This is a genomic window from Micromonospora sp. Utrum1, from assembly GCF_057197805.1.
Genome location: NZ_CM170071.1, coordinates 7,106,865 through 7,162,160, shown reverse-complemented (window position 1 = coordinate 7,162,160; position 55,296 = coordinate 7,106,865). Strand labels below are relative to the sequence as shown.

Annotated in this window: 50 protein-coding genes, 1 pseudogene and 2 riboswitches (2 of these 53 running past the window's edge); of the genes and pseudogenes, 24 read left to right on the top strand and 27 right to left on the bottom strand. The window is 74.5% G+C overall.

Features of this window, described 5'->3' with window-relative positions; genetic code table 11:
- Window positions 1–147, top strand: partial view of a gas vesicle protein gene (locus AC0OLQ_RS33755; RefSeq protein WP_484529492.1) — the 3' portion only. Its footprint begins 75 nt before the window's first position; 147 of the gene's 222 nt are visible here — the last part of the coding sequence; the start codon falls outside the window, past its left edge; the stop codon is at window positions 145–147.
- Window positions 144–497: a gas vesicle protein K gene (locus tag AC0OLQ_RS33750; RefSeq protein ID WP_357334325.1), complete on the top strand. Its 354-nt coding sequence runs from the start codon at window positions 144–146 to the stop codon at window positions 495–497. The genes AC0OLQ_RS33755 and AC0OLQ_RS33750 overlap by 4 nt, the downstream gene beginning before the upstream one ends.
- Window positions 498–509: 12 nt before the next feature.
- Here AC0OLQ_RS33750 and AC0OLQ_RS33745 read toward each other — a convergent pair whose 3' ends face one another.
- From AC0OLQ_RS33745 to AC0OLQ_RS33715, 7 genes are read right to left on the bottom strand one after another with little or no spacing between them, the layout of a single operon-like run.
- Window positions 510–2,729, bottom strand: a complete 2,220-nt coding sequence (locus AC0OLQ_RS33745) for an AAA family ATPase (RefSeq protein ID WP_484529491.1) — start codon at window positions 2,727–2,729, stop codon at window positions 510–512.
- A gap of 54 nt (window positions 2,730–2,783) precedes the next feature.
- The gene (locus tag AC0OLQ_RS33740; protein WP_484529490.1) at window positions 2,784–3,278 is read right to left on the bottom strand and encodes a hypothetical protein; all 495 of its coding nucleotides are present in this window, start codon (window positions 3,276–3,278) and stop codon (window positions 2,784–2,786) included.
- 45 nt (window positions 3,279–3,323) lie between these two features.
- Window positions 3,324–4,088 (bottom strand): GTP-binding protein, encoded by a 765-nt coding sequence (locus tag AC0OLQ_RS33735; protein ID WP_484529489.1) that lies wholly within the window; start codon window positions 4,086–4,088, stop codon window positions 3,324–3,326.
- Entirely contained in the window at window positions 4,066–4,509 is a 444-nt protein-coding gene (locus tag AC0OLQ_RS33730; protein WP_357334333.1) for a DUF742 domain-containing protein, read from the bottom strand. The genes AC0OLQ_RS33735 and AC0OLQ_RS33730 overlap by 23 nt, the downstream gene beginning before the upstream one ends.
- Window positions 4,506–4,973, bottom strand: coding sequence for a roadblock/LC7 domain-containing protein (locus tag AC0OLQ_RS33725; protein WP_484529488.1), 468 nt, complete (start codon window positions 4,971–4,973; stop codon window positions 4,506–4,508). The genes AC0OLQ_RS33730 and AC0OLQ_RS33725 overlap by 4 nt, the downstream gene beginning before the upstream one ends.
- Window positions 4,970–7,591: an ATP-binding protein gene (locus AC0OLQ_RS33720; protein ID WP_484529487.1), complete on the bottom strand. Its 2,622-nt coding sequence runs from the start codon at window positions 7,589–7,591 to the stop codon at window positions 4,970–4,972. The genes AC0OLQ_RS33725 and AC0OLQ_RS33720 overlap by 4 nt, the downstream gene beginning before the upstream one ends.
- Window positions 7,578–8,756, bottom strand: a complete 1,179-nt coding sequence (locus AC0OLQ_RS33715; RefSeq protein ID WP_484529486.1) for a hypothetical protein — start codon at window positions 8,754–8,756, stop codon at window positions 7,578–7,580. Before AC0OLQ_RS33715 ends, AC0OLQ_RS33720 begins: the two co-directional genes overlap by 14 nt.
- A gap of 375 nt (window positions 8,757–9,131) precedes the next feature.
- Between AC0OLQ_RS33715 and AC0OLQ_RS33710 the strand changes: the two genes are divergently transcribed.
- The 3 genes from AC0OLQ_RS33710 to AC0OLQ_RS33700 all read left to right on the top strand — a co-directional run bounded on the left by AC0OLQ_RS33710 (window position 9,132) and on the right by AC0OLQ_RS33700 (window position 13,474).
- Window positions 9,132–12,002 carry an alpha/beta fold hydrolase gene (locus AC0OLQ_RS33710; protein WP_484529485.1) on the top strand — a complete coding sequence of 957 codons (2,871 nt, stop codon included), beginning with the start codon at window positions 9,132–9,134 and terminating at the stop codon, window positions 12,000–12,002.
- Complete coding sequence (locus AC0OLQ_RS33705) at window positions 12,002–12,880, top strand: ABC transporter permease (protein WP_484529484.1); 879 nt, start codon at window positions 12,002–12,004, stop codon at window positions 12,878–12,880. Before AC0OLQ_RS33710 ends, AC0OLQ_RS33705 begins: the two co-directional genes overlap by 1 nt.
- Window positions 12,881–13,024: 144 nt before the next feature.
- Window positions 13,025–13,474, top strand: a complete 450-nt coding sequence (locus AC0OLQ_RS33700; RefSeq protein ID WP_484529483.1) for a DoxX family protein — start codon at window positions 13,025–13,027, stop codon at window positions 13,472–13,474.
- Window positions 13,475–13,545: 71 nt separating this feature from the next.
- Here the strand turns inward: AC0OLQ_RS33700 and AC0OLQ_RS33695 are convergent, their stop codons facing one another.
- Together AC0OLQ_RS33695 and AC0OLQ_RS33690 are read right to left on the bottom strand one after the other, a co-directional pair.
- On the bottom strand, window positions 13,546–13,905 hold the full coding sequence (locus tag AC0OLQ_RS33695) for a hypothetical protein (RefSeq protein WP_484529482.1): 360 nt from the start codon (window positions 13,903–13,905) through the stop codon (window positions 13,546–13,548).
- 50 nt (window positions 13,906–13,955) lie between these two features.
- Window positions 13,956–14,261, bottom strand: a complete 306-nt coding sequence (locus tag AC0OLQ_RS33690) for an ArsR/SmtB family transcription factor (RefSeq protein WP_484529481.1) — start codon at window positions 14,259–14,261, stop codon at window positions 13,956–13,958.
- A gap of 90 nt (window positions 14,262–14,351) precedes the next feature.
- Between AC0OLQ_RS33690 and AC0OLQ_RS33685 the strand changes: the two genes are divergently transcribed.
- From AC0OLQ_RS33685 to paaN, 4 genes are all read left to right on the top strand, one after another.
- A complete protein-coding gene (locus AC0OLQ_RS33685) occupies window positions 14,352–15,317 on the top strand; it encodes a DMT family transporter (RefSeq protein WP_484529480.1) in 966 nt (321 codons plus the stop codon).
- An 87-nt stretch (window positions 15,318–15,404) separates the two neighbouring features.
- A riboswitch (SAM riboswitch) is annotated at window positions 15,405–15,537 on the top strand.
- A gap of 12 nt (window positions 15,538–15,549) precedes the next feature.
- On the top strand, window positions 15,550–16,839 hold the full coding sequence (gene thrC, locus AC0OLQ_RS33680) for a threonine synthase (RefSeq protein WP_357334356.1): 1,290 nt from the start codon (window positions 15,550–15,552) through the stop codon (window positions 16,837–16,839).
- A 295-nt stretch (window positions 16,840–17,134) separates the two neighbouring features.
- Window positions 17,135–18,154 (top strand): GNAT family N-acetyltransferase, encoded by a 1,020-nt coding sequence (locus AC0OLQ_RS33675; RefSeq protein ID WP_484529479.1) that lies wholly within the window; start codon window positions 17,135–17,137, stop codon window positions 18,152–18,154.
- A 52-nt stretch (window positions 18,155–18,206) separates the two neighbouring features.
- Window positions 18,207–19,880 (top strand): phenylacetic acid degradation protein PaaN, encoded by a 1,674-nt coding sequence (paaN, locus tag AC0OLQ_RS33670; protein ID WP_484529478.1) that lies wholly within the window; start codon window positions 18,207–18,209, stop codon window positions 19,878–19,880.
- Between the two features lie 178 nt (window positions 19,881–20,058).
- Here the strand turns inward: paaN and AC0OLQ_RS33665 are convergent, their stop codons facing one another.
- The gene (locus tag AC0OLQ_RS33665; RefSeq protein WP_484529477.1) at window positions 20,059–20,577 is read right to left on the bottom strand and encodes a GNAT family N-acetyltransferase; all 519 of its coding nucleotides are present in this window, start codon (window positions 20,575–20,577) and stop codon (window positions 20,059–20,061) included.
- Between the two features lie 220 nt (window positions 20,578–20,797).
- Here AC0OLQ_RS33665 and AC0OLQ_RS33660 point away from each other — a divergent pair, with 220 nt between their 5' ends.
- The 3 genes from AC0OLQ_RS33660 (at window position 20,798) to groL (ending at window position 24,380) form a co-directional block, all read left to right on the top strand.
- Window positions 20,798–21,001, top strand: a complete 204-nt coding sequence (locus tag AC0OLQ_RS33660; protein WP_067305333.1) for a cold-shock protein — start codon at window positions 20,798–20,800, stop codon at window positions 20,999–21,001.
- A gap of 116 nt (window positions 21,002–21,117) precedes the next feature.
- Window positions 21,118–22,482: a hypothetical protein gene (locus AC0OLQ_RS33655; RefSeq protein WP_484529476.1), complete on the top strand. Its 1,365-nt coding sequence runs from the start codon at window positions 21,118–21,120 to the stop codon at window positions 22,480–22,482.
- A gap of 275 nt (window positions 22,483–22,757) precedes the next feature.
- The gene (groL, locus tag AC0OLQ_RS33650) at window positions 22,758–24,380 is read left to right on the top strand and encodes a chaperonin GroEL (protein WP_091317388.1); all 1,623 of its coding nucleotides are present in this window, start codon (window positions 22,758–22,760) and stop codon (window positions 24,378–24,380) included.
- Between the two features lie 67 nt (window positions 24,381–24,447).
- Here the strand turns inward: groL and AC0OLQ_RS33645 are convergent, their stop codons facing one another.
- The 3 genes from AC0OLQ_RS33645 to AC0OLQ_RS33635 form a co-directional block, all read right to left on the bottom strand.
- A complete protein-coding gene (locus AC0OLQ_RS33645) occupies window positions 24,448–24,690 on the bottom strand; it encodes a hypothetical protein (RefSeq protein ID WP_484529475.1) in 243 nt (80 codons plus the stop codon).
- An 84-nt stretch (window positions 24,691–24,774) separates the two neighbouring features.
- Window positions 24,775–25,704, bottom strand: a complete 930-nt coding sequence (locus tag AC0OLQ_RS33640) for a GNAT family N-acetyltransferase (protein ID WP_484529474.1) — start codon at window positions 25,702–25,704, stop codon at window positions 24,775–24,777.
- A 43-nt stretch (window positions 25,705–25,747) separates the two neighbouring features.
- The gene (locus AC0OLQ_RS33635) at window positions 25,748–28,273 is read right to left on the bottom strand and encodes a S8 family serine peptidase (protein WP_484529473.1); all 2,526 of its coding nucleotides are present in this window, start codon (window positions 28,271–28,273) and stop codon (window positions 25,748–25,750) included.
- Between AC0OLQ_RS33635 and AC0OLQ_RS33630 the strand changes: the two genes are divergently transcribed.
- Both AC0OLQ_RS33630 and AC0OLQ_RS33625 read left to right on the top strand, forming a co-directional pair.
- Window positions 28,272–30,167 (top strand): glycerol-3-phosphate dehydrogenase/oxidase, encoded by a 1,896-nt coding sequence (locus AC0OLQ_RS33630; RefSeq protein WP_357334378.1) that lies wholly within the window; start codon window positions 28,272–28,274, stop codon window positions 30,165–30,167. The two genes, AC0OLQ_RS33635 and AC0OLQ_RS33630, sit on opposite strands and share 2 nt — an antisense overlap.
- Window positions 30,168–30,262: 95 nt before the next feature.
- Complete coding sequence (locus tag AC0OLQ_RS33625; protein WP_357334380.1) at window positions 30,263–30,739, top strand: hypothetical protein; 477 nt, start codon at window positions 30,263–30,265, stop codon at window positions 30,737–30,739.
- 4 nt (window positions 30,740–30,743) lie between these two features.
- Here the strand turns inward: AC0OLQ_RS33625 and AC0OLQ_RS33620 are convergent, their stop codons facing one another.
- The gene (locus AC0OLQ_RS33620) at window positions 30,744–32,144 is read right to left on the bottom strand and encodes an FAD-binding oxidoreductase (protein WP_484529472.1); all 1,401 of its coding nucleotides are present in this window, start codon (window positions 32,142–32,144) and stop codon (window positions 30,744–30,746) included.
- A gap of 57 nt (window positions 32,145–32,201) precedes the next feature.
- On the opposite strand from AC0OLQ_RS33620, the gene AC0OLQ_RS33615 reads away from it, so the two are divergent.
- On the top strand, window positions 32,202–32,537 hold the full coding sequence (locus AC0OLQ_RS33615) for a DUF4031 domain-containing protein (protein WP_484529471.1): 336 nt from the start codon (window positions 32,202–32,204) through the stop codon (window positions 32,535–32,537).
- Here AC0OLQ_RS33615 and AC0OLQ_RS33610 read toward each other — a convergent pair.
- Window positions 32,509–33,144, bottom strand: coding sequence for an HD domain-containing protein (locus tag AC0OLQ_RS33610; protein ID WP_484529470.1), 636 nt, complete (start codon window positions 33,142–33,144; stop codon window positions 32,509–32,511). The two genes, AC0OLQ_RS33615 and AC0OLQ_RS33610, sit on opposite strands and share 29 nt — an antisense overlap.
- Window positions 33,145–33,218: 74 nt before the next feature.
- On the opposite strand from AC0OLQ_RS33610, the gene AC0OLQ_RS33605 reads away from it, so the two are divergent.
- Complete coding sequence (locus tag AC0OLQ_RS33605) at window positions 33,219–34,478, top strand: FUSC family protein (RefSeq protein WP_484532501.1); 1,260 nt, start codon at window positions 33,219–33,221, stop codon at window positions 34,476–34,478.
- 135 nt (window positions 34,479–34,613) lie between these two features.
- On the opposite strand, the gene AC0OLQ_RS33600 is transcribed toward AC0OLQ_RS33605, so the two are convergent.
- The gene (locus tag AC0OLQ_RS33600; protein WP_484529469.1) at window positions 34,614–35,876 is read right to left on the bottom strand and encodes an aminotransferase class V-fold PLP-dependent enzyme; all 1,263 of its coding nucleotides are present in this window, start codon (window positions 35,874–35,876) and stop codon (window positions 34,614–34,616) included.
- A 49-nt stretch (window positions 35,877–35,925) separates the two neighbouring features.
- Window positions 35,926–36,046: riboswitch (SAM riboswitch) on the bottom strand.
- 23 nt (window positions 36,047–36,069) lie between these two features.
- On the opposite strand from AC0OLQ_RS33600, the gene AC0OLQ_RS33595 reads away from it, so the two are divergent.
- Window positions 36,070–37,554, top strand: a complete 1,485-nt coding sequence (locus AC0OLQ_RS33595) for a PrsW family intramembrane metalloprotease (protein ID WP_484529468.1) — start codon at window positions 36,070–36,072, stop codon at window positions 37,552–37,554.
- Window positions 37,555–37,579: 25 nt separating this feature from the next.
- On the opposite strand, the gene AC0OLQ_RS33590 is transcribed toward AC0OLQ_RS33595, so the two are convergent.
- Entirely contained in the window at window positions 37,580–37,747 is a 168-nt protein-coding gene (locus AC0OLQ_RS33590; RefSeq protein ID WP_357334396.1) for a hypothetical protein, read from the bottom strand.
- A 79-nt stretch (window positions 37,748–37,826) separates the two neighbouring features.
- A complete protein-coding gene (locus tag AC0OLQ_RS33585; protein WP_357334398.1) occupies window positions 37,827–38,174 on the bottom strand; it encodes a GroES family chaperonin in 348 nt (115 codons plus the stop codon).
- A gap of 154 nt (window positions 38,175–38,328) precedes the next feature.
- Here AC0OLQ_RS33585 and AC0OLQ_RS33580 point away from each other — a divergent pair, with 154 nt between their 5' ends.
- Window positions 38,329–39,627, top strand: a complete 1,299-nt coding sequence (locus AC0OLQ_RS33580) for an AI-2E family transporter (RefSeq protein WP_484529467.1) — start codon at window positions 38,329–38,331, stop codon at window positions 39,625–39,627.
- A gap of 63 nt (window positions 39,628–39,690) precedes the next feature.
- On the opposite strand, the pseudogene AC0OLQ_RS33575 reads toward AC0OLQ_RS33580, so the two are convergent.
- Window positions 39,691–41,856, bottom strand: a pseudogene (locus AC0OLQ_RS33575) (ATP-dependent DNA helicase); the annotation flags it as partial.
- Window positions 41,857–41,954: 98 nt separating this feature from the next.
- Between AC0OLQ_RS33575 and AC0OLQ_RS33570 the strand changes: the two are divergent.
- Complete coding sequence (locus tag AC0OLQ_RS33570; protein WP_484529466.1) at window positions 41,955–42,461, top strand: DUF402 domain-containing protein; 507 nt, start codon at window positions 41,955–41,957, stop codon at window positions 42,459–42,461.
- Window positions 42,462–42,468: 7 nt separating this feature from the next.
- On the opposite strand, the gene sigJ is transcribed toward AC0OLQ_RS33570, so the two are convergent.
- On the bottom strand, window positions 42,469–43,425 hold the full coding sequence (gene sigJ, locus AC0OLQ_RS33565) for an RNA polymerase sigma factor SigJ (RefSeq protein WP_484529465.1): 957 nt from the start codon (window positions 43,423–43,425) through the stop codon (window positions 42,469–42,471).
- Window positions 43,426–43,539: 114 nt separating this feature from the next.
- On the opposite strand from sigJ, the gene AC0OLQ_RS33560 reads away from it, so the two are divergent.
- The 3 genes from AC0OLQ_RS33560 (at window position 43,540) to AC0OLQ_RS33550 (ending at window position 46,283) form a co-directional block, all read left to right on the top strand.
- Window positions 43,540–44,517, top strand: a complete 978-nt coding sequence (locus AC0OLQ_RS33560) for a PPK2 family polyphosphate kinase (RefSeq protein ID WP_484529464.1) — start codon at window positions 43,540–43,542, stop codon at window positions 44,515–44,517.
- A gap of 130 nt (window positions 44,518–44,647) precedes the next feature.
- On the top strand, window positions 44,648–45,274 hold the full coding sequence (locus tag AC0OLQ_RS33555; RefSeq protein ID WP_148431186.1) for a DUF47 domain-containing protein: 627 nt from the start codon (window positions 44,648–44,650) through the stop codon (window positions 45,272–45,274).
- Window positions 45,275–45,278: 4 nt separating this feature from the next.
- Window positions 45,279–46,283, top strand: a complete 1,005-nt coding sequence (locus AC0OLQ_RS33550) for an inorganic phosphate transporter (protein WP_357334412.1) — start codon at window positions 45,279–45,281, stop codon at window positions 46,281–46,283.
- Window positions 46,284–46,326: 43 nt separating this feature from the next.
- Here the strand turns inward: AC0OLQ_RS33550 and AC0OLQ_RS33545 are convergent, their stop codons facing one another.
- Window positions 46,327–47,295: a Gfo/Idh/MocA family protein gene (locus tag AC0OLQ_RS33545; RefSeq protein ID WP_484529463.1), complete on the bottom strand. Its 969-nt coding sequence runs from the start codon at window positions 47,293–47,295 to the stop codon at window positions 46,327–46,329.
- A gap of 69 nt (window positions 47,296–47,364) precedes the next feature.
- Window positions 47,365–48,105, bottom strand: a complete 741-nt coding sequence (locus AC0OLQ_RS33540; protein WP_484529462.1) for a helix-turn-helix domain-containing protein — start codon at window positions 48,103–48,105, stop codon at window positions 47,365–47,367.
- A 189-nt stretch (window positions 48,106–48,294) separates the two neighbouring features.
- On the opposite strand from AC0OLQ_RS33540, the gene AC0OLQ_RS33535 reads away from it, so the two are divergent.
- On the top strand, window positions 48,295–48,738 hold the full coding sequence (locus AC0OLQ_RS33535) for a hypothetical protein (protein ID WP_484529461.1): 444 nt from the start codon (window positions 48,295–48,297) through the stop codon (window positions 48,736–48,738).
- 306 nt (window positions 48,739–49,044) lie between these two features.
- Complete coding sequence (locus AC0OLQ_RS33530) at window positions 49,045–49,872, top strand: NUDIX hydrolase (RefSeq protein WP_484529460.1); 828 nt, start codon at window positions 49,045–49,047, stop codon at window positions 49,870–49,872.
- 160 nt (window positions 49,873–50,032) lie between these two features.
- Here the strand turns inward: AC0OLQ_RS33530 and pstB are convergent, their stop codons facing one another.
- The 5 genes from pstB to mshD all read right to left on the bottom strand — a co-directional run.
- The gene (gene pstB, locus AC0OLQ_RS33525) at window positions 50,033–50,809 is read right to left on the bottom strand and encodes a phosphate ABC transporter ATP-binding protein PstB (protein ID WP_357334420.1); all 777 of its coding nucleotides are present in this window, start codon (window positions 50,807–50,809) and stop codon (window positions 50,033–50,035) included.
- Between the two features lie 20 nt (window positions 50,810–50,829).
- Entirely contained in the window at window positions 50,830–51,918 is a 1,089-nt protein-coding gene (gene pstA / locus AC0OLQ_RS33520; RefSeq protein ID WP_357334422.1) for a phosphate ABC transporter permease PstA, read from the bottom strand.
- Window positions 51,919–51,976: 58 nt separating this feature from the next.
- The gene (pstC, locus tag AC0OLQ_RS33515) at window positions 51,977–53,062 is read right to left on the bottom strand and encodes a phosphate ABC transporter permease subunit PstC (RefSeq protein ID WP_357334424.1); all 1,086 of its coding nucleotides are present in this window, start codon (window positions 53,060–53,062) and stop codon (window positions 51,977–51,979) included.
- Window positions 53,063–53,106: 44 nt separating this feature from the next.
- On the bottom strand, window positions 53,107–54,210 hold the full coding sequence (gene pstS, locus AC0OLQ_RS33510; RefSeq protein WP_484529459.1) for a phosphate ABC transporter substrate-binding protein PstS: 1,104 nt from the start codon (window positions 54,208–54,210) through the stop codon (window positions 53,107–53,109).
- Between the two features lie 298 nt (window positions 54,211–54,508).
- Window positions 54,509–55,296, bottom strand: the 3' portion of a protein-coding gene (mshD, locus tag AC0OLQ_RS33505; protein WP_484529458.1) for a mycothiol synthase. Its footprint extends 139 nt past the window's final position; 788 of the gene's 927 nt are visible here — the last part of the coding sequence; its start codon lies off the right edge, out of view — the gene reads right to left on this strand; the stop codon is at window positions 54,509–54,511.

Here is a 55,296-nt window from a genome sequence, read left to right as displayed (position 1 = left end):
CTCGACCGGGTGCTCGCCACCGGCGTGGTGATCAGCGGGGACATCACCCTGGCCATCGCGGACATCGACCTGGTCCGCATCTCCCTGCGTGCGCTGATCGCCTCGGTCGGCGCGCTCGCTCCGCCCGAGCCGGAGGCCGCCCCGTGACCGGGCGGGACGAGGCGGCCGAGCTGGCCGCGGCGCTGGGCGAGCCGGGGTGGACGGCGCCCCGGGTCCGGCCACTGGACCGCCGGCTCGCCGTGGACCAGGACTCGGTCGAGCGGGGGCTGGCAAGCCTGGTGCTGACCGTGATCGAGCTGCTCCGGCAACTGATGGAACGACAGGCGCTGCGCCGGGTCGACCTGGGCGACCTGACCGACGAGCAGGTCGAGCGGATCGGCGCCACGCTGATGGCGCTGGAGGAGCAGATGACCCAGCTCCGTGAGTACTTCGGCCTGGCCCCAGAGGACCTCAACCTCGACCTCGGCCCGCTCGGCCCGCTGCTGCCCACCGACTGAGTCGGCCCCGGCTCAACGGGCGGCCGCGTACGCCGCGAGCCGGGCGAGCTGGACCGGGTCGAGGGAGGGGCGGACGCGGGTGCGGGCCGCCTCGACGTGCGCGGCGGTGACCGTGCTGGCCGCCAGCGACTCACGCATCGCGGCGAGGGCCGCCTCGCGGATCAGGGCGGCGCAGTCGGCCGCGGAGAACCCGTCCAGCTCCGCGCCGAGCGCGGTGAGGTCCACGTCGGGCGCGAGCGGGACGTTCCGGGCGGCCGCCCGGAGGATCTCCCCGCGGGCCGGGCCGTCCGGCGGCGGCACGTACACCAGGCGTTCCAGCCGGCCGGGGCGGAGCAGCGCCGGGTCGACCAGCTCCGGCCGGTTGGTCGCGCCGACCACCACCACGTTGCGCAGCGCCTCCACCCCGTCCAGCTCGGTGAGCAGAGCGGCCACCACCCGGTCGGTGGTGCCCCCGTCGGTGGCCCGGCCGCGGACCGGCGCGAGGGCGTCCACCTCGTCGAGGAAGACCAGGGTGGGTGCCGCCTCCCGGGCCCGGCGGAACAGCTCACGGACCGCGCGTTCGCTCTCACCGACCCACTTGGACAGCAGCTCGGCGCCCTTCACCGACAGCACGTTGGCCCGACCGGAGCCGGCCAGCGCGGTGACCAGGTAGGTCTTGCCGCAGCCGGGCGGCCCGTAGAGCAGCACCCCGCGCGGCGGCGTCACGCCGAGCCGGGCGAAGGTGTCCGGGTAGGTCAGCGGCCAGAGCACCGACTCGGTCAACGTCTGCTTGACCTCGTGCAGGCCGCCGACGTCGTCGAGGGTCACCGTGGCCAGCTCCAGGGTGGACGCGGCCATCGTGGTCGGCCGGACCACCTCCAGCGCGGCGGCGAAGTCGGCCATCGCCACGGTGGGCGTCTCCGCCGCCTTCTGCCGCAGCGCCGCCCGCACCCCGGCCTCCTGCACGAGCGCGGCCAGGTCGGCGGCGACGAAACCCGGCGTACGGGCGGCCACCTCGTCGAGCCGCACGTCGTCGGCCAGCGGCACCTGCCGGGTGAGCACGGTGAGCTGTTCCCGGCGCAGCGCCGGGTCGGGCAGCGGCACGGTGATCCGCAGCGACAGCAGGTCCGGGGCGCGCAGCGCCGGATCCACCGCCTCGGGGCGCCCGGTGGTGCAGACCACCGCCGCTCCGGCCCGTACCGTCTCGGCGACCACCTGCCGGAACACGGTGGCCAGCGGGCCGGGCTCGTCGGCCGGGGCGATCGCCTCCACGTCGGTGACCAGCAGCACGGCCGGACCGTTGTCGCGGACCGCCGCGGCGGCCTCGCGCAGCCGGCGGGCCGCCGCGTCGTTGCCCAGCGCCGCCAGCTCGGGGGCCCACAGCGGGCGGACCCGGGCGCCGACCCGGGCGGCGACCGCGCGGACCAGCGCCGACTTGCCGGAGCCGGCCGGGCCGCCGATGAGCACGCCGAGCGAGACCGTGGTGCCGAGCCGGCCCAGCACCTCCCCGTGGTGGAAGCCCAGGTCGAGCAGCTCGGTCAGCTCCTCGGCCTGTGCCCGCAGCCCGGGCAGCTCGTCCACGTCCGGGGCGTCCTCGGGGCCGAGGAGGCCGTCGGCCGGCGCGGGAACGGCCGGTGCGGCCGGGGTCGCCTCGCCGGCCGGGCCCGAGCCGCGGGTGGCCGCGCCGTGCTCCCAGCCGACCACGGTGTCCATGGTGACCAGCGCGCCGGTCGCCGGCTCGGCCGCCACCACGGTGAGCAGGGTGCTGGTCCAGGCGTACCCGACGGTGCTGGCGAGGCTGCGCCGGGCGGCCTCGACCAGGCCGCGGAGCGCGGCGTCGGGGAGCACGTCCTGGGGCAGCAGCGAGACGTCGTCCCCCGCGGTGACCACCTTGCCGAGCAGCGCGAGCCGGAGCATCTCCGGGGACACCGCGGCGACGACGCCGACCGGGCCGGCCAGGGTGACCCGGCGGGCCGGGGCGGCCGGCAGCGGGCTCACCGTCACCTGCCCGCCGTCGCGCAGGCCCAGGTTGCCCAGCAGCAGGTCGTCGGCGTAGAGCAACGCGCTGCTCGCGGTCGGCTCGGCCGGGGCGGCGATGCCGGCGGTCACCCGGCGGCCGGCCAGCCGCACCGGGTCGCCGGGGCGCAGCGCCAGCGCGGTCAGCACCTCGGGGTGCAGGCGGACGACGCCGCGCCGGGCGTCCAGCGCCGCCGGCCGCAGGCTCGCGGTCAGGGTCAGGTCGGGTTCCGCCACCCGCCCGACAGTAGCCGCCGGCACCACGTCGTGCCCCCGGCCCGGCCGGCCGCGTCAGAGCGGGCCGGTGTCCTCCAGCAGGGAGGGATCGCGCCGGATCATCTCGGCCAGCCGGGCCGCCGGGTCGGTGGCCACCCCGTCCTGCCCGGGGGCCGGCACCGTCTTCACCGACATCGGCCAGGCCGGCGGCGGCGCCGGCGCGGGCGCCGCGCCGACCGTCACCTCGGGGCCGGACCAGGAGACCCGCAACGGGTACGCCCGCCCGCCCAACTCCACCCGCAGGGTGACGGCCAGTCCGGGGTGCTCGGCCACCACCCGGCGGACCGCCTCGGTCACCTCCTCGACCGGGTCGCGCGGCTCGGGCGGGTCGCCGCCACGCAGCCGGTACGCGCCGTGCCCCGCCCGCCCGTCCACCGGCTCGCCCGGCGGCGCCGGCACGTCGCCCGGCCCGGTCTCCTCGGCCTGCTCGCCGGGGAGTGGCGCCCGGCGGCGCAGCGCCTCCTCGCGCCGCGCGAGCCGGGCCAGGGTCTCGTCCAGATCACCTCTCATCACGTCCACCCCTTCCGTGACCACGGGTCGAACCGACGGGACGGTTCAGGCCCCATTCTCCCGGGTCGCCCGGTCCAGCGCCCGGTCGAGGACGACCAGCAGCGCGTCCCGGACGGAGAGCCGGTCCCGGGCGTCGAACTGCACCAGCGGCACGTGCTCGCCGATCGCCAGCGTCCAGCGGATCGAGGGCAGGTCGAGGGCCAGCCGGCCGTCGAAGGCGTTCACCCCCACCGCGAACGGCAGCCCGGCCCGCTCGAAGAAGTCGATCGCCGGGTAGCAGTCGTCGAGCCGGCCGCTGTCCACCACCACCAGCGCGCCGAGCGCGCCTCGGGCCAGGTCGTCCCACATGAATCCGAAGCGGGCCTGGCCGGGTGTGCCGAAGAGGTAGAGCTTGAGGCTGCGGTCGATGGTGACGCAGCCGAAGTCCATGGCCACCGTGGTGCAGGTCTTCTCGGAGACCGGGCCCGGGTCGTCGACGCCGATCCCGGCGCTGGTCATCTCCGCCTCGGTGGTCAGCGGGGCGATCTCGGAGATCGCGCCCACCGTGGTGGTCTTGCCCACCCCGAAGCCGCCGGCGACGAGGATCTTCACGGGGATCGGGGCACCGGGCGTGGGCACCCGGACGACCGTCGGGGCGGCCGCCTCGGGCGGCCGGTACGGCGGCGGCGGGACCGGTGGCGCGGCCGGCGCGGCCGCCCGCCCGGCCGGCGGGCACGGGGCGGCCGGGGCGGCGTACCGGATGGCGGCGCTGTTCGCGGCCGGCCCGCCCGCGGCGGCGGCCGGCCATTCAGGAGATCGCACGAAGTCCATCAATCACTCGCAGGATGAGGTCGGGGTCGAGGGCGTCGTCGGCGGCGCCGAGGTGCACGTCGAGGTGCCCGGCGGCGCGGAGGTCGCCGACCAGCACCCGGGTCACGCCGAAGTGCATCCGCGTCCGGGCGGAGATCTCCGCGACCGAGATCGGTTCGCCGCAGAGCGCCACGATCGTCGCCAGCTCCGGGGCCAGCCGGGCGATCACCGCCCACGAGCCGCTCTCCGGCCGGACGGTCACCTGGGTCTCCAGGCCGATCGCCGGATCGCCGTCCACCCGGCCGGCGGTCAGCACGAAGGGACGCGGGCCCGCCGGGTCCCCGTCGCCCGCGTCCGGCCCGGGGGAGGGCGCGCGCAGGAACGGGCGGATCCGGGTGCCGGGTTCCGGCGCCGGGTCCTCGCCGGCGGCCTCCGGGGTCATTGCTGGACGGCGTTCTTCAGTTCGGCGATCAATCGCGGGGTCAGCGCGCCGCCGGCCCGGCCGGCGAAGAGCGTCATCTCGTACGCCACGGTGCCCAGGTTGGCCGAGCGGTCGGCGACCACGCCGAGCACCGAGCCGCTGCTGATCGCGCTGATCAGCAGGTAGCCCTCGGCCATGTCGACGATCACCCGGTTCAACCCACCGAGCGCGTACCAGCTCGCGGCGCCCCCGGCGAGGCTGGTCATGCCGGACACGACGGCGGCGAGTCGCTCCGCGTTGGACCGGTCCTTGATGGCGGACATGGCCATCAGCAGCCCGTCCGAGGAGACCGCGATCGCCTCCAGCACCCCGGCGGTGCTGGAGGTGAACGAGTCGAGCAGCCAGTTGAAGGTGCGCGCCTCGGGGCTGAGGCCGCTGGCGGTGGTGGTCCGGTCGGCGTCGTCGTGCAGGAACGGGCTGGTCACCGTGATGGGTCCTCTTCGTAGCGGCGGTCTGGACTGACTTCGCGTAGAGCACGGGCGACGCCCGCCTCGAACTCGGTGATGAGGTCGCGGACCTCGGCCGGGTCCCCCGGGTGGGGGCTGGGCGGCGGGGCCGTCCGCACCGGGGAGACGGCCAGGTTCGCCCCGGGCACCCGCCGGCTGAGCGGGGGCCGGCCGGGCGCGGGCACGGCCGGGGCGGCGTCGTCCTCGGCCCGGCGTACGCCGTCCTGGAACGCCTCGACCAGGAGCCGGACCACGGCCGGGTCGGCGGGCGCGCCGGCCACCGGCCCGGCCACCGGTCCCGCGGGCGGCAGGCTCGCGCCGGGCACCCGCTGCCGGATCAGCGGTGGTAGCCCGGCCGGCGGCGGCGCGAGGACCGGGACGGTCGGTGGGAGGCCGGTCGTCGGCCCGGCGGCCGGGGGAGCGGCCGGTGCCGGGCCGACGACCGGTGTCGGCGGGGCGGGGGTGGCGGGACGGGGGGTGGCCGGTGCCGGGGTGGTGGGCGGCCAGGCGGGCGGCGGCCCGCCGGTGGGGTCGGTGGGGTCGGCGGGCGTGCCGGGACCGGACTCGGCGGCCGGGGTGCCGAAGGCGTTCCAGGACTCCCCGGCCTCGATGCTGCGGGTGGCCCGGCTCAGCAGCGCCGCGTCGAAGCCGGTCGGCTCGTCGCCGTCCGGGGTCCGGGTGGGCTCGGGCAGCGCCCGCCGCTCGCGGGACGGCACGGCCGCCCGCGCCACGGTTGCGCCGGCGCGCTCCGGACGGCGGACCACCAGCAGGGCGGCCGGGATCTGCAGGTGGGCGGTCACCCCGCCTCCGGCGGTCGGGGCCAGCCGGACCGTCCAGCCGTGCCGGCGGGCCAGCCGGCCCACCACGAAGAGCCCGAGCACCTCGGTCGGGGCCAGGTCGAGCCGCTCCCGGCGGGTGAGCCGGGCGTTCTCCGCGGCGAGGCGCTCCTCGGTCATGCCGATGCCGCGGTCCACCACGGTGAGCCGGGCGCCGCCGTCGGTCTGCTCGCCGGCCACCACCACCCGGGTGTGCGGCGGGGAGAAGGCGGTCGCGTTCTCCATCAGTTCGGCCAGCGCGAGCACCAGGTCGCCGGCCGTCGCGGGCGCCGCCGAGACCCCGGGCGGGACCCGCACATCCACCCGGGTGTAGTCCTCGATCTCGCCGAGCGCGAGCCGGACCAGGTCGGCCAGCGGGACCGGCGCGACGTATCCGTCCGAGCCGGTGGCGCCGGAGAGCACCACCAGGCTGCCGGCGTTGCGGCGCAGCCGGCTGGAGATGTGGTCCAGGCGGTACAGGTGCTCCAGCCGCCCCGGGTCGGTCTCCTGCCGTTCCAGCCGGTCGATCAGTGCGATCTGCCGGCCGACCAGGTTCTGCGTACGCCGGCCGACGTGGCCGAACATCTGCGCCACGTTGCGCCGGCCGGCCACCTGCCGCTCGACCAGCCGGGCGGCGGTGCGCTGCACCCGCTCGAACGCCCGGGCCAGGTCGCCGATCTCGTCCCGGGCCCCGACGTCCACCGGGTCGAGGCGTACCGGCGGGACGGCCTCGGCCTCGTCGTCGACCACCCGGGTCAGCTCGGCCTCGGCGACCCGGGCGACCCGGTCGGCGGAGCGGGTGAGCCGGGTCAGCGGCCGGGCCACGGTCCGGGCCACCGCCATGCTGAGCAGCACCACGCTCAGCAGGATCAGGGCGGCCGCCGACCCCACCACCCAGGCGGCGGCGAGGGCGTCGCCCTGCTCGCTCCGGGTCTCGGCGATGACGTCCGCGACGATCTTCTTCTCCACGAACTGGCCGAGGGTGATCATCGAGCGGACCGAGGGGAAGAGCGCGTCCAGCGGCACCGCCGCGATCGCCGCCACCGGGTCCTGCACGCTGTCGACCAGGAAGGTGGGGCTCGTGCGGGCGGCCACCGCCGCGTCGTCCAGCATGGCCAGCCGGTACTGCTCCGGCGTGATCAGCGCTCGGAAGCGCTGGTTGTCCACCTGGAGGGCGGCCATGCAGGCGATGTAGGAGCCCGCCACCTTCGGGTCGCTCGTCGCCTTGACCAGCACGATCAGCGTGGCGCAGGCGCCCAGCCCCTCGTCGGCGCGGAGCAGCGCGTCCAGCGCCAGCACCTGCCGCCCCGCCGAGGTGCCGGTGTCCACCCGGAACGGCAGCCGCAGCGCCTCGATCAGCGCCATGTCGACGGCGCGGAACGCGGTCATGATCTCGTCCGGCGTGGCCTTCCCGGCGAGCACGGCGGTACGCAGGTCGGCCAGCGCGCGTACGCCGTCGAGGGCCGCCCGGACCGGCGCCGGCAGCGACTCGGCCCGCAGGTCGGCGACCCGGTCGTCGACCGTGGCGGACTTCTGGATCAGCTCGCTACGGGTCACCCGGCCGAGCAGCGATCCCACCGAGAGCAGCCGTTCCTGCTGTAGATCCTGCACCAGGCTGCCGATCCGGCTGGCCACCCGGACGGTGTCGGCGGTGTCGGCGGCCCGCTGGGCGGCCGACACCCGGTCGAGGACCACCGGCACGGCCAGCCCGACCATGCTGAGCAGCGGGATGATCACCAGCAGGGCGAGCCGGCCCCGGATCCGGAGCCTACCGAGCAGCATCGAACGGCCTCCACCGCTCGGGTTCGCCGACCCGTCCGGCGGCGACCGGCTGGAGTTCGCCCGCCCCGCTGGACGCCGGCGGGCCCGGATGGTGGGCCACCGGCGGCGGGCCGGCCTCGGCGGGCTCGCCGTCGGTCCCGGCGGCGCCGCGCCGGGCCCGCCGCGGCGCGGCGAGCAGCACCCCGGCCAGCACGGTGAGGAGCACGACGGCCACCGCGATGGCGCCCCGGTCCAGCCAGCGGTCCCGGTCGAGCCGGTCCAGCCGCTCCGCCAGCAGCACGTCGAGCTGGTCGAGGATGACCTGCCGGAGCTTGGCCGCGGCCGACTGCGTGCCGCGCCGCGCCGCGCCGAGCTGGACCGGGTCGGGCCCGGCCGCCCCGGCCGGTGCCGAGAACGCGGCGAGCGCCTCGACCGAGCGCTGGTAGGTGTCCAGCGGGGTGAGCACGGTGGGGCCGAGGTCGGTGCTCTCCGAACTGTCCACGGCCGCCCGCAGGTCGTCCACCAGGTCGGTGGCCGGACCGAGCGCGGCGACCCGGAACTCGGCCAGCTCGGCGACGGTCCTCGGGCGGGTCGCGGCGGGCCGCTTCGGCGCGAGGGTGGCCAGGTCGGCGAGGCGGCCCGCGGCGACCAGGGCCGCGGGCAGGTCCGCGCCGATGGCGTCCTGGACGAAGAACGAGTCGGACCGCGGATCGCGGACCAGCCCGGAGGCCTCCCGGACTTTCCGATGCAGGGCCAGCAGCAGGTCGCTGACCTCGCCGTACGCCTGGAAGGCCGCCTCCGGGTCGGCGAGCCCGCGCTCCGGCAGCGCCTCCAGCCTGGCCCGCACCCCGGCCCAGCGTTCCCGGGTGCGGAGCTGGTCGCCGACCGCGCTGTCCACCTGCGCCGCCTGCTCGACGGCGGCGGTGAGCGTCGCCCGGGAGACCGGCCGGCCGGCCACCGCCGCGGTCTGCGCGTCGATCAGCGCGTCGGTGACCGGCCCGAGCGCGCGCAGGTAGCGGACGCCGAGGCGTTCCCGGGCCGCCAGGTCGCGGTCGTCGCCGGCGTGCCGGTCGGTCTGGGCGAAGAGCAGCCCCAGCGGAGCGAGCAGCGCCATCACCAGCAGCAGGGGCAGGGCACGGCCCGGCACGGCGGGCCGTCGACGGACCCGCGGCGCGGGGACGGTCATGGTCTGTCTCCTCCGGCGACGGCGGGGGACGGTCCGGAGCCGGGAGGTCGCCGTACGCAGTCCCATGCACCGGACCGGAAAGTAATCGAGGCGGGCGGGGGTGGGAGCGTGCTCGCCGAGTCAGCTTCGCGTCATTTCCAGTCGCGTCACGTCCGGGTGACCTGGTATCTACGGAGCGTCCGATATGGCCGGAGAGAAGGTGGCATCGGCGGCGATTTGCAAGCGTAGATGTGAATTCACGGGATCCGAATTCATCTCGCTGCGCCGCTCTGGACCTTGCGCGGTCGACCGGACCCGGGCAACGAACGGTGCAACCGGACGGACGTACGGCGGATCTCAGGGAACGCTCAGCCGGCGGCCCGTACCGTGTCCCGCATGAGATCACCGCTGCCCGTCGCGCGGATCCGGCGCGCCCTGGCCAGCCGCCCTCGCCGGGTCGTCGCCGCGGCGGTGGTGGTCGTCCTGGTGGCCGCCGCCCTGGTCTGGGCGGTCCGCCCGCAGCGCTCCGACTTCCGGACCGAGTCGGCCCTGGTGACCGTCCGTTCCGGACCGGCCGGCGACCAGCCGGTCGACCTGGACACCACGCTCTTCCTGCCCGGCGACGCCTCGGCCCGGCACCGGGTCCCGGCGGTGCTGCTGGCGCACGGCTTCGGTGGCACCAAGGAGTCGGTCCGCTCCGACGCGGAGGACCTGGTCGCCCGGGGATACGCGGTGCTCACCTGGACCGCCCGCGGGTTCGGCCGCAGCGGCGGCGAGATCCACCTGGACAGCCCGGACCACGAGGTGCGGGACGCCCAGGGCCTGCTCGACCGGCTCGCGGCCCGGCCGGACATCCGCCTCGACGGGGCCGGCGACCCCCGGGTCGGCGTGGTCGGCGGCTCGTACGGCGGCGGCCTGGCCCTGCTGCTGGCCGCGCAGGACCGCCGGCTCGACGCGATCGTCCCGATGATCACCTGGAACGACCTGTCCCGGGCCTTCCTGCCGGAGAGCACCGGCAAGGCCCCGACCGAGGGTGTGTTCAAGAAGGGCTGGGCCGGCATCTTCTTCGGCGGCGGCGGCAACGCCGGCTCCGGCCCGGCCGGGCTCTCCGGTGCCACCGCGACCCAGCCGGAGGGCGCCCCGGCGTCGGCCGGCGCGCCCAGCCCGCAGCCCGGCGCCGGTCCGGGCACCGGCCCCGGTCACGCCCCGGCCGGCGCCGCCGACCCGTCCTGCGGCCGGTTCGCCGCCGACGTCTGCGCCGCGTACCTCCGGATCGCCACCACCGGGCGGGCCGACGCCCAGGCGGTCGAGTTGCTGCGCCGCTCCTCGCCGGCCGGGGTGCTCGACCGGATCAAGGCACCCACCCTGCTGGTCCAGGGCGAGGCGGACACCCTCTTCCCGCTCACCGAGGCGGACGCCAACGCCCGGGGCATCGCCGCCGCCGGCACCCCGGTGCGGGTCGCCTGGTTCACCGGCGGCCACGACGGCGGCACCGGACCGACCTCCGACTCCGACCGGGTGAAGTTCCTGACCGCGCAGTGGCTCGACCACTACGTCAAGGGCGAGGGAGAGGTACCCGGCGACACCTTCACCTTCTCCCGGATCGCCGGGTTCGACGCGCTCGACCGAGGGCTGGTCGCGACCGGCTACCGCACCGCCGACTACCCGGGCGTGACCGGGCAGGGCCGCCGCGAGGTGACGCTGGCCGGGCCGGCCCAGCCGGTCGCCAACCCGCCGAACGGCAACCCGGCGGCGATCTCGTCGGTGCCGTTCGCCGGTGCGCTCGGCTCGCTGCTGGACGGGGTGGCCGGTGACATCCCCGGCCAGCACGCCCGGTTCGAGTCCGCGCCGCTGGCCGACCCGGTCGACGTGGTCGGCGCGCCGACCGTGCGGATCCGGGTCGCCTCCGCGACCGGCGAGGCGGTGCTCTTCGTCAAGCTCTACGACGTCGACCCGCAGGGCGCGGCCACGCTGCCGGACGGCCTGGTCGCGCCGGTCCGGCTGACCGGCCTGCCGCGCACCGTCGAGGCGGCCCGGCCGGTCACGGTCACCCTCCCGGCGATCGTCCGCCGGGTCGAGGCCGGGCACCGGCTGCGGGTCGTGGTGGCCACCTCCGACCAGGCGTACGCCACCCCGGCCGAGCCGACCGTGCACACGGTGGCGCTCGGCGACGGCCCGCTGGTGCTGCCCACGGTCGAGGCCACGCCCATCCCCACCACCGCCACGATCTGGCGCTGGGTGCTGGTCGGCCTGCTCGCCGCGATCGCGCTCGGGCTCGTCGTGGTCGTCCTGGTCGCCCGCCGCCGGCACCGCCGCCAGGACAGCTCGGTCCACCCGGCGTACGCGGGCGTCCCGCTCGCCGTCCGCAACCTGCGCAAGGAGTACGCGGACGGCTTCGTCGCCGTCTCCGACGTGGACTTCGAGGTGCACCCCGGCCAGGTGGTCGGCCTGCTCGGGCCGAACGGCGCCGGCAAGACCACCACGCTGCGGGTGCTCATGGGGCTGACCCAGCCCACCGCCGGCGAGATCTACGTCTTCGGCCACCGGCTGGTGCCCGGCTCGCCGGTGCTCTCCCGGATCGGTGCGCTGGTCGAGGGGCCGGGCTTCCTGCCGCACCTGTCCGGCCTGGAGAACCTGCGGGCCTACTGGCGGGCGACCGGCCGGCCCTGGGCGGACGCGCACTTCGACGAGGCGCTGGAGATCGCCGGGCTGGGCGACTCGGTGCACCGGCGGACGAAGAACTATAGCCACGGCATGCGCCAGCGGCTGGCCATTGCGCAGGCCATGCTGGGCCTGCCGCAACTGCTGGTGCTCGACGAGCCGACGGACGGGCTGGACCCGCCGCAGATCGCCGAGATGCGCCGGGTGCTCCAGCGCTACGCCACCGACGGCCGGGCGGTGCTGGTCTCCAGCCACCTGCTGGCCGAGGTGGAGCAGACCTGCACCCACGCCGTGGTGGTGAACAAGGGGCGGATCGTGGCGTCCGGCCCGGTCGAGGAGATCGTCGGCGAGTCGCCGAGCGTGCTGTTCGAGGTGAGCGACCCGGACGCGGCCCGGACCGTGCTCGACCGGCTGGCCGGCGTACGGGTGCTGCCCGACGGCGACGGCGGCCTGGTGGTGGACACCAACGGCACCGCCCGCAGCGAGGTGGTGGCCGAGCTGGTCCGGGCCGGCATCGGGGTGGACCGGGTGGTGCCCCGGCGGCGCCTGGAGGACGCGTTCCTCGCCCTGGTCGGCGAGAACTCTCGGGGAAGCGGGGACCGGTGATGGCTCAGTCGTCTTCTGTGGGACCGGTCGGGGCGGCAACCGGTTACCGGCCGTCGGCCACCCTGCCGTTCCTGGCGGAGTTCCGGCGGCAGGCGTCGCGGCGGCGTACCCAACTGGCGCTGGGTTTCATGGTGCTGCTCCCGCTGATCATCCTGATCGCGTTCCAGTTCGACTCCGGCGACGACGACCGGAACGGCCGGAACGAGTTCAGCAGCCTGGTCGACCTGGCCACCTCGGGCGGGCTGAACTTCACCCTCTTCTCGATCTTCGTGTCGTCGTCCTTCCTGCTGGTCGTCGTGGTGGCCCTGTTCTGCGGGGACACGGTGGCCAGCGAGGCGAGCTGGGGCAGCCTGCGTTACCTGCTGGCGATCCCGGTGCCCCGGGCCCGGCTGCTCACGGTGAAGCTGCTGGTCGCGCTCGCGTACTCGGCGCTGGCGCTGGTGCTGCTCGCCGGGACCGCGCTGCTCGCCGGCACCCTGCGGTACGGCTGGTCCCCGCTGCGCAGCCAGGTCTCCGCCGAGCTGGCCCCGGCCGACGGGCTGGTCCGCCTGCTCGGCGTGCTCGGCTACCTGGCGATCGTGCTGCTGGTGGTGGCCGGGTTGGCGTTCCTGCTCTCGGTGACCACGGACGCCGCACTCGGCGCGGTCGGCGGGGCGGTGCTGCTCTGGATCCTGTCCAGCATCCTCGACCAGATCACCGCGCTGGGCGGGCTGCGCGCGTTCCTGCCCACCCACTTCAGCAGCGCCTGGCTGGGCCTGCTCTCCACGCCGGTGCAGACCAACGACGTGGTACGCGGGGCCATCTCGGCGATCGCCTACGCCACGCTGTTCTGGGGCCTGGCCTTCTGGCGGTTCACCCGCAAGGACGTCACGAGCTGAGTCGAGCGACCCCCACGGATGGACGGGCGCCCGTATCATGGGAGCGTTCCCACGTTCTCATCCCGGCAATAAGGAATTTATGAACTTCGATTAAATCGTCGGCCATCCTGGGACCACGTCCACATCCGTCCCTGGAGGTCAACGATGGTTCCGGCACAGCTGAACGGCCCCGTACTCGCCCTGTTCCGCATGGTCACCGGGGTGCTCTTCCTCTGCCACGGAGCGGCGTCGCTCTTCGGCGTCCTCGGTGGCAACACCATGACCGGCAAGGCGGTCCCGTTCGCCGAGTGGCCAGGCTGGTGGGCCGCGCTGATCCAGCTCGTCTGCGGCGCACTGGTGCTCGTCGGCCTGCTCACCCGGCCCGCCGCGCTGCTCGCCTCCGGCTCGATGGCGTACGCGTACTTCGTGGTGCACCAGCCGGAACACCCGCTGCCGCTGCAGAACGGCGGCGAGCTTGCCGCGCTCTTCTCCTGGTCGTTCCTGCTCGTCGCGGTGCTCGGCCCGGGCAACTGGGCGCTGGACGCGCTGCTCTCCCGCCGCCGCGGAATGCCCACCGAGGCCGGCCCCGCCGTGCGCCCCTCGGTCCCGGCCTGACCCCACCCGTCCAGCCACCTTGGTGGGAGGCCACCCCCCCGGGGTCGCTTCCTGCCAAGGTGGGGGCGACTTCAGAGGCGGCTGTCGGGGGTGGGTGACGAGGAGGGTGGGCCGCTCGGTGCGGGTGGCTGCGTCGAGGACGGGCGGTCGTCCCGCTTCCAGGCGCTCACCCCGAGCCGGCCGGTGTTGCCGAGGTCGATCGGCCCGTCCAGCTCCAGGCCCATCGCCCGCAGGCCCATGGCGGCGTCCACCCCGAGCTCGGTGATGCGGATCCCCTCGGGCGAGCAGGCCGGCGCGGGCGGTGCGGTGTCGGCGGCCGCGGTCGGCCGGGCCGATTCGCTCGATGCGCGGTCGGGCGTCGGCGTGGGGGCGCAGGCGGCGAGCAGCACCGCGCCCGCCAGGGGCCCGATCCGTGCCGCCGCCGTCCGCATCCGGCGATCATTCCCGCCGGTGGCCGCCGTGCGCTGTTCGAACACCGGGGTCAGGCGTGGGCGGGCGCGGCGAGGACCGCGTCGAGCAGCCCGGGGTAGAGGCGTTCCAGTTCGTCGCGGCGCAGCCGCACGTAGCGGCTGGTGCCGGCGACCCGGGTCCGGGTCAGGCCGGCCTCTCGCAGCACCTTGAGGTGGTGGCTGCGGGTCGCCTTGGAGACGCCGAACTCGAAGGTGCCGCAGGCGTACTCGCCGCCCTGGGCGAGGGCGCGCACGATCTGCAGCCGGACGTCGTCGGCCAGCGCGGCCAGCACGGCGGTGATCGGCACGTCGCGCAGTTCGGGTTCGTGCAGCTCCATGTGACCAGCGTAACCCATGTTCGACATTCGTCGAACAACCTCCTAGAGTCGGCGTCGTTGGTTCGATGGTACTCGAACATTGGAGCTGCGATGCGTTCCCGTCACGCCGCCTTCCCACTCTTCGCCGTGGTGAGCTGGGGCGTCATGTTCCCCGTGCTGGCCAGCGCGCTCACCCGGGTGGACGCGCTCAACCTGACCACCGCCCGCTACCTGCTCGCCACCGCCGTGCTGCTCGTCCTGCTGCTGGCTCGTGAGGGGTGGGGCGCCCTGCGCGCGCGGCGGCGCGCGACCGAGGTGGTGCTGCTCGGGGTGCTCGGGTTCGCCGGCTTCAACGTGCTGACCAACCTCGCCCTCGGCCACGCCACCCCGCAGCAGATCGCCCTCTTCGCGTCCAGCACCCCGCTGGTCACGCAGCTCGTCCGCTGGGTGCGGGACGGGGTACGCCCCCGGCCGGCGCTGCTCGGCCTCTCCCTGGTCGCCCTGCTCGGCGTCGGGCTGGTGATCACCCGCGGCCGGCTCGACGGGCTGGACCAGTTCGGCGTCGGAGGGCTGCTCATGATCGGCGCGGTGCTCGGCTGGGCCGTCTACACCCATGGCGCGAGCCGCTTCCCCGAGTGGTCGCCGCTGCGCTACACCACGCTGACCTCCGTCGCCGGCCTGCTCGCCATGCTCGCCGCCAGCGCCGTCGCCGACCTCACCGGCCTCCAGCACGCGCCGGCCGCCGCCGACCTCGTCGCGGTCGCCCCGCAACTGGCGTACGCCGTGGTGGTCGCCGCGGTCCTCGCGGTGCTGGCCTGGAACACCGGGATCCGCCGGCTCGGCGTGGCCGACGCGGCGCTGTTCATGAACCTCGTTCCGGTGACCACGTTCGCGGTGCAGATCCTGCGCGGCTACCGGCCCGGCGCGGTGGAAGTGGCTGGCGCGGCGCTGACCATCGCCGCCCTGGTGACGGCGAACCTGGCGACCCGTACCCGGAAGGCGCCCGCGGCCCCGGCGGCGGTCGCGGTGACCGACCACCCCGCGGTGATCGAGCCGGTCGCGGTCGTCGCGCGCTGACCCGGATGCCGGGCCGGTGGCTCACACCGTGGGAACCCGGCTCGGCACCGCCCCGGCGCCCGCATAGACTCGGCGGTACAACTGAATACCTCATCCAGAGGGGCTGAGGGATACGGCCCGATGACGCCCCGGCAACCACCCGCGTGCTCGACGACGAGCGACCGCGGGCAGGTGCCAATTCCGTCCCCGCCGCACCCGGCGATGCGGGGAAAGATGAGAGGAAACCCTCGACATGACGTCGACGCTTCCCGCCGCCTCCGGCATCGACACCAGCCTCAGCCCGGCCCGCGCCCTGGTCTGTCGCGCCTGTTCCGCGCGCTACCCGCTGGCCGCCCAGCACGCCTGCTACGAGTGCTTCGGCCCGCTGGAGGTCGACTACGACACCGCCGCCCTGGCCGCCGTCACCCGCGAGCAGATCGAGGCCGGCCCGAAGAACCTCTGGCGGTACGCCGCCCTCCTCCCCGCCGGCCAGGACCCGGCCACCCGGGTCACGCTCGACCCGGGGCTGACCCGGCTGGTCGCCGCCCCGCACCTCGCCGCCGAACTGGGCATCACCGCCCCGCTCTGGGTCAAGGACGACAGCGGCAACCCCACCCACTCGTTCAAGGACCGGGTGGTCTCGGTGGCGCTGACCGCGGCCCGGGCGCTCGGCTTCTCCCGCTACGCCTGCGCCTCGACCGGCAACCTGGCCAACTCGGTGGCCGCCCACGCGGCCCGGGCCGGGGTGCCCTCGGTGGTCTTCATCCCCAGCGACCTGGAGCAGGGCAAGGTGGTGACCACCGCCGTCTACGGCGGCGACCTGGTCGCCATCGACGGCTCGTACGACGACGTGAACCGGCTCTGCGGCGAGCTGGTGGAGACCGACGAGTTCGAGGACACCGCGTTCGTCAACGTGAACGTGCGGCCCTACTACGCGGAGGGCTCGAAGACCCTCGGCTACGAGGTCGCCGAGCAGCTCGGCTGGCGGATCCCGGCCCAGGTGGTCATCCCGATGGCCAGCGGTGAGCTGCTCACCAAGATCGACAAGGCGTTCGCCGAGCTGGTCGAGATCGGGCTGGTCGAGGCGCCGGCCGGCGGCTGGAAGGTGTTCGGCGCGCAGTCGGCCGGCTGCAACCCGATCGCCACCGCGCTGCACGCAGACACCGACACCATCGTGCCGGTCAAGCCGACCGGCATCGCCAAGTCGCTGAACATCGGCGACCCGGCCGCCGGCCTCTACGCGCTGGAGGCGGTCCGCCGCACCGGTGGCTGGATGGAGTACGCCGACGACGACGAGATCCGCGCCGGCATCCGGCTGCTCGCCCGGACCACCGGCGTCTTCGCCGAGACGGCCGGCGGCGTCACCGTGGCCGTGCTGCGCAAGCTGGTCGAGTCCGGCCGGCTCGACCCGGCGGCGGAGACCGTCGTCTTCAACACCGGCGAGGGTCTCAAGACCCTCGACGCGGTCGCCCCCGAGGTCGGGCCCACCCACCGCATCCGGCCCAGCCTCCGCGCCGCCCGCGACGCCGGCCTCCTCTCCTGACCCCGCCTCGGCTCATCCGTGCGGGGGAGGGCGGATCGCCCGGGCGGGGGATTGGGGTGATCCGTTGGGTAACTGGCTTTTCGCTGTGAGTGTGGAAAACGCGCCGACAAGGACTTGACGGCAGGAATTGGACGGCGCAAGATGCTCCGTGCGGGAGGGCATCCGCCGGAGACTTTTCAAGTTCTTGCGACCCAACGCCGAAGGCGTTGTGCGGACGTCCCTCCCGACCAACGTCCGAAGGGGCCGGCGGAAAACCGCTGGCCCCTTCGCTGTCGGCTGGGCCAGGCTCACGGGCATGGGCATCTCCGTCTCCCCCCTCGACCCCGCCGACCAGGCGACCCTCGACGCCGTCTATCGGACCGCGGTCGCGGCCCAGGTCGTGGACGAGCCGGACCTCCCACCGCTGTGCCGGCGGCGGTTCGAGGCGCCGCTGCGGCACCCGATGCCGGGCGTCGACACCCGCTGGTGCGTGGCGCGCCTCGACGGGGTGCCCGTCGGTTGGCTCCGCCTCTACCTGCACACGCTCGACAACACCGAGAACGCCAGCGTCGAACTGGTGGTGGACCCCGCGTACCGGCGACGCGGGGTGGGGCGCGCCCTGCACGAGCAGGGCCTGCGGGTGCTGCGGGAGCACGGGGGCAAGCGGCTGGTCGGTTCGACGGTCAGCCCGCTGCCGGGGGAGGAGGGCCGTGAGCTGCCCGGTGCCGCCTTCGCCGCCGCCGTCGATGCGAAGCCGGCGCTCACCGACGTGCGCCGCCGGCTGGACGTCACCGCGCTCGACCGGCCGCGGCTGGCCGGCCTGCTCGCCGGGGCCCGCACGGCCGCCGCCGGCTACCGCACGGTCCGCTGGTCGAACCACACCCCCGAGGAGTACGTCGCCGACGTCGCCTACCTGGAGGGGCGGCTGCTGGTGGACGCGCCCCTCGGGGACCTCGAATGGGAGCAGGAGAAGGTCGACGCCGAGCGGATCCGCGGCACGGAGCGGGCGCTCGACGCGCGCGGCGTCCGCCGGTACAGCGTCGGAGCGGTGCACGAGGCGTCCGGCCGGCTGGTCGCGTGGAGCATGGTCAGCCTGGCCGCCAACACCACCTGGCACGCCTGGCAGCAGATCACCATCGTCGACCCGGCACACCGCGGCCACCGGCTGGGGCTGCTCACCAAGATCGAGAATCTGGAGCACGCCCTGGCGCACGAGCCGGAGCTGCGCGTGATCGACACCTACAACGCGGCGGCGAACACCCACATGATCGCGATCAACGAGCAGCTCGGCTACCGGCCGGCGGCCGGCTCCACCGACTGGCAGCTGACGATCTGACTTGTGACACGCCCCTACTGATCTGGTGGCTACCTGTTGCATGATGGCGGGCATGACGGAGACCCCGCACCCCCTGTACGACAGGCACGCCGAGACCCTCAACCGGGCGCTGACCGCGATCACGGAGCGCGGGTACTGGTCCGCATATCCCGAGTCGCCCAGCCCTCGGGTCTACGGCGAGACCGCCGCCGCCGACGGCAAGGCCGCCTTCGAGGCGTACCTGGGCGGCGAGTTCCCGCTCGACCAGGCCGGCGACGGCGACACGGTCGCCACCGAGACCAGCCCGTTCGGCGTGGCGCTCGACGTGCGCTACCCGCACGCCACCGCCGACCAGCTCGTGGCCGCCGCGACCGCCGCCCTGCCGGCCTGGCGCGACGCCGGCCCGCAGGCCCGGGTGGGGGTCTGCCTGGAGATCCTCGACCGGCTGCACAAGAACGTGTTCGAGCTGGCCAACGCGGTGCAGTTCACCAGCGGCCAGGCCTTCGTGATGGCCTTCCAGGCCGGCGGCGCGCACGCGCTGGACCGGGCGCTGGAGGCGATCGCCTACGCGTACGCCGAGATGACCCGGCACCCGGGCACGGCCGGCTGGGAGAAGGCCGCCGGCAAGGGCGACCCGCTGCGGATGAGCAAGACGTTCCACGTGGTGCCGCGCGGCGTGGCGCTGGTGATCGGCTGCAACACCTTCCCGACCTGGAACTCGTACCCCGGGCTCTTCGCCTCGCTGGCCACCGGCAACCCGGTGGTCGTCAAGCCGCACCCGCGCGCCGTGCTGCCGCTCGCCATCACGGTGAAGTACGCCCGCCAGGTGCTCGCCGAGGCCGGCTTCGACCCCAACCTGGTGCAGCTCGCCCCCGAGGCCGACGGCGAGAAGCTCGCCTCGACCCTGGCCCTGCACCCGGCCGTCCGGATCGTCGACTTCACCGGCTCCACCGAGTACGGCGACTGGCTGGAGGCGAACGCCCGGCAGGCCGCCGTCTACACCGAGAAGGCCGGCCTGAACACGGTGGTGATCGACTCCACCGACGACTTCGCCGGGATGTGCCGCAACCTGGGCTTCACGCTGACCCTCTACAGCGGCCAGATGTGCACCACCTCGCAGAACCTGCTCATCCCCCGCGACGGCATCGAGACCGACCAGGGGCACAAGAGCTTCGACGAGGTCGCCGCCGGCATCGCCGGAGCGGTCGCCAAGCTCACCGCCGACCCGGCCCGGGGCGTCGAGCTGACCGGCGCGATCGTCAACGACGGCGTGCTGGAGCGGCTGGAGGAGGTCACCAAGGTCGGCGAGCCGGTGCTGGAGTCGCGGACCGTGGCGCACCCGTCCTTCCCGGACGCGGTGGTGCGGACGCCCACCGTCGTCAAGCTGGACGCGACCGACACCGCGACCTACTCCCGCGAGTGGTTCGGCCCGATCTCGTTCGCCATCGCGACCGACTCGACCGGGCACAGCCTGGAGATCCTCCGCTCGACGGTCGGAGAGAAGGGCGCCCTGACCGCCGGCGTCTACTCCACCGACGAGGCGGTGCTGGACGCGGCCGAGGCGGCGGCGATCGACGCCGGGGTGCACCTGTCCTGCAACCTGACCGGCGGGGTGTTCGTCAACCAGTCGGCGGCATTCTCCGACTTCCACGGCTCGGGGGCGAACCCGGCGGCGAACTCGGCGCTGACGGACGGGGCGTACGTGGCGAACCGGTTCCGGATCGTGCAGAGCCGCCGGCACGTCTGATCTTGCTGTGGGGGTTTCCGGGGCAGACCACCTCGCTCCGTTCGGTCAGGCTTGATCCCTCCGCGAGGCGGCCTGCCTCGGAAACCCGACCTGGTCGTTGTGGTCTCGGCTCTCGGCCGGGGATGGGGTGATCTTGGGCGTGCTGCCCGGGGTCGGGTTCCCGGTCAGCGGGGTGGGGTCAGGCTGGGCGGCGCATCTGGAGTTCGGTGAGGGCGGGGATCCTGGGGTGCGGGACGCGCACGCCGGTGTCCACGAAGCCCAGCTTCTCGTACGCCCGGCAGGCCCGGTCGTTGCCGACCACCACCTCCAGCATCAGCTCCGGCCGACCGCACGCCCGGGACCAGGCGGCCACCTCGTCCACCAGTGCGCCGAGCAGCCCCCTGCCCCGCCAGAGCGGCGTGATGTAGACCGCGTAGATCACGGTCAGCCCCGGCTCGTCCGGGGCGACCGTGCCGCCGGCGTGGCCGACCAGGCGGCCGCCCGGGTCGGCGACGAACTGGGCGTTGTGATCGCCCTGCGAGACGGCGGCGATCCGGGCCGCGTAGTCGGCGTGCGGCCGGGCGGCGGCCTCGGCCACGGTCTCCAGGAACGCCAGCGGGGAGTCGGCCAGCATCTCCAGGCGGAGCGCCCGCATCCGAGCGGCGTCCGCCGGGCGGACCCGGCGGACGGTGGTTGTCGTGGTGGGCGCGCTGGTCATGTGGCATGCATACCGGAAGGGCCCGTACCCGCGCCCGGCCGGGCTCGGAGAGTGACCGGAATATGCCCGATTTGTGGTCGTGCGCGGTCGTCACGCCTCGTGTAGCGTGCGATTTCGGTCACTCAATTCAGCGGCGCCGATCGCTGAATGGGTGGCTCACCGGTGCCGGTCCGCCGGTCTCCGGGGTTGTGGAACGCCGCGCAGAGTGAGGAAGTGCACCGTGGCACAGGGCACCGTCAAGTGGTTCAACTCCGAAAAGGGCTACGGCTTCATCGCCGTCGACGGCGGGCAGGACGTCTTCGTCCACTTCTCCGCGATCGAGATGGACGGCTACAAGGCGTTGGACGACGGCCAGCGGGTCGAGTTCGAGATCGCCCAGGGCCAGAAGGGCCCACAGGCCGAGCGGGTCCGCGTCATCGCCTGATCTTTCGTGGCCGCCGCCCGATCGGCGGCCGCTCCACCCCGACGAGGGGGCTGCGGTGCCGGCCCGCGCCGTGGAAGATCATGAGCCGTTCCAGCCGTCGCTGCTGAGGAGGGCTCATGTCCGACCTGCCCCCGTCGGGTTCCACCGCGCCCGGGCCGTCCACCCCGACCGACCCGGGCCGGCCCCCCGCCCAGGCCGACCCGACCGTGCCGGCACAACCCGGCGCGGCGGTTCGGCCAGCCGTGCCGGAGCAACCCGGCTCGTCCGCGCCATCCGCCTACCCCGCCGTGCCGGCGCAACCCGGCCCGGCCGCCAACCCGGTCGCGCCGGCCCAGCCCGGCTGGCCGGCTGACCCGGCCGCGCCGGCCCAGCCCGCCTGGCCGGCCAACCTGGCCGCGCCCACCCAGCCCGGCTGGCCGCCCAACCCCGGCGGGTTCGCCCAGCCCGGCCCGCCGCCCGGCGCCGGTGGGTTCGCCGCCCCCGGCCAGCCCGGCTCCGGCGGGCCGCAGCCCTGGGACCCGGCGGCGCCGGCCGGGCCGCCGCAGGGCTGGTCCTGGCCGGCCGGTGGCGCTCCGCTGCCCGGCGCGGCCCACCCGGGCTACCCGCTGCCGGGCCAGCCGTACGGCTGGCACCCGGGCTTCGACCCGCAGGACCCGCTGGTGACCCCGCCGCACGCGGGCGTCGGCGGCTGGTTCAGCCGGTGCGGGGGCGCGCTGCGGCGCGGCTGGCGACAGCTCCTGCCGATCATGCTGCTCACCCAGACGGTCCCGGCGGCGGTGATCGCGGTCCTCTCGCTCGCCTTCGCTCCGACCGACCAGCCGGTCACCGGCCCGGGCGGCGCCCCGGTGCTGCCGGACGGCTACTTCGAGCACATTTTCGCCTTCTACGGCGTGGTGCTCCTCGCCGCCCTGATCTTCGGCCCGCTGCAGAGCACCGGCTGGGCCGCCGGCACCTGGGTGGTCGCCCGGCAGGCGGCCGGCGAGCCGGTCGGCGTCGGCGCGGCCCTCCGCTACGGGCTGCGCCGCGCCCTCGGCCTCTGGGGCTGGACCCTCGTGGTCTCGCTGCTGATCACGGTCGGCGCCTGCTTCTGCCTGCTGCCCGGCCTCTACGCGGCCTGCGCGTTCGCCCTGTTCGGCCCGATCTACCTGTTCGAGCGGCAGGAGCCGGTCGGCCGCGCCTGGCAGATGTTCCACCAGCGGTTCGGCATGGTGCTGGGCCGGGTGGCGCTGGTCGGGTGCGCACTGATCGCCGCGGCGGTGCTGGACGGCGTGCTGGGGGTGGTCAACCAGCTCATCTTCGGGATGGACCCGCTGGCCGCTCCGGGCAGCGCCGCCGGCGCTGTGGCCGTGGCCGTGGTGAGCGCCGTGCTGGCCACCCCGGCCTACCTGGCGCAGCTCGTCGGGCTGGTCGCCGCGTACGCCGAACAGCGGGCCCACGAAGGCCCGGTGAACGCCGCCCGACTGGCCGCGGAACTCGGCTGAGCGGGGACGTCGTGCTTGCACTCGGCAAGGGAGAGTGCTAAACAGGTCATTGGCACTCGCGTACGGTGAGTGCCAATGGTCGGGGCGGTAGGGCCACGGTCGTGCCGGTGCCGAAATGGCGCCGGAGCGGCACGGGGCCGGTCGTCGCGGGCTGTCCGGCCCGACCGAGGAGACGTCGTCGTCGCCAGGTGGCGACGTCCCCAAGGTGCGTACACCAGACGGCCCATCCGGGGAACCCTCGGGTGGCCCGTGAGTGTCCAGGAGGACAACGCCGTATGGCCAAGATGATCGCGTTCGACGAAGAGGCGCGCCGCGGCCTCGAGCGGGGCATGAACCAGCTCGCCGACGCCGTGAAGGTGACGCTCGGCCCCAAGGGCCGCAACGTCGTGCTCGAGAAGAAGTGGGGTGCCCCCACCATCACCAACGATGGTGTGAGCATCGCCAAGGAGATCGAGCTCGAGGACCCCTACGAGAAGATCGGCGCCGAGCTGGTCAAGGAGGTCGCGAAGAAGACCGACGACGTGGCCGGTGACGGCACGACGACGGCGACCGTCCTGGCTCAGGCCCTGGTTCGTGAGGGTCTGCGCAACGTGGCCGCCGGCGCCAACCCGATGGCCCTGAAGCGGGGCATCGAGGCCGCCGTGGCCAACGTCTCGGAGGAGCTGCTGAAGCTCGCCAAGGACGTGGAGACCAAGGAGCAGATCGCCTCCACCGCCTCCATCTCCGCCGCTGACCCCAGCGTCGGAGAGATCATCGCCGAGGCGATGGACAAGGTCGGCAAGGAAGGCGTCATCACCGTCGAGGAGAGCAACACCTTCGGCCTCGAGCTCGAGCTCACCGAGGGCATGCGCTTCGACAAGGGCTACATCTCCGCCTACTTCATGACCGACCCGGAGCGTATGGAGGCCGTCTTCGACGACCCGTACCTCCTGATCGTCAACAGCAAGATCTCGTCGGTGAAGGACCTGCTCCCGATCCTGGAGAAGGTCATGCAGTCGGGCAAGCCGCTGCTGATCATCTCCGAGGACATCGAGGGCGAGGCCCTGGCCACCCTGGTGGTCAACAAGGTCCGCGGCACCTTCAAGTCGGTCGCCGTCAAGGCGCCGGGCTTCGGTGACCGCCGCAAGGCCATGCTGGCCGACATCGCCATCCTCACCGGTGGTCAGGTCATCAGCGAGGAGGTCGGCCTCAAGCTGGACGCCGTCAGCCTCGACATGCTGGGCCGCGCCCGCAAGGTCGTGGTGACCAAGGACGAGACCACCATCGTCGACGGTGCCGGCGACGCCGACCAGATCCAGGGCCGGGTCAACCAGATCCGGGCCGAGATCGAGAAGAGCGACTCCGACTACGACCGCGAGAAGCTGCAGGAGCGCCTGGCCAAGCTGGCCGGCGGTGTTGCGGTGATCAAGGTCGGCGCGGCCACCGAGGTCGAGCTGAAGGAGCGCAAGCACCGCATCGAGGACGCCGTCCGCAACGCGAAGGCCGCCGTCGAGGAGGGCATCGTCCCGGGTGGTGGCGTCGCGCTGGTGCAGGCCGGCAAGACCGCCTTCGACAAGCTGGACCTGGCCGGCGACGAGGCGACCGGCGCGCAGATCGTCAAGATCGCGCTGGACGCCCCGCTGCGGCAGATCGCCGTCAACGCCGGCCTCGAGGGTGGCGTCGTCGTCGAGCGGGTCCGCAACCTCGACCCGGGTCACGGCCTCAACGCCGCGACCGGCGAGTACGTGGACCTGCTGGCCGCGGGCATCATCGACCCGGCCAAGGTGACGCGTTCCGCGCTGCAGAACGCCGCCTCGATCGCCGCGCTGTTCCTCACCACCGAGGCCGTCGTGGCGGACAAGCCGGAGAAGACCCCGGCCGCCCCGGCTGGCCCGGGTGGCGGGGAGATGGACTTCTGAGTCCAGCTCCACCAGTACGCCGAAAGGGGGCGGGCCGCGTCAGCGGTCCGCCCCCTTTCCGTCTGTCTCAGGTCGGCAGTCGACGCTGGTTGCGTCGCTTGTGCGCCCGGTCGTACGGCGGTGTGCTCCGGATCGGCTCGTCCACCAGTTGCAGCGGTTCGTCGGTGGACGCTCCGTCGGCCCCGGTCATCTCCGCGAGCTGCTCGGCGTCGCCGAAGTCGAGCCGGTCGAACGGCAGCTGGCCGGGAAGCTCGCCGACCGGGCGCCAGCTCGCCGGCTGGTCGTCGGTCCGTTCGTCGTCCGTGGTCATGCCCGCCTCCTCTAATTCCCGACCGTAGGGGGCGGTCGATGCCGAGGAGGCCGAATGACGTTATTACCGTCTATGTAACTTTAATTACTTCTGTCCGTTCAGTGCCTTCCGGTACAGGAAGAACACCCGCTCGATCCGCGCGCCGGCCGCCCCCGAGTAGAACGGCACCGGGCCCGCCCAGCCGATCTGCGCCGACTCAATTCCGGCCGCCGCCTGGTCGCGCAGGCAGCGGCGGAGCAGCACCCCACCGATGCCCGATCCCTCGGCGGCCGGGGCGGTGCCCATCGGCCCGAACCAGCTCGGCCGCGACGACCCGTACGCGGCGAAGCCGAGGATCTCGCCGTCCCGCTCGGCCAGGTGCGCGCCGGCGTCCGGTCGCCCCACCGAGCTGGCCAGCTCACCGTCCCAGGCGCCGCCGAAGGTGGCCCGGGCGAACCCGGCCAGCGCCGGCAGGTCCGCCGGCTCGGCCCGGCGTACCGTCACGCCCCGCGCGGCCAGCCGCTCCTCGGCGGCCTCGGTGGAGCGCAGGGCCGCCGAGCCCGCGCTCAGGTCGGCGGTCATGTTCCACCCCGTCCGGTCCTGCCGGTAGCCGAGCCGCAGCGCGGCGCAGACCGCCGGGGTGTAGCGCACGTCGATGCCCGGCCAGGCGTAGTGCGGGGGATTGCCGGCCAGCAGCAGCTCGGCCGCGCCGAGCCCGGCGAGCCGGGTCTCCGCCTCGGTCAGCAGCCCTCCGCCGATCCCCTGGCGGCGCTCCTCCGGCGCCACCGCCAGCAGGTCGACGTGACCGAGCCGCGGGTCCCCGGCGGACAGTGAGCCGACCAGCACCCCGACCAGCGCGCCGCCGCGGACCGCGCCGAGCCGCAGCACGGTCCGGTCGGCCGCCGCGCGGTCGGCGAGGGTGGCCACGATCGCCGGCGCCTCGGCGGCGTCCTCCGGCAGGTCGAGGGCGCGTCGGCAGAGGTCGACGACCTCGGGCAGGCGGTCCGGACCCAGCTCGATGATCTCCACGTCCATGGACGCCGACCCTAGGCCATCCGTCGGCCAATGGACAGGGTTGTTAACCGAGGTCCGCGGCCCGGGCGGCGCGGACCGCCGCGTACGCGTCGACCAGGCCGGCGCCGACCAGGTTCCGGGCGCCGCCGCAGGGCGCGCCGGCGGGCACCCCGGCCGGGGCGGCCGTCTCGGTGAGGATGCGCCGGGTCCGGTCCAGGTCGCCGACCAGCGCGGGGTTGGCCGACCACATCAGCGCCACCACCCCGGCCACCTGCGGGGTCGCCATCGAGGTGCCGTCCAGGGTGGCGTAGCCGCCGCCCGGGAAGGCCGACGGCACCCCGGCGCCGGGCGCGACCAGGTCCGGCTTGCCGGCGCCCCCGGCCGCCGGACCCCGGCTGGAGAACCGGGTGAGCTGGCGGGCCCGGTCGACCGCCCCCACCGTGAGCACGTCCGGGTACGGTGCCGGCGGGTCGGCGATGGAGCCGCAGTACGGGCCGGTGTTGCCGGCGGCGGCCACCACCAGGATGCCGGCCGCGGCCAGCGCGGCGGTCGCCGGACGCAGCGCGCCCGGGTCGCAGCCCTCCACCGGCGGGCAGCCCCACGAGTTGGTCAGCACGTCCGGCGCCCGGTGCGGCCGTCCGTCGGTGAGCGGGTTCCCGCCGGGCGGGAACGGGGCCAGCATGAACTGGAGGCAGTCCAGGTAGCGCGCCGGGCTGCCCAGGTTGCGGTCCAGGTTGACGCAGCCGACCCAGCTCGCGCCGGGGGCCACCCCGATCCCGTTCCGGCCGACCGCGCTGCCCACCGTGTGCGTGCCGTGGCCGCCCCGGTCGGCCGGCGCGCGGCGGTGCTCCCAGGGGTCGTACCAGGAGTCGTCGCCGCCCCGGAAGCCGGCGGCCAGCGCCGGGTGCCGGCCGTCCACCCCGGAGTCCGAGCTGCCGACCACCACACCGGCCCCGGTCACGCCCAGCTCCGACCAGACCCGGTCCGCGCCGATCAGCGAGATGTTCCAGGTCGGGCCGGTCGGCGCCGGCACGCTGCCCCGGGCCGGAGGCGCCGCCGCGGGCAGTGGGCGCAGCCGCTGGCTGACCAGCACCCGGGCCACCTCCGGGCGGCCGGCCAGCCAGGCCCGGGCCGCCGGCCCGCCGTCCGTCTCGATGGCGTTGACGAGGTAGTACGGCGTCGGGTGCAGGCGCAACCGGGTCAGCGCGCGGCGCAGGTCGCCCTGGGTCCGCTCGGCCGTGGCCACCAGCCGCCGGTAGACCTCGGCCGCCCGCGCGTCCCGGCCGGCCCGACCGGGCGCTCCGGCGGGGATGCCGGTCAGGTCGGCCTGCTCGCGGAGCACCACCAGCAGCCGTTCGCCGTGGAGGCCGGGCTGGCCGGGGACCGCGTAGACCACGACCACGGCGGCGAGCAGGGCCGCGGCGGTCAGCCCGGCCAGCCCGCGCCGGGGCGGGCGGGCGCGGCGCCGGGCGAGCAGCACGCCGTACCCGACGGCGAGCAGGACCGCGACGGCGAACGCGGCGCCGGTCGCCACCGCGACCCAGAACGGGACGTCGCGGGTGGTCGCCAGCAGGACGGTGACCTCTTCCGGGTCGGTGAAGGCCAGCGGCCCGACCAGCGCGAGGCCGATCAGCCAGCGCACCGGCGCACGCCCGGCCGGCCGGCCGTCGTGCCGGGCCGCGGCCTCCAGCGCGCCGAGCACGAAGCCGAGCGGCGGCAGGAGGAGCAGCTCCGGCAGCTGTGCCCCGGACTGACCGGCCCCGGCGCCCAGCAACGCCAGGGTCACCCCGGCGACCAGCCCGCCGACCAGCACCAGCCCGGCGGGCCGGGGTGGCGCGCCGACCGCGAACGCCGCCCAGAACGCGGGGCCGAGGAGCACCCCGGCGAGCGCGCCGAGCGCGGCGGCGGCGAGCCCGGCGAGCAGCGTCTCCAGCGCCCCGCCCAGCGCGCCCACCCAGGCCCAGGGCAGCAGCGACGCCAGCCCGGCGGCGATCGCCAGCAGCGTCACCGGCCCGAACCCCCGGCCGTCGGGCCCGACCTCGCCCGGACCACCCCGCGCGCCACCCGAGGCCGCCGCGCCGCCCGAGGCCCGCGGGCCGCCCGGATCCGGCGCGCCACCCGGAGCCGGCGGGGCGGACGCAACCGGCGAGGCGGATCGGCGGCGGGCGAGCCGGTCGAGGGTCAGCGCGCCCAGCGCGGCGGTCGCGGCCAGCGCGGCCAGGTACGCCTCGTGGTGCACCGGCGGCAGCGCCCGGAGCAGGGTCAGCGCGCCGAGCGCGAGCGTGCCGGCCAGCCAGGCCCGGCCGGTCGCCCGGATCGCGGGGGAGCGGGGGAGCAGGGCGAGCGCCAGCGTGGGTGCGCCCACCAGCAGCACCGTCACCAGGGCGACCACCGGCCAGACCGCCAGCGTGCGGTCCAGGCCGGCGACCAGCACCAGCTGGTCGACCACCCAGCCGACGAGCTGGCCCGGCACCGCGACCAGCACGGCCCAGACACCGGTGACCGCCGCGGCCACCACCGGCCACGGCCCGGTGTCGCGGTGGGCGGGAGCGGGCGGAGGGACCGGGGCGGTGGGCGGGCCGACCTGCATGGCCCTCACCGTACGGCCCGGCGGGTACCTGCCGCCGAAGTGCGTGGCCGGTTACGGTGGACGGGTGCGCGACCCCAACGTGTCCCGATCCGCGGCCGGTCAGCTCTCCGTCGAGCGCCGCGCCGACGACCTGCGCCGACTCCGCGCCGAGCGGTTCGACGTGCTGGTCATCGGCGGTGGCGTGACCGGAGCGGGCGCCGCGCTCGACGCCGCGTCCCGCGGCCTGAAGGTGGCCCTGGTGGAGGCGCGCGACCTCGCGGCCGGCACCTCGAGCCGGTCCAGCAAGCTGATCCACGGCGGCCTGCGCTACCTGGAGCAGTTGGAGTTCCACCTGGTGCACGAGGCGCTGACCGAGCGCGGGCTGCTCGCCACCCGGCTCGCCCCGCACCTGGTGCGCCCGGTCCCGATCCTGGTCCCGCTCCCCGCCGAGGGCGGGCTGCGCGACCTGCCCCGCCGGTTCTTCCGCCGCTCCTACTACGGCGCCGGGGTGGCCGCCTACGACGCCTTCGCCGGGGTGTTCGGCGGCGGGCGCGGCATGCCGCTGCACCGGCACCTGAGCCGGGAGGGGGCCCGCCGGATCTTCCCGAGCCTGCGCCCGGACAAGCTGGCCGGCGCGATCCGCTACTACGACGGGCAGGTCGACGACGCCCGGCTGGTGACCACCCTGGCCCGCACCGCGGCCAGCCTCGGCGCGACCGTGGTGACCAGCGCCCGGGCGGTCGGCCTGATCCGGCAGGCCCGGGAGGTCACCGGGGTCCGCGTCCGCGACCTGGAGGCCCGCGCCGGCTCGCCGGACGCCGAGTTCGAGGTACGCGCCCGCACCGTGATCGCCGCGACCGGCGTGTGGAGCGACGACATGTCCCGGATGCTCAACGACGTCGGGCTGCGCCCCGGCTTCCGGGTCCGGGCCTCCAAGGGAGTGCACCTGGTGGTGCCCCGCTCGGCGATCACCGGCGAGACCGGGCTGATCCTGCGTACCGCCAGCAGCGTGCTCTTCGTCATCCCGTGGGGCGGCCACTGGATCATCGGCACCACCGACACCGACTGGCGGCTGGACCGGTCCCACCCGGCGGCCACCGCCAAGGACATCGACTACCTGCTGGAGCAGGTCAACATGGTGCTGGACCGCCCGCTCACCACCGACGACATCGAGGGCGTGTACGCGGGGCTGCGCCCGCTGCTGGCCGGTGAGGCGGACTCCACGTCCAAGCTCTCCCGGGAGCACGCGGTCGTCGAGCCGATGCTGGGGCTGCTCCTGGTGGCCGGCGGCAAGTACACGACCTACCGGGTGATGGCCTCGGACGTGGTCGACCGGGCGGTGCACCGGCTCGGCTGGACCCGGCCGTCGCGCACGGCCGACCTGCCGCTGCTCGGCGCCGACGGCTACGCGGCCATGTGGCGGGACCGGGCCGACCTGGCCCGCCGGCACGGGGTGCCGGTCGGGGTGGTGGAGCACCTGCTGGAGCGCTACGGCACGCTCACCCTCGACCTGCTCGCCCTGGTCGACGCCGACCCGCTGCTCGGCTCCCCGCTGGCCGGCGCCCCGGAATACCTGGCCGCCGAGGTGACGTACGCGGCCCGCGCCGAGGGGGCGCTGCACCTGGAGGACGTGCTGACCCGGCGTACCCGGATCTCCATCGAGACCAGCCACCGCGGCCTGGAGTCGGCGGAGCACGCCGCGGAGCTGATGGGCGCGGTGCTGGGCTGGGACGCGGCGACCCGCGCCCGCGAGGTGGCCCACTACCGGGCCCGGGTGGAGGCCGAGCGGCAGTCGCAGCTGATGGCGGACGACGTGGCGGCCGACGCGGCCCGGCTGGGCGCGCCGGACGTGCGGGGCTTCGCGGCGGACCGGGGCACCGACGGCGACAGCGTCGAGCTGCCGTCTTCCCGGTGACCGGCGGGTAACGTCGTTCCGGAGGGTACCGGGCTTACCTACGGAAGTGTAGGTTTCCCGGCGTGGTTCGCCCATCCTGGTCGCGCGTCCGTGCTGTGTCCGTCGGCGTCCTGCTGGCGATCGCCCTGAGCGGCTGCTCGCTGTTCGGCCGGGCCGAGGGTGCCACCACACCGGACGGAGCCGGCGCGGTCTCGCCGACCCCCGACGGGCGGCGGGTCTCCCTGGTGCAGCAACTCGGCGCGGACGGCCCGACCCGCAAGCTGGAGGTCGACCCGGCCGGGCGGTGGCAGTGCCGAGACTGCGCGGGCGACGGCGTCGACTCGACCGGGGCTCTCACCCCCGAGCAGACACAGCGGTTGCAGCAGATGCTCGCCGACCCGGCGCTGGCGAAGGAGACCGACGAGGCCCGGCACTACAAGCAGGGCTGCATCGACGCGCTGACGTCCACGCTGCTGATCCCGCCGGGCCTGACCATCACCATTCAGGACTGCCCGGGCGAGCCGAAGCCGCCGGTGGCCTACCAGGTCCTGCTGCTGATCACCCAGGCCAGCCCCGCCGAGGACAAGGGCTGAGGGGTCAGCACACCTTGCCGGGGTTGAACAGCCCCGCCGGGTCCAGCGCGGCCTTGATCGCCTGGTGCACCCGGACGCCCACCGGCCCGATCTCCCGGGCCAGCCAGTCGCGCTTGAGCAGGCCGACGCCGTGCTCGCCGGTGCAGGTGCCGCCGAGTTCCAGCCCGAGCCGCATGATCTCGTCGAAGGCCCGCCGCCCGCGGGCCAGGCTGGCCGGGTCGGCCCGATCCACCACGATGTTCGGGTGCATGTTGCCGTCGCCGGCGTGCCCGACCACGCCGATCGGCACCCCGCACTCCTCGGCGATCCGGGCCACCCCGTCGAGCAGGGCCGCCAGCGCGCCGCGCGGCACCGCCACGTCGTCGATGACCAGACCGCCGTTGCCGCCGGGGAAGGCCTCCGCGGCGAACCTCTCCATGGCCGGGTGTGCCAGCCGCCGGGCCTGGAGCAGCGCGGCGGCCTCGGCGGCGTCGGTGGCCGCGTAGACCTCGTCGGCCCCGGCTGTCGTGCACACCTCGGCCAGCCGGGCCAGGTCGTCGGCCGCCCGGGAGCCGGTGTCCACCGCCGCCAGCAGCAGCGCCTGCGCGTCGGTCCGCAGCCCCATCGGCCGGTACGCCTCGATGGCACGCAGATGGGTCCGGTCCAGCAGTTCCAGCAGGCTCGGGGTGAGCCCGCGCGCGGCGATCCCGGCGACAGCGGTGCCGGCCGCCGCCGTGGTGGGGAAGACCGCGACCAGGGTCAGCGACTCCTCGGGCGCCGGACGCAGCGCCACGGTCACCTCGGTGATCACGCCGAGGGTGCCCTCCGAGCCCACGAAGAGCCGGGTCAGGTCGTAGCCGGCGACGCCCTTGGCGGTGCGCCGGCCGGTGCGCAGCACCTCGCCGGAGGCGAGCACCACCTCCAGCCCCAGCACGTACTCGGTGGTCACGCCGTACTTCACGCAGCACATGCCGCCGGCGTTGGTGGCCACGTTGCCGCCGATGGTGGACGACTCCCAGGAGCCGGGGTCGGGCGGATACCAGAGGCCGTGCTCGCGGACCGCCCCGGCCAGCGTCGCGTTGACCACGCCGGGCTGCACCACGGCGATCCGGCTGACCGGGTCGACCTCCACGATCCGGTCCATGGCGACGGTGCTCAGCACCACCGCGCCGTCCACCGCGTTCGCCGCGCCGGCCAGCCCGGTCCGCGCCCCCTGCGGCACCACGGGTACGCCGTGGCGGCCCGCCGCGCGGACCACCGCCACGACCTCCCCGGTGTCGCGCGGCCGGACCACCACCAGCGGGGTGCCCGCCGCGCACAGGTCGGCCTCGTCCCGCTCGTGCATCGCCAGCAGGTCGGGGTCGGTCAGCACGGCGGCGTCGCCGAGGGCGCTCCGCAGGTCGTCGAGGAGGGGATGGGCGGCCATGCCGGAAGGCTAGGTCGTGCCGGCGGGGTTGACCAACCGGGCGTACCGTTGGTCGCCATGCTCTACCTGGACCCGCCCACGGTGCCCTCACGGGGGCGGCTCTGGTCGCACCTGATCAGCGACGTCTCGTACGCCGAGCTGCACGCCTTCGCCGAGGCGCTGGGCGCCCCCCGGCGCGGCTTCGACCGGGACCACTACGACCTCCCCGCCGAACGCGTCCCCATGGCCGTCTGGCTGGGCGCCCGGCTCGTCCCCTCCCGCGAGATCGTCCGCCTGCTCCGCGCCGCCGACCTGCGCCGGCCCAAGCCCCGCACCGTCCCCGCTCCGGGCGCTCCGGCCCGGCCGGCACCGCGGCAGCCCGGGATCAGCGCAGGGTCGCGAGTTCCCGGCTGAGGTTGGCGCGGGCGCGTGCCTCCCAGCGGCGGTGCGGCTCGGGCAGCCGGAAGAGGACCGGGAGGGCCAGCAGGTCCGCCAGGACCGCGGCGCGGCCGGCGCGGAACCCCGGGTCGGGGACGTGGGCGTACTCCCGGCGCACGGCGGCCGCGTAGCGGTCGTAGTCGGCGGGCGAGGCGCCCAGGATCGCCAGGTCGGCGTCGCAGAGCAGGGCGCCGTCCGGGTCGTCCGGCCCGACCGCGTGGCCGGCGGTGAGCAGCACCAGGCGGCGTACCTCGCGCACCTCGTCCGCCGGCAGCCCGGCGGCGGTGAGCAGGTCCCCGGCCAGCTCGGCGCTGGCCCGCTCGTTGGCGTCGCCGCCGGCCCGGGGGTCGTAGACCGCGTCGTGGCACCACGCCGCCAGCCGCACCAGGTCCGGGCCGCGGGCCGACCCGGCGTACGCGTCGACCACGTCGAGCACCGCCCGCAGGTGGGCCGGCGTGTGGTAGTGCCGGTGCGGCTCCCGCCAGCCGGCCAGCAGCCGCGCCCCGGCCCGCTCGACGCCGGCCGGGTCGGTCGCCCCCGCCGCCCGGGCAGCGTCCCGCCACCTTTCGATCAGCTCGTCCACGCGGTGCAGTCTGCCCCACCCCGGCAGGTCGGAAGGATTCACCGAGGGCGGGACGGGTAGTCCCGGCCATGGCCGTGGCCCGGGACCGACGACCGCCGTTCCTCCGGCGTACGGCGCTGCGCGAGGGACTGGTCGACGTCGACGGGGCGCGGATCTCCGAGGCCATGGAGCAGCTCCGGCACCGGGGCAAGGCCACCCTGCACGACCGGCTGCACCGGGTGCGTACGGCTCTCGGCCTGGCGCTCCAGGCGGGCCTCGCGGCCGGGCTGGCCTACCTGGTCTCCCACGTGGTGCTGGGCAATCCGCAGCCGGTGTTCGCGCCGATCTCGGCGGTCGGCACCCTGGCCGCCTCGGTCGGCCAGCGGTTCCGCCGGACCGTCGAGCTGATCATCGGGGTGGCGGTCGGGGTCTTCGTCGGCGACCTGCTGATCTACTTCCTCGGCACCGGCGCCTGGCAGCTCGGCCTGGTGGTCACCGCCGCGATCCTGCTGACCGTCTTCGCCGGGGCGAGCGTGGCCATCGTGATCCAGGCGGCGGCCACCGCGGTGCTGATCGTGACGCTCAGCCCGTCCACCCAGAACCTGGAGATACCCCGCTTCGTCGACGCCTTCATCGGCGGCGGCATCGCGCTGCTGGTCACCGCGATCCTGTTGCCGCTCAACCCGCTCCGCGTGATCAACCGGGCGGCCCGGCCGGCGCTGGACCTGCTCGCCGGGCAGCTCGACGGCTGCGCGGAGGCGCTGCGCAACCGGGACCGGGGCGCCGCCCAGCGGGCCTTGTTCCGGCTCCGGGAGAACAAGGAGGAGCTGGCGGCGCTCTCCGAGGCGATCGAGGGGGCCAAGGAGACCATCACCATCTCGCCGGCCCGCTGGCACCGGCGCGACGAGCTGACCCACTACGCCGAGGCGGCGGACCCGATCGACCGGGCGATGCGGAACAGCGGCACGTTGATCCGCCGCTCGGTCACCGTCATCGAGGACGAGGAGCCCATCCCCGACACGATGCCCGACTCGGTCGCCCACCTGGCCGAGTCGGTACGCCTGCTGCGCCACGAGTTCGCCGTCGGGGAGGAGCCGGAGAAGGCCCGGGAGCGGTCGCTGCGCGCGGTCAGCGAGGCGGGCCGGGCGTACGCCGAGGGGGTGGGTTTCTCCGGCAGCGTGGTGATCGCCCAGGTGCGGACCACGGCGAGCGACCTCATGGTGGCCTCCGGCATCGAGCAGGAGGAGGCGAACCGCCTGGTCCGCCAGGCGTTCGGCGATCGGGAGCAGCGCTCCGGCGAGATCACCGAGCAGAGCCCCGCCCCCAAACCCCCCACGGCACCCCCCGTGGGCTGACCCCGCCCCCGCCCCCGCCCCCGCCGTCCCCGCCCGATCCCGGTGATCATGAAGTTAACGGCTGTGGAAAGCGCCTTCCAGGGCGCTAACTTCATGATCACCAGGGTGAGCCCAGGGCCGGGGCGGGCGGTCGGGTCAGGGGAGGGTGGCCAGGGCGGTCAGGAGGGCGTCGACGTCGGCCTGGGTGGTGCCGAGGCCGAGGCTGGCGCGGAGGGCGGTGGCGGGCAGGTCGGGGCGGCCGCTGCGGGTCGCCGCCTCGGTGAGCAGGCGGCGGGCCAGCGGGTGGGCGCAGAACAGGCCGTCCCGGACGCCGATCCGGTGCACGGTCGCCAGGTGGGCGGCCACCTCGGCGGAGTCGCGGCCGGCGACCACGAAGCTGACGATGCCCACCCGGGGCGTGTCCGGCCCGAACGTGCGCAGCTCCACCACGTCCGGCAGGGCGGCGATGCCGGTCCGGAGCCGGGCCAGCAGCGCCTGCTCGCGGGCGTGCAGCGCGTCCCGGTCCGCGGCGGCCAGCGCCGCGCAGACCGCCGCCAGGGCCACGGCGCCGAGCAGGTTCGGGGTGCCCCCCTCGTGTCGGGCCGGGCCGGTGGCCCAGCGCACCTCGTGGGTGGCCGCCCCGACGTGGCTGGTGGCCCCGCCGCCGGCCAGGTACGGCGGGGCCGCGTCCAGCCAGTCGGCCCGCCCGACCAGCACGCCCGCGCCGAACGGGGCGTACAGCTTGTGGCCGGAGAGGGCCACGTAGTCGACGTCCAGCGCGGCCAGGTCCACCGGGGCGTGCGGGGCGAGCTGGGCGGCGTCGACCAGGATCCGGGCGCCGTGCCGGCGCGCCACCCGGGCCAGCTCGGCCACCGGCCAGCGCTCCCCGGTCACGTTGCTCGCACCGGTCACCGCCACCAGCACCGGCAGCCCGGGCCGGGCGTCGCGGGACAGCTCGCCGAGCGCGGCATCCAGGGAGCGGACCGCCCCGCCCGGGCCGTCCGGCACCGGCAGCCGCACCGAGCCCCGCGGCCAGGGGAGCAGGTTGGCGTGGTGCTCGCCGGCGAAGGTGACCACCGTGGTGCCGGCGGGCAGCGCCCGGGCCAGCAGGTTCAACGCGTCGGTGGTGTTCCGGGTGAAGATCACGTGGTCGTCGGGGCGGGCGCCGAGGAAGTCGGCGACCGTCTGCCGGGCCCGCTCGTAGGCCAGCGTGCAGCGCCGCGACAGCGCGCCGGCGCCGCGGTGCACGCTCGCGTACCAGGGCAGCAGCTCGGCCACCGCGTCGGCCGCCGCCCGCGCGCACGGCGCGCTGGCCGCGTGGTCCAGGTTGATCTCCCCCGGTACGCCGAGCACGCCGAGCGGGTCGGGCGCGCTCGGGATGGGCAGGGTGGGCAGCGAGGGTGCGAGGGTGACGGTCATGCCGGAGCCTCCCGGGTCCAGGGGACCCCGGGTGTGGCCACCGGGACGGGGTCCGCGCTTGCCCAGCACGCGGTTCGGGCTGGGCCCGGTCATCACCCGGGGCACCCCACCGCGAACTCGACGAGGGTTGCCGGCCAGCAAGCCGGGGCTTCGCGCTGGCACTCGTGACCTGTCCGGGAGCATAGCGGCCGCGATGCGACCCGACCAGTGGGTCGCGGATGACTACGCTGACCGCATGGCCGTCACCCCGCCCGGCGGAGCCCCGCCGCCGCCGCCGACCGCGCCCGCCGTCCCGCCGGGGTCGCCGACCCCCCGGATGCCGCTGCGCCGGCTCGGCTGGCGGCGGTTCCTGGCGCTGGCCGGGGTGGTGCTGCTGATCGCCGCCGGCGCGGTCTTCATGGTGTTCACCCTGGGCGAGAGCCTGGGCGCGGAGGCGCTGCTGGTCGGCGTGATCGCGGCGATCCTGCCGGTGCCGGTGCTGGTCTCCTGCTTCCTCTGGCTCGACCGCTACGAGCCCGAGCCGCTGAAGTATCTGATCTTCTGCTTCGCCTGGGGCGCGTTCGTCTCCACCGCCATCTCGCTGCTGGTCAACGAGACCGGCGCCCGGCTGTTCGACAACCTGGGGCTGCCCGCGGCGCTGACCGCCGTGCTGGTCGCCCCGTTCATCGAGGAGCTGACCAAGGCCGCCGGCCCGATCCTGCTGCTGATCTTCCGCCGCCGGGAGTTCTCCGGGGTCACCGACGGCCTGGTCTACTGCGGGCTCTCCGCCGTCGGCTTCGCCATGGTCGAGAACATCCTCTACCTGGGCGGATACGGCTACCGCACCGGCGTCGAGGAGTACGGCCCGGCCACCGGCGCGCGCCAGGTGATCGCCATCTTCATCGTGCGGATCCTGCTCTTCGGGTTCGCCCACCCGCTGTTCACCTCGATGACCGGTGTCGGGCTCGGGGTCGCGGCGCGTACCGCCGACCGGCGGGTGCGTTTCCTCGCCCCGATCGCCGGCCTGCTGGTGGCCATGATGCTGCACGGCACCTGGAACCTGCTGCCCTCGCTGGCCGCCGCCACCGGGCAGCCGCTGATCGCGCTCTACGGCTACCTCGGCGTGATGGTGCCGATCTTCTTCGGCATGGTCGGGCTGGCCATCTGGCTGCGCGCCTGGGAGGGGCGGCTCACCGAGCGCACCCTGCCGGACTACGTCCGGGCCGGCTGGCTCACCCCGCCCGAGGTGGCCGCGCTGGGCAGCCTCGGCCGGCGGCACGCCGCCCGGACCTGGGCCCGGCGGGTGGCCGGCGACGGTGGGGTGAAGGCGATGCGCGGCTACCAGTTCGCGGCCACCCGGCTGGCGCTGCTGCGCGACGGGATGCGCCGGGGGCTGGACCGCAAGCCCGCCGAGCGGGACCGGACGGCGCGGGAGGAACGGGAGCTGCTGGACGCGATCGGGGCGTACCGGGCGTTCTTCGTGGGCCGTGACCCGCAGGCGCCGGTCGGGGTCTGGGACGGGCAGCGCTACCACCTGCGCTTCCCGGACGGGTCGCGGCGCGCGGTCGAGGCCCCGGACGAGCCGGTGGTGCCGATCCCGGTGGTGCTGGCCCCGCCGCCGCCGGCCTTCCCGGCCGGCCACGGCCCGCAGGGCTGGCCCGGCCCGCGCCCGGCCGCCCCCTGGCACCCGCACGCCTGACCGGACCGCCCCGGGCGCCGGCGGGTCAGGTCATCAGGCCGGTGAGGAAGTCGCCGAGGCCCTGGGCGATGGCCATGAGGGCTGCCCCGATCCCCTTGAACAGCTGCGCCGCGCCGTCGGGTCGGAACGCCATGTAGTAGACCAGGAACGCGAGGAATCCCCAGGCAAGTATCTTCTTGATGACTACCGGCATGATCCCTCCCCAGGGCGCTGTCGTGCCTGGGGCTTCCCGCCGGGCAGCGGCGCAAACGGCACCCGCGAGGCGGGGGCGCCTAGAGATAGAGGCCGGTCGAGCCGGTCGGCTCCTTATCCACCCGCTCGGCCGCCACGGCGTGCACGTCCCGCTCGCGCAGCAGGACGTACGCCCGGCCGTGCAACTCGACCTCGGAGCGGTCGTCGGGGTCGAAGAGCACCCGGTCGCCGGAGACGATGGAGCGGACGTGCGGCCCGACGCCGACGGCGGTGGCCCAGGCCAGCCGCTTGCCGACCGCCGCGGTGGCCGGAATGACGATGCCGGCGGTCGAACGGCGTTCCCCCTCGCCGTTCTCGGTACGCACCAGCACACGGTCATGCAGCAGCCGGATCGGCAGCCCGGCGTCGAGGTTCTGGTCGGCGTTCACGCGAAGACGCTACCGCGTGCCCGGCGGTCGATCCCGGCGTGGTTGGGCGGAGCGGCAGGGGGCAATGTGTGGCGGAGTCGCCCTAGGGTGGGGCGGACGGACGTATCCTGTCCACCCTGTGTCCGTGGGCGGACCAAGTTTGCGGGAGGTGCGCTTGAGCCGCTTCGAGCGGATGCGTGGACGGCTCCGTCGCGCGTACGAGTCCGGCCGCGAGTCGGCGCGGGCCCGGCGGACCGAGCCGGACCGGTCGGCGGAGGAGCCGGACGTGGCCTCGTCCTCCTCGCCGGGCCCGGCGGCGCCTCCGGCGGCGACGGTGGTGGGCGCGGAGCCCCCGCCTCCCGTGCACTCCTCGACCACCAGCCTGGACGACGCGGAGGTGCCGCACGCGCTGCGGATCGCGGCGGCCTGGTGCTGGCGGCTCATCGTGGTCGGCATCGTCACCTGGTCGCTGCTCAAGATCGTCGGCACCGTCCGCATCGTGATCATCCCGCTGGCGGTCGCGCTGCTGCTCTCCGCGCTGCTCGCCCCGGCGGTCGGCTGGCTGCTCAGGGCCCGCCTGCCCCGGTCGCTGGCCACCGGCGTGGTGCTGGTCGGTGGCCTGGCCGCGGTGGTCGGCACGCTGACCCTGGTGGTGAACGAGTTCATCCAGGGTGTGCCGGAGCTCAGCGAGAAGTCGTCCCAGGGCGTCCGGCAGATCCAGGACTGGCTCAAGACCGGCCCGCTGCACCTCTCCGACGGCCAGCTCAACCGCTACATCGACGAGGCGCAGAGCTGGATCAACGGCAACACGGAGAAGTTCACCAGCGGAGCGCTCAACACCGCGGCCACCCTGGCCGAGGTGCTCACCGGCACCGTCCTGGTGCTCTTCGCGACCTTCTTCTTCCTCCGGGACGGCGCCAAGATCTGGCGGTTCCTGGTCCGGCTGCTGCCGGTGAAGGCCCGCTGGAAGGTGGACGACGCCGGCCGCGCCTCCTGGGCGACGCTCGGCGCCTACGTCCGGGCCACCGTGCTGGTCGCCTTCATCGACGCCGTGGGCATCGGCATCTTCCTGGTCATCTTCGACATCCCGTTCGCGTTCCCGCTGGCCGCGCTGGTCTTCCTGGGCGCGTTCATCCCGATCGTCGGCGCGGCGCTGTCCGGCGTGGTGGCCGTGCTGGTGGCGCTGGTCGACAGCGGCGCGGTGACCGCGCTGATCATCCTGGGCGCGGTGATCGGCGTGCAGCAGGTCGAGGGGCACGTGCTCCAGCCCCTGATCATGGGCCGGGCGGTGGCCATCCACCCGCTCGCCGTGATCATCGGGATCGCCGCCGGCGTGGTGCTGGCCGGCATCGCGGGCGCGCTGGTCGCGGTGCCGCTGATCGCCGTGCTCAACACCGCGGTCCGCCGGCTCGCCGCGCGGACCGTGCCGGACACCCCACCCGACGCCGTGGTGGTCGCCTCCCACGCGCCCTGACCCGCGCCCCGAAGACCCGCTCACCCGACGCCCGCGTCGCCCCTGCTCGGGGAGGCGCGGGCGTCAGCTCTTGCCGAGCCGCTCCAGTGCGCCCCGGGCCACGTCGGGCCGGGTCGTGTACCAGAACGGGGGCAGCGAGCGGCGCAGGAACGGGCCGTAGCCGCGGGCGGTCTCCAGCCGGGAGTCGAGCACCGCCACCACGCCCCGGTCGCCGGTGGCCCGGATCAGCCGGCCGACCCCCTGGGCCAGCCGGACCGCCGCGATCGGCACGCTCACGGCCGCGAAGCCGGAGCCGCCGCCGGCGTCGACCGCCGCCGCCCGGGCCGCGGCGAGCGGCTCGTCGGGCCGGGGGAAGGGCAGCCGGTCGATCACCACGAGCTGGCAGGCATCGCCCGGCACGTCCACCCCCTGCCAGAGCGACATCACCCCGAACAGGCAGCTCTCCCGCTCCTCGCGGAACCGGCGGACCAGCAGCGGCAGCGCCTCCTCGCCCTGGAGCAGCACCGGCAGGTCGGTCCGCGCCCGGAGCAGCTCCGCGGCCTGCTGCGCGGCCCGACGGGAGGAGAAGAGCCCGAGGGTACGCCCACCGAGCGCCCCGACCAGCGCCAGCAACTCCTCGCCGGCCGCCTCGGGCAGCCCGGAGACGCTGGGCCGGGGCAGGTGCGCGGCGACGTACAGGATGCCCTGCCGGGCGTAGTCGAAGGGCGAGCCCACGTCGAGCGACGTCCAGCCCGGCCCCTCGGTGGCCGGTACGGTGCCGGTCGCCGCCCGGCTGCCGTCGGTGCTCGCCACCGGGGATGTGGTGCCGGCGCGGCCGGCGGCGGCCGTGGCGGCCAGCGCGGCCGCCGCGGGGGAGGGCGGGGCGGGCGGCGGCGCGTCCAGCCCCAGCGCCCGGGCCACCGTGTCGAACCGGCCGCCCAGGGCCAGGGTGGCCGAGGTGGCGACCACGGTGCGCTCGTCGTAGAGGTGGGTGGCGAGGGTGCCGGCGACCGAGAGCGGCGCCACCACCAGCGCCCGGCGGCTGCCGTTCTCCGGTTTCTCCACCCAGGCCACGTCGTGGTCGGCCTCCTCCAGCAGCCGCTGCGCGGTGGTGGAGAGCTCGTCCAGCGCGGCCTTGGCCTGCTGCTTGCGCACCGGGTCCGGGTCGTCGGCCTTGATGTCGCCGATCGCCTCCAGGGCGGCCCGGGTGGCGCCGTCGAGCAGGGTGCACGCCTCGCGCAGCGCGGGCGGCAGGCCGGCGGTGAGCCGCCCGGCCGGCGCCTCGGCCAGCCCCACGGCGAGCGCGTCGCCGGCCTCGGTGAGCCGTTCGGCCACCTCGGGGCGGAGCAGCGGCCGGGCCCGGCGGGTGGACCGGTCGATCAGCTGGGGCTCCAGCTCGGCCTGGGCCGCCGAGGAGACCCGGTCGGCCAGCTCGTGCGCCTCGTCCACCACGAGCAGCTTGTGCGGCGGCACGATGTGCCGGCCGGCGAGCATGTCGACGGCGAGCAGGCTGTGGTTGGTCACCACGATGTCCGCCTCGCGGGCCCGGGCCCGGGAGGCCTCGGCGAAGCACTCCTGGCCGAACGGGCAGCGGGTGGCGCCGACGCACTCCCGGGCCGGCATCGAGACGCTCCGCCAGACCTGGTCGTCCACGCCCGGGTCCAGCTCGTCCCGGTCGCCGGTGGCGGTCTCCTCCGCCCAGTCACGCAGCCGCTGCATCTGCTTGCCCAGCCGGCCCGCCTCGCCGAGCCACTTGGTGGCGCCGGGGCGCGGCGCGTCGAAGAGGGTGTCCTCCGGCTCCGCCTCGACCGAGCTGTCCAGCCGGGCCAGGCAGAGGTAGTGGTGCCGCCCCTTGAGCACGGCGAAGGTGGGGCGCCGGCCGAGCACCGGCTCGACCGCGTCGGCCAGCCGGGGCAGGTCGTGGTCGACCAGCTGGGACTGCAACGCCAGGGTGGCGGTGGAGACCACCACCGGGCCGTCCACGGTCAGCGCCGGGGCCAGGTAGGCCAGCGACTTGCCGGTGCCGGTGCCGGCCTGCACCAGCAGATGCTCGCCGGAGGTGATGCTCCGCTCGATCGCCTCGGCCATCTGCTGCTGGCCGGGGCGGGCCGCGCCGCCCGGGACCGCGCCGACCGCGGCGGCCAGCAGCTCGCCCCCGCCAGGCCGGCCGCCCCGGCGCTTCTTGGGAACGGCGGGGCCGGTGGCGGTGCGGGGCGGGGTCACCGTGCGACCGTACCCGCCGGCGCCGACAGGGGGTGGGTCGCTCCGCCCGCGTGGCGTGGCCGGCGGGTCGCGTCCGGTTACCTGCCGATCGCGTCGCGTGGCCGGAATCGGTTAGGGTGCCAGTCATGCCGAGCGACGTGGTCCGCGTGATCTACCGCAAGTACGACGGCAGCGCCCACCGCGACTACCCGGCCCGCCGGCTCGCCGAGGACGACCTCGGTGTCTGGCTCGGCGTGCCGGCCGGCACCGAGTCGGTCTACCACGGCCGGCCCTCCGTGGAGCGGATCCCGTTCGTCCTGCTGGTGCCCCGGCACGCCTGGTGGACCGGCATGTTCAACCCGCCCCCGCGCACCAGTGAGGTCTACTGCGACATCACCACCCCGGCGAGCTGGCAGGGCGAGGAGACGGTCCACCTGGTCGACCTCGACCTCGATGTGGTGCGCCGCCGGGAGACCGGCGTGGTCGAGCTGCGCGACGAGGACGAGTTCGCCGAGCACCGGGCGCGCTGGGGTTACCCCGCCGACGTGGTGACCGAGGCCGAGGCCGCCGCGCGCTGGCTGCTCGGTGCGCTCGACGACGGCACCGAGCCGTTCGCCACCTCGTACCGGAAGTGGCTGGCCCTGGTGGTCTGAGCCGGCCTCAGAGGCGCGGCGGCCAGTCCTCGTCGGCCCCGACCCCGGGGAGGTCGGCCACCTTCTCCGGGTTGAGCTGGTTGAACACGCCGGTGATCCGGCCCTCGTGCACGGCGAACGAGGTGACCATCCGCAGCGGCCGCCCGTCGCGGAACACCGTCTCCGCCTGCCAGCCCAGCGCGCCGTCGACCAGCACCGGCCGGGCGTGCAGGGGCCCGCCCCAGCGAGCGGCCTGGCCGAAGAGACCGAGGATGAAGCGGCCTGCCAGGTCGGCGCCGACCACCGGCCGGCGGGCGGCCGGGAAGTGCCCGCCGCTGTCGCCGATCACCACCACGTCGGGGGCCAGCACCTCGACCAGCCGGTCCAGCTCCCCGGACTCGACCGCCGCCACGAACGCGCTGAGCACCTTGTGCTGCTCGGCCAGGTCGGCGGTGTGCCGGGGGACGTCCGGCGCGGTGACCGCGCGGCGGCCCCGGGAGGCGAGCTGCCGGGCGGCCGCCGGGGTGGTGCCGAGCACCTCGGCGACCGTGCCGAACGGCACGGCGAAGACGTCGTGCAGCACGAAGGCCACCCGCTGCTCGGGGGTCAGCCGCTCCAGCACCACCAGCAGCGCGGTGCCGAGCTGGTCGGCCCGGACCGCCCGCTCGGCCGGGTCGGGGGCGAACCCGTCCGCGGTCGGCGCCGCGCTCACCACCGGCTCCGGCAGCCACTGACCGGGGTACGCCTCGCGGCGCACCCGGGCGGAGCGGAGCACGTCAAGGCAGATCCGCGAGCAGGTGGTGGTGAGCCAGCCGCGCAGGTCGCGGACCTGCTCCCGGGCGGCCGGGTCGGCGAGCGCACCCGCGTAGCGCAGCCAGGTCTCCTGGACCGCGTCCTCGGCCTCGCTCCGGCTGCCCAGCATCCGCTGCGCCACCGCCAGCAGGTGCCCGCGCTCCGCCTCGAACTCCGCCGCCCGCTCCTGCACGTGCCGCCCCCTCCGCCGGAACCCACATTCTCCCCCGGGCCCCTGGAGCGGCGCCGCCCGGGAACGGACACCGCTCGGGAGGCGGAGGCGGGCGGGGTGGGTGAGGATCGAGGGATGAGCGGTGTCGACGAGGTGGCGCGGCCCGAGGGCGGGTCGATGCGGGAGCTGCTCCGGGCCGGCCCGGGCGCGGTGGACCTGGCGGCGGTGGATCCCCGGTCGACCCCGGGGCTGCCCGCGGCGGCCGGGAGCGGCAAGGGCCGCAAGGAGTGGGCGCGCGGGCAGGTCGAGCTGCTCGGCGCGGAGCTCGGCCGGCAGCAGGAGATGCTGTACGCGTCCGCGAAGGGCGCCGCCGGTCCGGGGAGCGCGACCAGCGCACCCACCCAGGCCGGCGCCCACCTGGCCGGCGACCGCCCGCGCCGGCTGCTGCTGGTGCTCCAGGCCATGGACTGCGGCGGCAAGGACGGCACGGTCAAGCGGGTGGCCGGCGCCATGAACCCGCTGGGCCTGCACATCCGCTCGTTCGGCCCGCCGACCGAGGAGGAGCGGCGGCACGACTTCCTCTGGCGGATCCGCGGGGCCCTCCCGCCTCCCGGCTACGTGGGCGTCTTCAACCGCTCGCACTACGAGGACGTGCTGATCGCCCGGGTCGAGGGCCTGGTCGACGAGGCCACCTGGCGGGGCCGCTACGACCTGATTAACGAGTTCGAGCGGGAGCTGGCCGGCAACGCGGTCACTGTGGTCAAGGTCATGCTGCACATCTCGTACGCCGAGCAGGGCGAGCGGCTGATGGAGCGGCTCACCGACCCGACGAAGTACTGGAAGTACAACCCGAGCGACCTGGACACCCGGGCCCACTGGGACGACTATCAGGCGGCGTACGCCGAGGCGATCGAGCGGTGCGGCCCGGACGTCGCGCCCTGGTTCGTGGTGCCGGCGGACCGGAAGTGGTACCGCGACTGGGCGGTGGCGCACCTGCTCCGGGAGACGTTCGACGGGTTGGATCTGGGGTATCCGCCTGCCGATTTCGACATCGCGCGGGAGCGAGACCGGCTGCGCAGCGAGGGCGGAGCGGGCAAGGTGAACAGCAGGTGAACGAGTGGTGAATCGGGCCTGACCAGGGGTGGGCCGGGCGTTGCCCGGTTCCACGGGGTACCTAGCATGCGCAGAGCAGACGCCATCCGGGCGACGGCCACCCTTCCACCGACACGACGAGGTCCGTGCTGTGAAGTTTTCCTTCCGTCCCACCGAGGGCGCCTTCTACGAGCTCTTCACCAGGGCCGCGCAGAACCTGGTCAAGGGAACCGAGCTGCTCAACGAGCTGGGGCTGCCGGATGTCGAGGTCCAGTCGGTGAGCGAGCGGCTCACCGAGGTCGAGCACGACAGCGACCAGATCACCCACGAGCTGTACAAGAAGATCAACTCCACCTTCATCACCCCGTTCGACCGCGAGGACATCTACCGGCTGGGCTCGCTGCTCGACGACGTGATGGACCACCTGGAGGCGGTCGGCAACCTGCTCTACCTCTACGGCCTGACCAAGCTGCCGTCGCTGCCGCGCGAGATGCACGAGCTGGTGAACGTGCTGGACCAGCAGGCCAAGCTGACCGCCGAGGCGATGCCCCGGCTGAAGTCGATGAAGGATCTTGAGGACTACTGGATCGAGTGCAACCGCCTCGAGAACGACGGTGACCAGGCGTACCGGATGCTGCTGGTCCGCCTCTTCAGCGGTGAGTACGACGCGCTCACGGTGCTGAAGATGAAGGAGGTGGCCGACGAGCTGGAGGCCGCCTGCGACGCCTTCGAGCACGTCGCCAACACCGTCGAGACCATCGCGGTCAAGGAGTCCTGATCCCGTGACCCCCGAACTCATCGCCGTGCTGGCGGTGATCGTGGTCGCCATGGCGTTCGACTACACGAACGGCTTCCATGACGCGGCGAACGCGATCGCCACCAGCGTGTCCACCCGGGCGCTGACCCCCCGGATCGCCCTGGCGCTGGCCGCCGTCGGCAACTTCGTCGGCGCGCACTTCGGCGCGGGGGTGGCCAAGACGGTCGGCGACGGCCTGGTCACCCTGCCACCCGGGGTGGCCAGCCTGGGGGTGGTCTTCGCCGGCGTGCTCGGCGCGATCGCCTGGAACCTGATCACCTGGTACTTCGGCCTGCCGTCGTCGTCCTCGCACGCCCTCTTCGGCGGCCTGGTCGGGGCGACCCTGTTCGCCGCCGACGGCGTCGTGCAGTGGGGCAACATCGTCGAGAAGGTCCTCGTCCCGATGGTGCTCTCGCCGGTGGTCGGCCTGGTGCTCGGCTTCCTGCTGATGCTGGCGATCCTCTGGCTGTTCCGGAAGGGCCAGCCCGGCAAGCTCAACCGGGGCTTCCGCTGGGCGCAGACCGCCTCGGCCGCCGCCATGTCGGTCGGCCACGGCATGCAGGACGCCGCCAAGACCATGGGCATCATCGTGCTGGCGCTCTACACCGGCGGTTTCCAGGACTCCAAGACGCACATCCCGGGCTGGGTGTTCTGGACCTCCGCGGCCATGCTGGCGGCCGGCACCTACGCGGGCGGCTGGCGGATCATCCGGACCCTGGGCCGGAAGATCATCGACCTGGGCCCACCGGAGGGCTTCGCGGCCGAGACCGTGGCCAGCGCCGTGCTCTACTTCAACGCCCTGGTGCTGAAGGCCCCGATCTCCACCACCCACACGATCACCTCGGCGATCATGGGTGTCGGCGCGACGAAGCGGCTCTCCGCGGTCCGCTGGAACGTGGCCGGCAACATCGTGATCGCCTGGATCATCACGTTCCCGGCCGCCGCGGCCATCGCCTGCCTGGCGTACCTGCTGGTCCGCCCGCTGTTCTGAGAGGTCCGACGCCGAGGGGTTCCCCGCCGTGGCGGGGGACCCCTCACGCGTAGTCGACGCCGATCCGGCCCCGGATGTCGTCGAGCAGGCCCATCACCTCAAGGGTGGCGGCGTGCGGCACCAGCGGGCTCTCGATCAGCCCGGCCGCCAGGCAGCGCTGGACCTCGATCGCCTCATACTGGTAGCCGCCGCCGGTCAGGTCCGCCGCGATGGTCTCCGGCTCCGCGCCGAGCCGGTGCAGCACCGCGGCGCCGGGCCGGTAGAACGGCTCCGGCAGGTCGATTCGGCCGGTCGTGCCGGTGATCGCGGCGGTGATCGCGGTGGCGCCGACGATCCCGCAGCTCAACGTCGCCACCGCCCCGGAGTCCCAACCGAGGACGATGCCGGTGTTCTCGTCGACGTCCTCCGGGCTCAGCTTCGCCCAGGCGTTCACGTGTTGCGGCATGCCGAGCAGCAGGTGGGCCAGGCTCAGCGGGTAGACGCCGAGGTCGAGCAGGGCGCCACCGCCGAGCGTCCGGGCCCGCATCCGGTGCTCCGGCGGGAACGGGCCGGCCGCCCCGAAGTCCGCCCGGACGTGGGTCACCTCGCCGATCGCGCCGTCTCGGATCAGTTCCAACACCCGGAGGATCAGCGGGTTCGTCCGCATCCACATGGCCTCCATGAGGAAGAGGCCGCGGGCGCGGGCCGTCTCGACCAGCTCCGTGGTGGTGGCCAGGTCGAGCGTGCAGGGCTTCTCCACCAGCACTGCCTTGTCGCCGGCCAGGCAGGTGAGGGCCGCCTCGTGGTGCGCGACGTGCGGGGTGGCGACGTAGATGACGTCCACGTCCGGGTCCGCGGCCAGTTCCGCCCAGGAGGCGTACGCCCGGGGCACGTCGTGCCGCTTCGCGAACAGCTCGGCGCTCTCCCGGGTACGCGAACCGACCGCCACCAGCTCGGCCCCCGGCGCCAGCCGCAGGTCCTCGGCGAAGCGGGCGGCGATGTGTCCGGTGGCCAGGATTCCCCAACGCGTCATACCGGCACGCTATCCCGGGCCGTTCCGCCGCCGGAAAGAAGATCCACCCGTCGGGAAATCGGGACCTGGTCAGCCGCCTTCGGGGACCCGAGCATCTGCCCAGAGCGATTCGAAGTGCTCGACGTACCGGTCAAACGGCCCGCCGGCCTCGCGGCGGCGCAGGTGCAGGGTCACGGAATCCTGCCCGAGGGCCGCGCCGATGTGCGTCGCCACGATCGCCTCGTCATCGAAGACCCACACGGACATGGCGATGTGTCGGTCAGACAGCCGCACGGGCAGCGCGGTTGATGACTTCGCGATCTCAGCCTGGGTCATCGCGATGCGGGTAGCGAGGTTGAGCGGTGTCCCTTCGATTCGGTCACGACCGGCAGTGACCGCGCTGCCTGGGTCGCCGAGGAGGAAGCGCACGTCCGCGCCGCCGCCGGCCTTCCCGCCCAACGTCGCGGCGGCGTTCGGCACCTCCAGGCAGACGAAATAGCTCGTGTACCCCCCGAACCACAGCCGCGACCCGGCCCGTTCGATCAGGTCTCGGAAGAGCGTGCGCGGGAGGTCGGAGCGGCGAGGGTAGACGCCGACCAGCTCGCGGTCGTTCCCGACCTTCACTGCGCGGCGGACAACATCAGGCCAGAGCACGTCAATATCCTTACCCAGCACCTCGGCCGCCCGCACTCGGGAACGTGGGTGAGGAAGGCGACCCCGGCTGATCCATCGCTCGACCGTCTTCGCGTCCACATGACACCTCGCCGCCAGGTCGCCGACGGTCAGGCCCGCCATCGTCAGCGCGTCACGCAGGGCTTCGTTTCGTGGCATCGAAGGGACCTTTCCTAGACGTCCCTCGATGGTCGCACGCCGGCGGTTCAACCGTCCGCACCTGAAAGGGAGCGTTCCGTACAGACGGCGCGGCCGGTGGCGGCGAAGCCCGGCGGCCGCGTCCCGTGGGGCCGTCGCCGTGGGCGAGCACTCGACGGTCCCTCCCGATCGCCGGTCGAGGGGAGCACCATGCCAGACGAGACGCCACAGCCGAAGCCCGCGCCGCCGCCGAGGCGCGACCCGCAGCCGGCCCGTCCGATCGTGCCGGGACCGATCGGGCCGATGATTCCGCCCTACCGCGGCCCCGGCCGGGTGACGAACGTCGTTCCAGCGTCGCGCTGGCCGGCCCGTCCCCGCCCGGGGCCGATCACGGCGCACATCGCGAGCGGCCCGGCTTGGACGTGCGACCGGTGTGGCCGCGACTGGCCGTGCCCCACGCTGAGGTCCGCCCCGACGGACGCCGCCCGCCGGGCGACCCTGATTCCCGAGTTCTCCCGGATCACCCGGCGGGCTATCCGCGACCTTCGCGGCCGGGTCGGCGGCCCGACCCCGCCCGAGATCGTGAAGCGTTTCCTCTGGTTCCTGCCGCTGACCGACGAGGAGGCCCGTGCCATCGCGCTGAGGCTCCGGTGAGCCGGGCGACCCGACCGCACCTTGCCCGGCGACCGACCTGGCGCTGTTGGCACGTGCGGTCAACCATGGCCCTGCGAACCGGCCCGCCTGGCGCTGCTGGCCGAGTACCGCGACGACCGCCCCGCCCTGGCGATCTACCTGGCGATCCTTAGGCGGAAGCCGCCGAACAGCTCGCCGAGCTGGACGCCGGCGCGGCTCCGGCGAACCTCACGGCCCGTTTCCTCGGCTGGATCGGGCCTCGCCGGTGTGTCGGCCGGACCGCCCCGGCGATCCGATGATCCACCTGCCGGGAACTAGGCTCGGGGCATGACGATCGACGGCTTCGCCGCACCGCCCGCCCTGGTGGAGCACGCCCGCCGGTTCCGTGCCGAGGGCGGCGTGCCGGCCGTGCCCCGGGTCGCCGCCACCGTGCTGCTGCTCCGCCCGGCCGGCGCCGACTTCGAGGTGTACCTGATCCGCCGGGTGGCCGCGATGACCTTCGGTGGGATGTACGCCTTCCCTGGCGGCGGTGTGGACCGCTCGGACTCGCAGGCTCACCTGGACTGGGCCGGCCCGACGCCGGCCGGCTGGGGCGAGCGGCTCCGCCTCGCCCCGGAGGCCGCGCAGGCCGTCGTCTGCGCCGCAGCCCGGGAGGTCTTCGAGGAGGCGGGGGTGCTGCTGGCCGGCCCGGACGGCGGGACCGTGGTGGGCGACGTGAGCGGTGACGACTGGGAGGCGGCCCGGCAGGACCTGGTGGCCCGGCGGACCGGCTTCGCCGACCTGCTGGCGGGGCGGGGCCTCACCCTCCGCTCCGACCTGCTGCTGCCGTGGAGCCGTTGGATTACCCCGGAGTTCGAGCCGCGCCGCTTCGACACGTACTTCTTCATCGCCCTGCTGCCCGAGGGGCAGCGGACCCGGGACGTCTCCGGCGAGGCCGACCACACGGTGTGGCTGCGCCCGGCGGACGCCCTGGCCCGGGCGGAGGCCGGCGAGCTGACCATGCTCCCGCCCACGATGGTCACCCTCGGCGAGGTCGCCGCCGTCGGCGACCTGGCCGGCGTGGCCCGCGCGGCGGCGACCCGCGACGCCGCCACCCCGATCACCCCCCGCCTGGACGTCCCCGAGGACGGCGAACCCCGCTTCACCCTGACCTGAGCCCCGCCCCCGCCGATCTTGCACTTACCGCCCGGGCGAATGCGGCGGATCGGGGCGAATCGCGGGCCGAAACTGCAAGATCGATGCCGGTCGGGCGTGGACACGCCGAGGGCCCCGGTCGGGATCGACCGGGGCCCTCGCGGACCGGGACGGCGGCGGCTCAGCCGAAGCGGCCGGTGATGTAGTCCTCGGTCTTCTTCCGGCTCGGGTTGCTGAAGATCTTCTGGGTGTTGTCGTACTCGATCAGCCGGCCCGGGTCGCCGGTCTTCTCGATGGAGAAGAAGGCGGTCCGGTCCGACACCCGGGCGGCCTGCTGCATGTTGTGCGTGACGATGATGATGGTGAACTTGTCCTTGAGCTGGAACATCAGGTCCTCGATGGCCAGCGTGGAGATCGGGTCCAGCGCCGAGCAGGGCTCGTCCATCAGCACCACCTGCGGCTCGACCGCGATGGTCCGGGCGATGCAGAGCCGCTGCTGCTGACCGCCGGAGAGGCCCGCGCCGGGCTTGCCGAGCCGGTCCTTCACCTCGTCCCAGAGGTTCGCCGAGCGGAGCGCCTTCTCGGCGGCCTCCTCCAGGATCGACTTGCGCCGCACCCCGTTGAGCCGGAGGCCGGCAACCACGTTCTCGAAGATGCTCATGGTCGGGAACGGGTTCGGCCGCTGGAAGACCATGCCGATCATCCGCCGGACCGCGGTGACGTCCACGTCCCGGTCGTAGATGTCCTGGTCGTCGATGGTCAGGCTGCCCTCGACCCGGGCCCCCGGCAGCACCTCGTGCATCCGGTTGATCGACCGCAGGAAGGTGGACTTGCCGCAGCCGGACGGCCCGATCAGGGCGGTGACCGTCTTCGGCTCGACGGTCAGGCTGATGTTCTCAATCGCCTTGAACCCGCCGTAGTAGGCGGTGACGTCGGCGGCTTCGATGCGCTTGGCCATGGTGGTGGTACCTCCGGGGTTCATCGGCCGAGCCGGTTGCGGCGGGCCAGCAACTTCGCCGCGACGGTCAGGATGAGGACGAGGGCGACCAGGGTCAGCGCCGCGGTCCACGCCCGTGCCGGCGAGTACTTCGAGGCCTCGCCGGCCTGCTGGTAGACGAAGAGAGCCAGCGACGACTGGTTGTTCTCGAACGGGTTGAAGTTGATCGCGGCGCCGCCGCCGGCCACGAGCAGCACCGGCGCGGTCTCGCCGGCCGCCCGCGCGATGGCGAGCATGATGCCGGTGACGATGCCGGGCAGCGCGGTCGGCAGCACGACCCGCAGGATGGTCTTCCACTTCGGCACGCCGAGGGCGTACGCGCCCTCGCGCAGCGGCGCCGGCACGAGGCGGAGCATCTCCTCGGTGGAGCGGACCACGGTCGGCAGCATGAGCACGCTCAGCGCCAGTGCGGCGGCGAAGCCGGAGAAGCCCGGCCGGCCGTCGTTGAACCACGGCGAGACGATCAGCACCCAGAAGGCCAGCACGAACAGGCCGGTGACGATCGACGGGATGCCGGTCATCACGTCCACGAAGAAGCGGATGGTGAAGGCGAACCGGCCCCGGCCGTACTCGACCACGTAGATCGCGCAGAGCACGCCGAGCGGGACGGTCACGAGCGTGGCGATGCCGACCTGCTCCAGGGTCCCCACGATGGCGTGGTAGGCGCCGCCGTTCGCGTCCCGGGCCCCGATGTTGTTCATCGAGGTGCCGAAGAAGTTGCCGTCCAGCCGCTCGGCGCCCTTGCTGACCAGGGTCCAGACCACCGAGGCCAGCGGCAGCACCGCCAGCACGAAGGCCGAGTGGATGAGGGCGCTCCAGGTCCGGTTGCGGGCGGCCCGGCGGCCCTCCACGGCGTTCGCGGCGACGTGCAGGCCGGCCAGGTAGAGCAGCGCGCCGACGACCACGACTAGGACCGGGCCGCCGATGCCGGCGCCGTAGACGATGCCGGCCGAGACCAGCAGCGCCACGACGGCGATGACGGGCGCGGCGTACGCCGGAAGTCGCCGGGCCCGCAGCGTCAGCGGCTGGGCCGGCGGCTGCGGGCGGTGGGAGGTGACGGTGGTGGTCATGCGGGGCTTCCTTCAGTTCGCGACTGCGGGGCTCGCAACCCCGGCTCACTCCTCGCGCTCACGCCGCAGACTCCGTGAACTCGCGGCGGCGGTAGATGATCGCCCGCGCGGTGATGTTGACGATCAGCGTGATCGCGAAGAGCACCAGGCCGGAGGCGATCAGCGCGCCCCGGCCGGTGTCGTTCGCCTCGGCGAACCGGTTCGCGATGTTCGCGGCGATCGAGTTGCCACCGCTCTGCAGGACGTTGAACGAGATGGCGTACGTGGAGCCCAGGGTCAGCGCCAGGGCGATGGTCTCGCCGAGCGCCCGGCCCAGGCCCAGCATCACCGCGGCGATCACGCCCGGCCGGCCGTAGGGCAGGACGGCGGTGCGCACCATCTCCCAGCGGGTGGCGCCCAGCGCGAGCGCGGCCTCCTCGTTGGCGGTCGGGGTCTGCCGGAACACCTCGCGGGAGAGCGAGGTGACGATCGGCAGCACCATGATCGCCAGCACCACCGAGCCGAGCAGGATGGAGTTCCCGTACGGGCCGTCGCCGAAGATCGGGATCCAGCCGAAGTACCGGTGCAGCCAGGCCGACAGGTCGGCGACCGGCTGCGCGAGGTAGTCCCGGCCCCAGAGCCCGAAGACCACGCTGGGCACGGCGGCCAGCAGGTCGATCAGGAAGCCGAGGCCGTTGCCCAGCCGGCGCGGGGCGTAGTGCGACAGGTAGAGGGCGATGCCCAGCGCCACCGGCACCGCCATGAGCAGGGCGAGCAGCGAGCTGAGGACGGTGCCGAAGGCGAGCGCGCCGATGCCGAACGTGGGCGGGTCGTCGTTCGGGAACCAGCCCTCGAAGGTCCAGAAGGACTCGCTGTTCGCCCGCAGGGCCGGCACGGCCTTGGCGATCAGGAAGATCGCGATGGCCGCGATGACCACCAGCACGGTGGTGCCGGCCGCCAGGGTCAGACCGCGGAACGCCCGTTCCGCGCCGAAGGCCCGGGCCCGGGGCAGCCCGCCGCCGCCACCCAGTCCGTTGTCGGGCATGCCGGGGATGCCGGGAGGCTCGGCCACACGCGCCGAGGCACCGGCGGGCCACTCGTGGCTCGTGGCCACGCGGGTCCCGCCGGTGCCGGCGTGCGCCGAGCGGTGAGGGGTGTCACCCATCTGCTCGCTCGCTTCGGGGTAGGGGAGGTGTGTCGGTCAGCGGGTCAGGAGAGGCTCGCGACCGCGGTCTCGACCTTGGCGCGGACGCTCTCGGGCAGCGGGGCGTAGCCCAGGTCGACCAGGTCCTGCTGGCCCTCGGCGCTGGCGGCGTGGCCCAGCAGGCCCTTGACCAGCGGCAGCTTGTCGGCCGCGAGGCCCTTGCTGCAGGCGATCTCGTAGGTCACCAGGACGATCGGGTACGCCCCGGCCTGCGTGGTGTTGTAGTCGATCGACATCTTCAGGTCGTTGCCCTGGCCCTCGATCTTGGCCCCGGCGATGGTCTTGCCGGCCGACTCGGCGGTCAGCTCGGCGAACTCACCGGCGCCGTTGCGGACCTTGGCCTTCTTCAGGCCGCCGTTCTCGGCGTAGGACCACTCGACGTAGCTGATGGTGCCGTCGGTGCTCTTGACCTTGCTGGCCACACCGTCGGACTTGGCCGCGCCGACGCCGCCCGGGGCCTTCCAGGCCTTGGCGTTGCCGAAGGTCCAGTCGGACTCGGCGGTCTTGGACAGGTACTTGGTGAAGTTGTCGGTGGTGCCCGACTCGTCGGAGCGGTGCACCGCCTGGATCGCGGTGGACGGCAGCTTCGCGTCCGGGTTGTCGGCCTTGATGGCCGGGTCGTCCCACTTGGTCACCTTGCCGGCGAAGACCTTCGCCAGGGTGGCCGGGGTGAGCTGGAGGTTGTCCACGCCGCTGACGTTGTACACGATCGCGACCGGGCCGATGACCATCGGCAGGTTGAGGGCCTGGCCCCCGCTGCACTTGGCGTCCGCCTGCGGCTGCTCCTCCGGCTTGAGCGCCGAGTCGGAGCCGGCGAAGTCGGCGGTGCCGGCGACGAAGGCCTGGATGCCGGCGCCCGAGCCGGTGGGCTCGTAGTTGATCGTGGTGCCGGCGCACTTCTGCTGGTACGCCTTGATCCACTCGGCCATGGCGTTCTTCTGCGCGGAGGAGCCCTGCGCGTTCAGCGTGCCCTTGCCGCAGTCGGCCGCGGCGGCGGAGCCGGAGGCGGAAGTGCTGGTCGACTCGTTGTTGTCCGAGCCGCAAGCGCTGAGACCGAGCACCGCGGTAAGAGCGAGGCAGGCAATGGCGCCGTGCCGCTGGAGCTTCACCTGAGGGGTTTCCCTTCACGTCTTTGGTCAGGTCGCCCGGTCTCCCGGGTGCCGGCGCTGACCGGCTGACACGAAAGGTAGAAGTGCCAGGTAGACGGTTTGCCGGTCGGAAGTGAACGGAGAATGAACAGGCGCGGCCGGCCGGGTGGCCGTAGCCTGAGGGCCCGTTGTCCATTTCGTGAACTCGCGGGCCCACTATCGCTAATAATACGATTTTTCCGGGCAGCCGTTATCCGGCCGAGTCCATCGCGTGACGCGGCCGTGACCGCTGTCCGGGACGTGGGGGTGGGTTCGGCGCTCAGCCCAGGTGGTAGTTGACGTGCGCCGACCAGCGGGCGAAGCCGACCCGCTCGTAGAGGGCCACCGCCCCCGTGTTCGACTCGTCCACGTAGAGCATCACCCGGTCCAGCCCGCGCCGGTCCCGCAGGTAGGCCAGGCCGGCGGTGGTGAGCGCCCGGCCCAGGCCGCCGCGGTGCGCGGACGGGTCCACGCCGAGCACGTAGACCTCGCCGATCCGAGCCGAGCCCGGGCGCTCGTGCACCTTGGTCCAGTGGAAGCCGAGCAGCCGGCCGGTGGCCGAGTCCTCCGCGAGCAGGAAGCCGGCCGGGTCGAACCACGGCTCGGCGAGGCGTACCCGCAGGTCAGCCGTGGTCCACCGGCCCTGCTCGGGGTGCTGGGCGAAGGCCGCTTTGTTCACCGCCAGCCAGGCGTCGTCGTCCGCACCGGGGCGGAACGCGCGCAGCCGCACCCCGTCGGGCAGGGCCGGCTCGGGCAGCGCGGCGGTCAGCGGGCGGCGCAGCTGCCAGAGCACCCGGGCGCGGGTGAAGCCCAGGTCGACCGCGAGCGCGGCGGCCGACGGGTGGTCGCCGTGCGCCCACGCCCGCAGCGGTCCGGCGGCGGCGGCCAGCACGCCCCGGGCCAGCGCCCGGCCGGTGCCGCGCCGCCGGTACGCCGGATGCACCACCAGCTCCACCCCGATCCCCTCGGCGGGGTCGGTGGTGTCGAGGTGGGCGTACCCGGTCAGGGTGTTGTCGGCCGCCCTGGCGGTGAGGTGCACGGCGGGCGCCTGCGGGTCGCGCAGCCGGA

Coding starts and splice junctions, on each gene's coding strand:
- AC0OLQ_RS33740 (WP_484529490.1), bottom strand. CDS start 3,278: ATGAGAGGTGATCTGGACGAGACCCTGGCCCGGCTCGCGCGGCGCGAG.
- AC0OLQ_RS33735 (WP_484529489.1), bottom strand. CDS start 4,088: ATGGACTTCGTGCGATCTCCTGAATGGCCGGCCGCCGCCGCGGGCGGG.
- AC0OLQ_RS33730 (WP_357334333.1), bottom strand. CDS start 4,509: ATGACCCCGGAGGCCGCCGGCGAGGACCCGGCGCCGGAACCCGGCACC.
- AC0OLQ_RS33720 (WP_484529487.1), bottom strand. CDS start 7,591: ATGCTGCTCGGTAGGCTCCGGATCCGGGGCCGGCTCGCCCTGCTGGTG.
- AC0OLQ_RS33715 (WP_484529486.1), bottom strand. CDS start 8,756: ATGACCGTCCCCGCGCCGCGGGTCCGTCGACGGCCCGCCGTGCCGGGC.
- AC0OLQ_RS33710 (WP_484529485.1), top strand. CDS start 9,132: ATGAGATCACCGCTGCCCGTCGCGCGGATCCGGCGCGCCCTGGCCAGC.
- AC0OLQ_RS33705 (WP_484529484.1), top strand. CDS start 12,002: ATGGCTCAGTCGTCTTCTGTGGGACCGGTCGGGGCGGCAACCGGTTAC.
- AC0OLQ_RS33700 (WP_484529483.1), top strand. CDS start 13,025: ATGGTTCCGGCACAGCTGAACGGCCCCGTACTCGCCCTGTTCCGCATG.
- AC0OLQ_RS33695 (WP_484529482.1), bottom strand. CDS start 13,905: ATGCGGACGGCGGCGGCACGGATCGGGCCCCTGGCGGGCGCGGTGCTG.
- AC0OLQ_RS33690 (WP_484529481.1), bottom strand. CDS start 14,261: ATGGAGCTGCACGAACCCGAACTGCGCGACGTGCCGATCACCGCCGTG.
- AC0OLQ_RS33685 (WP_484529480.1), top strand. CDS start 14,352: ATGCGTTCCCGTCACGCCGCCTTCCCACTCTTCGCCGTGGTGAGCTGG.
- thrC (WP_357334356.1), top strand. CDS start 15,550: ATGACGTCGACGCTTCCCGCCGCCTCCGGCATCGACACCAGCCTCAGC.
- AC0OLQ_RS33675 (WP_484529479.1), top strand. CDS start 17,135: ATGGGCATCTCCGTCTCCCCCCTCGACCCCGCCGACCAGGCGACCCTC.
- paaN (WP_484529478.1), top strand. CDS start 18,207: ATGACGGAGACCCCGCACCCCCTGTACGACAGGCACGCCGAGACCCTC.
- AC0OLQ_RS33665 (WP_484529477.1), bottom strand. CDS start 20,577: ATGACCAGCGCGCCCACCACGACAACCACCGTCCGCCGGGTCCGCCCG.
- AC0OLQ_RS33655 (WP_484529476.1), top strand. CDS start 21,118: ATGTCCGACCTGCCCCCGTCGGGTTCCACCGCGCCCGGGCCGTCCACC.
- groL (WP_091317388.1), top strand. CDS start 22,758: ATGGCCAAGATGATCGCGTTCGACGAAGAGGCGCGCCGCGGCCTCGAG.
- AC0OLQ_RS33645 (WP_484529475.1), bottom strand. CDS start 24,690: ATGACCACGGACGACGAACGGACCGACGACCAGCCGGCGAGCTGGCGC.
- AC0OLQ_RS33640 (WP_484529474.1), bottom strand. CDS start 25,704: ATGGACGTGGAGATCATCGAGCTGGGTCCGGACCGCCTGCCCGAGGTC.
- AC0OLQ_RS33630 (WP_357334378.1), top strand. CDS start 28,272: ATGGCCCTCACCGTACGGCCCGGCGGGTACCTGCCGCCGAAGTGCGTG.
- AC0OLQ_RS33635 (WP_484529473.1), bottom strand. CDS start 28,273: ATGCAGGTCGGCCCGCCCACCGCCCCGGTCCCTCCGCCCGCTCCCGCC.
- AC0OLQ_RS33620 (WP_484529472.1), bottom strand. CDS start 32,144: ATGGCCGCCCATCCCCTCCTCGACGACCTGCGGAGCGCCCTCGGCGAC.
- AC0OLQ_RS33615 (WP_484529471.1), top strand. CDS start 32,202: ATGCTCTACCTGGACCCGCCCACGGTGCCCTCACGGGGGCGGCTCTGG.
- AC0OLQ_RS33600 (WP_484529469.1), bottom strand. CDS start 35,876: ATGACCGTCACCCTCGCACCCTCGCTGCCCACCCTGCCCATCCCGAGC.
- AC0OLQ_RS33595 (WP_484529468.1), top strand. CDS start 36,070: ATGCGACCCGACCAGTGGGTCGCGGATGACTACGCTGACCGCATGGCC.
- AC0OLQ_RS33590 (WP_357334396.1), bottom strand. CDS start 37,747: ATGCCGGTAGTCATCAAGAAGATACTTGCCTGGGGATTCCTCGCGTTC.
- AC0OLQ_RS33570 (WP_484529466.1), top strand. CDS start 41,955: ATGCCGAGCGACGTGGTCCGCGTGATCTACCGCAAGTACGACGGCAGC.
- AC0OLQ_RS33560 (WP_484529464.1), top strand. CDS start 43,540: ATGAGCGGTGTCGACGAGGTGGCGCGGCCCGAGGGCGGGTCGATGCGG.
- AC0OLQ_RS33545 (WP_484529463.1), bottom strand. CDS start 47,295: ATGACGCGTTGGGGAATCCTGGCCACCGGACACATCGCCGCCCGCTTC.
- AC0OLQ_RS33540 (WP_484529462.1), bottom strand. CDS start 48,105: ATGCCACGAAACGAAGCCCTGCGTGACGCGCTGACGATGGCGGGCCTG.
- AC0OLQ_RS33535 (WP_484529461.1), top strand. CDS start 48,295: ATGCCAGACGAGACGCCACAGCCGAAGCCCGCGCCGCCGCCGAGGCGC.
- AC0OLQ_RS33530 (WP_484529460.1), top strand. CDS start 49,045: ATGACGATCGACGGCTTCGCCGCACCGCCCGCCCTGGTGGAGCACGCC.
- pstB (WP_357334420.1), bottom strand. CDS start 50,809: ATGGCCAAGCGCATCGAAGCCGCCGACGTCACCGCCTACTACGGCGGG.
- pstA (WP_357334422.1), bottom strand. CDS start 51,918: ATGACCACCACCGTCACCTCCCACCGCCCGCAGCCGCCGGCCCAGCCG.
- pstC (WP_357334424.1), bottom strand. CDS start 53,062: ATGGGTGACACCCCTCACCGCTCGGCGCACGCCGGCACCGGCGGGACC.